Consider the following 56,301-nt stretch of genomic DNA (forward strand, 5'->3'; position numbering starts at 1 on the left):
CAGAAAAAAAGAACACAGGACGAACTAATTCCTGTATTCCTAAAATAACTTAGAACAGAAATGACAATGCCGCAATTAATGCTATTATAGTGCAAATTATTTTTCCGACTTTTGCATGTTGTTTGAACAATTTATCAGAGAAAAGACTCAAAATAAGAGCAATCCAAAACACGGTAGTTCTTAAAATAAAAATAGTCATGGTCCATACTCCTTTCGTTATTTTACCAAGCCAATAATTAAGTTGAATAGCAATGAACTAATCTTCAAATATGTCCATCTGTCCTGGAGAAAGGTTTATTCTTTGATTATTAATCGGTTTCTCTATCTATCTTTATTATAGTACAAATACCTTTATTAAACAACTATATACTTATTCATTTGTACACCTTTGACAAGGATGGATGCTTACTTCGGACTTGCTACTAAAAAGGTAGCAAGTTCAACTCTCACTACCTTTTCTATCCTCTTCTTTTTTGAGAGCGCTTGAAATATGTTATAATAGTTCTAGATTATTTTTTTGGAGGCAAACCGTGGGAAATTTTATTGAGCTAGTCTTTCATCGTTTCTTTTTGGGGATGATTGCAACGGCTTATTTTTGGTTATTGACACTAGCAGGAGGTGTGGTTTTTGGTATAGCACCAGCTAGTGCGACTATCATGAGTTTATTTGCAGAACATGGCTATTCTTACCGTGCCTATGGTTTTAAAGAGGCTTGGACTCTTTATAAGAGCAATTTTGTAAAAAGCAATCTCAGTTTCTACACCTTTATGGGACTTGACTTGATCTTGATTTATGGTTTGTATCTCATGATCCAATTGCCGCATCAGACCATTATCCACTTGGCAGCAACCTTTCTAAATATTTTTTTGGTAGCCCTGGTATTTTTGGCTTATACAGTTTCTCTAAAATTACAAGTTTATTTTGACTTATCCTATCAAAATACCTTAAAGCTTGCCTTTATCGGAATTTTTATGAGCTTATCAGCAGTGGCTAAAGTTCTTCTTGGTAGCGTCTTGTTAGCCATTATTGGGTTTTATATGCCAGCCCTTATCATTTTTGTAGGGATTGGTATGTGGCATTTCTTTATTAGTGATTTATTGGAGCCTGTTTATGAAAGCATTCATGAAAAATTGGCGTCCAAATAGGATGAAACAGTTTTGGCTTCATTCACTCCTTCGAACCTATACTTGGGTGATGATTGTCATCATTGCTAGTTTTGCCCTGTTGATTTCCTATGTGAACTGGGATAGTCGAGAAAAAGAAGCAAGACAGGTTTCCCAGCGGGTCTTGACTCGGACAGTGAGTGAGGTTGAGTATTACTATCGAGAATCAGCGCGTTCAGCCCAAAGTTTAGTAGATAATCAAGCGCGAATCGAGGGAATCTATAAGTATTTTAGCCTCAGTACACCGGATTATTTCTACTGGCAACTGGAGCGTAAAGCATCGCCCTATATTTCGGTATCCATTTATGAAAATATCGATGACCTCTATGTGCGCAATGATTTTGTAACGGGTGTAGCCTTTGTCTTGCAAGACTCAACAGAAGTTTATGTATCGAAGAGGGACAATCGTAGTGGTTACAAGGTTTCTGCAGATGCCTTTAAGCCAGATGCCAATAGTTTCGCCATTCCCGTATCCGATCCAGTATCGGATCAAGCTCTTGGTGTTATTTATGTCTCTGTATCTTCCGATGTTTTTTATAAGGCTATTGACAATACCAGAGGAAATATCCCAATTGCTGTGAGCATCACCTCTCCTTTTGAAACGGATATGTTTCACCAAGGTGAAAAAAGTAATCGAGAGGAATGGTTGCAAGATGAGACAGCTCATGGTTATCAGGTTCAGGTTGCAGTTCCGAGGGATTATGTCCTTAGTGGGAGTATATCTAGTTCGATTTTTATTCTTGCTTTGAGTCTCCTCTTTATCGTTATTTTATATGTAACCTTGAAAAAAACATTTTCGAAGTATCAAACCCAAGTTGTTGACCTAGTGGAAACAATCCATGATATTGCGGAGGGGGAACAAGGCAAAAGAATTGATCTTAAGAAGAAAGATCAGGAATTACTTTTAATCGCTGAAACGACAAATGACATGTTGGACCGACTGGAGAGAAATATCCACGATATTTACCAGCTGGAGCTGAGCCAAAAAGATGCAAATATGCGCGCCCTACAAGCTCAGATAAATCCACATTTTATGTATAATACTCTGGAGTTTCTACGGATGTACGCGGTCATGGAAAACCAAAATGAACTAGCGGATATTATCTACGAATTCAGTAGTCTCCTGCGTAACAACATCTCTGACGAACGAGAAACAACATTAAAGCAAGAAGTGGAATTTTGTCGGAAGTACAGTTATCTCTGTATGGTGCGTTATCCAAAATCCATTGCTTATGGATTTAAGATTGACCCTGGATTGGAAGAAATGCGCATTCCAAAATTCACCCTCCAACCCTTGGTGGAAAATTATTTTGCCCACGGAGTCGATCATCGACGTACAGATAATGTGATCAGTATCAAGGCTTTGAAAAAAGAAGGATATGTCGAAATCTTGGTAACCGATAATGGGCGTGGAATGCCTGCTGATAAGCTAGCAGAGATCCAGGACAAATTAGCTCAGAGAACCTTTGAACATACGGTGGATTATAGTGGGAAACGCCAGTCCATTGGGATTGTCAATGTGCATGAGCGCTTTGTACTCTACTTTGGCGACCGCTATGATATCAATGTAGAATCAGTTAAACAAGAAGGTGTTCGTTATCGAATTACTATTCAGGATGAGGAGAAAGGATAAAGATGTATAAAGTACTATTAGTGGACGACGAGTACATGATTACCGAAGGTCTCAAGCGTTTGATTCCTTTTGATAAATGGGATATGGAAGTCGTCGCTACAGCCAATCATGCTGACGACGCTCTTGACTATGTCCGAGAACATCCTGTGGATATTGTGATATCTGACGTCAACATGCCTGACAAAACAGGACTTGAAATGATTCAGGAAATGAAGGACTTGTTGCCAGATGCTTATTATATCCTACTATCGGGCTATCAAGAATTTGACTACGTCAAAAAAGCTATGAATCTCAGCGTGGTTGATTATCTGGTTAAACCAGTCGATAAGGTCGAGCTGGGACATTTACTTGAAAAAATCGTCACTCAACTTCGTGAGAAGGTTCATGAGCCCGAAATATTGAGTCAGCAACTCGATGAAGAAGCCTTCAAGGCTCATCTCAGCCAAAAAGAAAATTGGTGGGTCGGACTTTCAAAGGGAAAACAAGGGAATTTTGTCATTCCCTACTATGTTCTAGGTCAGGACTGGCAAATCGTCCTTGCAGATCAGGAATTTGAGGGTTTGCTAGTCATGCCTTTTGAAGCTCCTTATCAAATCAACTTTGAAAAGTGGAAGCGTGATGTTGAAAAGACTCTCTTTTATGGATCGGTCAATTTAGATCAGTCTGAAAGTCTCTTTTCTTACTACGAACCCATCTATCGGGTGATTATTCAAGGAAATCTCCAGCAAATTATTGATGAATTGACCTTGCTTGAGAAGATTGTCTTAGAAAATACACCGATAGTATCTATCACAAAGCAGCTCTTTACCCAGTTTGTCATGGATGTCTTCCATCTTTTTGAACATTTGAAAGCAGATGACATGACAGATATTGTCAAAAACATCCATGCCATTACCACTTTTGAGGACTTAGTCGCTTATACCAAGAAAACCTTGACTTCCTTCTTTGGCCAATACCGCATGAATGAAAATGTAGTTAGTGTGCTCGAGGTCATTGGTAGAGACTACCAAAAAGAGCTTTCTCTTAAGGATATCAGCAAGGATCTCTTTATCAATCCCGTTTATTTGGGTCAACTAATCAAGAAGGAAACCAATTCCACCTTTGCAGAGCTTCTCAATAAGCAACGCATCAAGGCGGCCCAGCAACTCTTGCTATCTACAAATGATAGTATCGAGGATATCTGCTATACGGTTGGATACAGTAATGTAGGTTATTTCTATAAGGTTTTTCGAAAACTGTGTGGGAAGTCTCCTAAAGCCTACCGTAAACAGGTGGAAACGAACTTGTAGCAGTTGTTCTCCTTCGGAAAATATGCTATAATAATAAAAAAATTATGAGGAGGTTACTTTTATGAAAAAGAAACCAATCTATCTGTGGGTATTACTGATTTTTTCAGCCTTACTCTCAGCAATGTCGCTATTTGGAATCATATCTCCAGTACCTACTGCGGAGAGTATGAGCAATCTAGAAACATCAGCATCAGGTGTTAATGCTACTTATGCTAAGGAGCTCGTTGATTACACCATTAAGGTATCGGAGCATGGTCATTCTGTCTTCAGCATTCTCTTGGTTGTCTTATCTGTTATTCTAGTTGTTGTGGCTTTGGTTTTCCTTATTCGTAAAAACATCCAATTGGCTAACTACACTTATCTTGCTTATGTCTTCGTTGCCATCGTTGGTTCTATCTACAACTTTATCGGCGTTCAGGATGCGGTTTCACTTTTTACAGATCCTAACATCCGTATGGGAGCGGAGCTTGGTGCTAAAGGCTCTGCTATTTTGGGGGTTGTACTCAATGTTATCTTCCTAGCAATCGTCTTCTATAAGATGTGGCGTCAGCAAAAAGAATTAACAGAAACTCAAGAAGAGGAAGAACTTGCCTAAGAGTTGACAAAGGATAACTATCAAGATACAATCTTGGTAGTTATTTTTTATGATTCAAAAAAGGAGGAGAAAATGAAAAAAATTTCCTTAGTCTATATCAGTCTGAGTGGAAATACGGAGAGTTTCGTAACACGATTGAAGGCTTACCTATTAGAACAGTATGAGAACATTGAAGTAGAAAAAATTCATATTAAAGATTTGGTCAAGGAAGGAGAAGATTTCTTTGAAATGACCAACCCATATGTTGCTTTTCTACCGACTTATTTAGAAGGTGGCAATGGTGTTGACAATGGAGATGTGGAGATTTTGACTACTCCAGTAGGTGATTTTATCGCCTATGGAGACAATGCCAGCAAGTGTTTTGGTGTCGTAGGATCAGGCAATCGTAATTTTAACAACCAATACTGTTTGACGGCTAAACAATACAGCCAGCGCTTTGGTTTCCCTGTTCTAGCAGACTTTGAGATGCGTGGAATGCTGGGAGATATCAAGAAGGTCGCAGGGATTATTGCGGAACTCTATGAGTTAGAAGCTTTGTAAGAGGCCAGATTTTCTGAGGAAGAGTTTTATTCCATGAATAAAGGATTTACTTCAAAAGGGAATAGTCGAAATGAGTAAGCTACATAGATTTTTAAAGTATATAAAACGCAAACCAAGCTTCAAGGAAATTATGTTATGCAGTGCTTTGCTAATCTTAGCGATCGCTCTGTTGCAGTTCTCCGAGAAATTTCTTGATGAAAGTTTGTCAGCATACGGAACCATTGCATCACTAGGGATTGTTATATTGGTGGGAATCATAGTTCTCAGGAAAAAATAGAAAAGGACTCGAGAAATGCTATCTCGAATCCTTTTTTATTTTCTGATGTCTTCAACAATTTCCTTTGAAATCATGATTCCCAAACGATATCCTTTATTGATGTAGTCGATGACATCGTTGATGTTTTCTGTTGTTTGAATCTTTTCCTTGATAGTAGCGCGAAAAGATTCATCCTTTAACAGCTGTTCTTGTAGAAGTCTTTGAAGTTTTTCCTTTTCGTATTTGTTGATGAGAAAAAGAGCGACAAGACTGATGACAACTAAAATATAAGCATATTGGCTCATAAAATCTCTCCCTAAGTGATAAAGAAATTAATAGCAAGAGAAAAGCGAAAAAGATTTTTCGCTTTTCAAGTAATGACAATATAGAAATTAGGCAAGTGATCGCTAATCTAAAATAGTAGATGTAATGCACTCCGCCCCTAGTACCAAATAAAAGTCCGTAGAGGTTTAGGATTGGTTGCTTAAGTCACTTTGCAATTAAATAACTTCAGAATTACGACATTCATTCAACCAAATCGATATTATTTGGTTAGGTGAATTAGTGAAGCGTTTAGGCAATTCGCCATAGTTACGACGTCGTGGTCCCTAAATCGATTATATTTAGGGGCCATGACTAGTGAAGCAGTTAGCTAGTCCGCATAAAAGCGGCTAGCGTCTAACAATTAGGAACTTTAGTTCCAATAACTTCAAGATTACGACGTTTTAGGACATAAATCGATCATATTTATGTCCTAAAACTAGTGAAGTGCCTAGCCAAAGTCCGAATAGGATTTGGCGTTAGTTACTTAGATTGCTTTGCAATCAAGTAACTTTGGCGATTTACATCTTCTCTGGCGCTTCTACTCCGAGCAGACGAAGTGCTTCTTTGAGGACAACTGCAGTTGTATAGCTGAGGGCTAAACGACTGTCGCGTTCTGGACTTTCATCCAAGATTCGAGTGTGAGCGTAATATTTGTTAAAGGCTTGCGCTAAGCTAATTGCAAATTTAGCAATGATAGAAGGTTCAAAGTTATCCGCCGCACGGTTGATAATACGTGGGAAGTCTTGGATTAGCTTGATGATTTCCCAGCTTTCAGGATCATTCAAGCTATAGTTGGCACCTGTTTCTGGTTTGAAATCGGCTTTGCGCAAGATGGATTGGATACGAGCATAGGCGTATTGAACATAAGGACCAGTCTCGCCTTCAAAGGATACCATAGCCTCTAGGTCGAAATCGTATCCATTTGTACGGTCGGTCTTGAGGTCATAGAATTTAATGGCTCCAACCCCAACAGCATGCGCTACCTGGTCTTTATTTTCCAGTTCAGGATTTTTAGCCTCGATTTGGGCCTTGGCACGGCTAACTGCCTCTGCAACAGTCGGCTCTAGCAAGATGACATTCCCTTTACGAGTAGAGAGTTTTTTCCCTTCTTTTGTAACCAAACCAAAAGGAACGTGAGTAATGTCGTTACTCCAGTCGTAGCCCATTTCTTGCAAGACAGCTTTGAGTTGTTTAAAGTGGGCAGATTGCTCTTGACCAACGACGTAGATAGATTTAGCAAATTGGTATTCGTTTTTACGGTAAAGGGCAGCGGCCAAGTCACGTGTGATGTAGAGAGTTGCACCGTCAGATTTTTTGATAAGAGCTGGGTGTTCAATTCCATATTTTTCAAGATTAACAACTTGGGCACCTTCTGATTCAACAAGAAGTCCTTTTTCAGAAAGGATGTCTACAACTGAATCCATCTTGTCATTGTAGAAGGCTTCCCCGTTGTAGCTGTCGAATTCAACCTTCAATTCATTGTAAAGGCGGTTAAATTCCACCAAACTTTCATCACGGAACCATTGCCAAAGAGCGAGAGCTTCCTCGTCACCATTTTCCAGTTTGCGGAACCATTCGCGTGCTTCCTCATCCAAGCTAGGGTCATTTTCAGCTTCAGCGTTGATGCGGACATAGAGTTTAAGAAGTTCATCAATTGGATGAGCTTTTACAGCTTCTTCGTCGCCCCATTTTTTGTAGGCAACAATCAACATCCCAAACTGTTTACCCCAGTCTCCCAAATGGTTGACCTTGACCGTTTGATAACCGATTTTTTGGAAAATATGTGACAAGCTATCTCCGATAACAGTTGAGCGCAGGTGACCAATAGAGAATGGTTTAGCAATATTGGGACTAGACATGTCGATAACAACATTTTCTTGTTTACCAATATTTTGGTCAGCATAGTGTTCTTTTTCAGTGATAACAGCTTGTAATACCTGAGCAGAAATGGCATTTTTATCAAGGAAGAAGTTAACATAAGGTCCAGTAGCGACGACTTTTTCAAAGGCTTGGCTATTGATTTTTTCAGCGATATCTGCTGCAATCATTTGTGGAGCTTTTCTCTCAACTTTTGCTAGAGTAAAGGCAGGGAAGGCGATGTCTCCCATATCAGAGTTTTTGGGTTGTTCTAGTAAATTTAAAATAGCCTCTTGATCCAGGCTGTCAATGACGCTAGCCAATTCGCTAGCGATCAATTGTTTTGTATTCATTATAAACTCCTTTGGACTTTTCTTCTATTTTATCATAATTTTGAGGAATGATAAGAATTTTTTTTGAAATATTCAGTTTTTTTGGTATAATGTTCTTATTAAATAGTTGTAAAATGTTATAAATATTCACTAGAGAGGATGTTATGAGAAAAAGAGAACGTCATCAGTTGATCAAGCAGATGATCACTGAGGAAAAATTAGGGACTCAAAAAGAGATCCAGGATCGGTTGGAAGCACGCAATGTTTTTGTGACACAAACGACCTTGTCGCGTGACCTTCGTGAACTTGGCTTGACCAAGGTTAAGAAAAATGATATGGTCTACTACGTACTAGCAAATGAGACAGAGAAGATTGACCTGGTTGAGTTTTTATCCCATCATTTAGAAGGCGTGGCAAGAGCTGAGTTTACCTTAGTTTTGCACACTAAACTGGGTGAAGCCGCGGTTTTAGCCAATGTTGTCGATGCCAACAAGGATGAATGGATTTTAGGGACAGTTGCGGGTGCTAATACCCTCTTGGTGATTTGCCGAGATCAGCATGTTGCTAAACTCATGGAAGATCGTTTGTTAGATTTGATGAAGGATAGATAAGGTCTTGGGAGTCTCTCTCAAGACTATTTTTAACAAGGAGAGAATGGATGACGATAGAAAAATTATCACCTGGCATGCAACAGTATGTGGATATAAAAAAACAATATCCAGATGCTTTTTTGCTCTTTCGTATGGGTGATTTTTATGAGTTATTTTACGAAGATGCAGTCAATGCTGCCCAGATACTAGAAATCTCACTAACCAGTCGCAATAAGAATGCTGACAATCCTATTCCCATGGCTGGAGTTCCTTATCACTCAGCACAACAGTATATTGATGTCCTAGTGGAGCGTGGCTACAAGGTTGCCATTGCTGAGCAGATGGAGGATCCTAAGCAGGCAGTAGGGGTTGTTAAGCGCGAGGTTGTGCAGGTGATTACCCCTGGTACAGTCGTCGATAGTAGTAAACCAGATAGTCAAAACAACTTTTTGGTGGCTATCGACCGTGACGGTCAGCAATTTGGTTTGGCATACATGGACTTAGTGACGGGTGATTTCTATGTGACAGGTTTATTGGATTTTACCCTGGTCTGTGGTGAAATCCGAAATCTTAAGGCAAGAGAAGTTGTCATCGGCTATGCTTTAACTGAAGAGGAAGAACAGATTCTCAGCCGTCAAATGAATTTGGTGCTTTCTTATGAGCAAGAATTATTTGAAGACATACATCTGCTGGATCCACGCTTGGCGCCTATTGAACAAGCTGCCAGCAGTAAGCTACTTCAGTATATTCATCGGACGCAGATGAGAGAGTTGAATCACTTAAAACCTGTTATTCGCTATGAGATCAAGGATTACTTGCAGATGGATTATGCAACCAAGGCTAGTTTAGATCTAGTAGAAAATGCTCGCTCAGGTAAGAAACAAGGGAGTCTTTTCTGGTTGCTAGATGAAACTAAGACTGCCATGGGAATGCGTCTTTTGCGCTCTTGGATCCAACGTCCCTTGATTGACAAGGATCGTATCCTTGAACGTCAGGAGGTTGTACAGGTCTTTCTGGATTATTTCTTTGAACGTAGTGATTTGACAGAAAGCCTAAAGGGAGTCTACGATATTGAGCGCCTTGCTAGTCGTGTTTCTTTTGGGAAAAGCAATCCTAAAGACCTCTTGCAATTAGCGACTACCTTGGGAAGTGTTCCAAGAATTCGAGCAATTTTAGAAGGAATGGAGCAACCAGCTCTTGCCTATCTGATTGAACAATTAGATCCTATTCCTGAGTTGGAAAATCTCATTAGTGCAGCCATTGCTCCAGAAGCTCCTCATGTAATTACAGAGGGTGGCATTATCCGGACTGGCTTTGATGAGACCTTGGATAAGTATCGTCGTGTGCTGAGAGAGGGAACCAGCTGGATAGCTGAGATTGAGGCTAAGGAAAGAGAAAATTCTGGCATCAATACTCTCAAGATTGACTACAATAAAAAAGATGGTTACTATTTCCATGTGACCAACTCGCAGCTCGGTAATGTTCCAGCCCACTTTTTCCGTAAGGCTACGCTAAAAAACTCGGAACGTTTTGGGACAGAGGAGTTGGCTCGTATCGAGGGAGAAATGCTAGAGGCACGTGAGAAATCAGCAAACTTAGAGTACGAAATTTTTATGCGGATCCGTGAGGAGGTTGGGAAGTATATCCAACGCCTGCAAGCCCTAGCCCAAGGAATCGCTACTGTCGATGTCTTACAAGGCTTGGCAGTGGTAGCAGAAAATCAACACCTGATTCGTCCAGAGTTCGGAGAGGACTCGCAAATTGATATCCAAAAAGGTCGTCATGCTGTTGTTGAAAAGGTCATGGGAGCCCAAACCTATATTCCCAATAGTATCCAAATGGGTGAAGATACTAGCATCCAGCTGATTACAGGGCCTAATATGAGCGGGAAGTCAACCTATATGCGCCAGCTAGCTATGACAGCAGTCATGGCCCAGATAGGATCTTATGTTCCGGCTGAGAGTGCTAGTCTTCCTATTTTTGATGCTATCTTCACTCGTATTGGGGCAGCGGATGACTTGGTTTCCGGTCAGTCAACCTTTATGGTCGAGATGATGGAAGCTAATAATGCTATTGCACATGCTACTGAAAAATCCCTGATTCTCTTTGATGAGTTGGGACGCGGAACGGCAACCTATGATGGCATGGCCCTGGCCCAAGCGATTATCGAGTATATCCATGAACATATCGGAGCCAAGACTCTCTTTGCAACTCACTATCATGAATTGACTAGCTTAGAATCTAGTCTGGAACATCTGGTTAATGTCCACGTGGCTACGCTTGAGCAAAATGGTCAGGTTACCTTCCTTCACAAGATCGAAGCAGGACCAGCAGACAAATCATACGGTATTCACGTAGCTAAGATTGCAGGGTTACCGACAGATTTGCTAGTAAGGGCAGATGCAATATTAACGCAATTAGAGAGTCAAGGTCAGGAAAGTCCTGCTCCAATGAAACAAACACATGCAGTTTCTGAACAAATTTCCCTATTTGACTCGGCGGAAGAAAATCCTATTCTAGCAGAATTGGCTAAAGTAGATGTGTACAATATGACACCGATGCAGGCCATGAATCTCTTGTTAGAATGGAAACAAAAATTATAAGCAAAAACCCACTCCGTTTTGTGAGTGGGTTTTTAGGTATTATTTTTTATGAGCCAATAGTTGATTGATGTGTGCAACTTTTTTAGATTCTCTCTTGTAGAGAACAATCCAGATGATGAGGTAGACGATTGCAAACTCTGGGATGAGTTGAAGGATGAAAGTCCAGTGAAGTGGGAACCATCCTGCTAGGATTGCTAGAGGTACAAAACCTAGCAACATAAGGAAGAAGTGAGTGACAGTCGCACGAAGAAGGCTCCAATCTTGAGCAAATAGACGACCGCCAAAACTAAAGAGGACTCCAATCGCTGCCCAGATAAGCAGACAGTAAAGTAAGACGAGTGATCCATGCACCTGATGTTGGGTCATGAATTGACCAATCAAAGAGTTGGGGCTGAGAGGTGCGTAGTTGCTTGGTGAGTAGATAAAAGAAAAGATAATAGATAGGATGAGGCCGATGAGGATACCAGTTGTGGCATCGTGGAAAATTTGTTTTTTCATAGTTCTAATTTCTCCTTAATGGTTTTGAGGTAACGGCGAGATGAGTAGGTGAAACTGTCGTTTTTAAGATAGATTTCAATCAAGCCGTTAGAGGTTAGTTTAAGATGACTGATAGCGTCGATGTTGACAATTTCCGATTGGGAAATTTGGATAAAGGAAGCAGGTAGAATTTCACTTGCTTGGTAAAGACGAATGTCGAGCGCATAGGTTTGGCTATCCGTTTCAGCTAAGACTTTGCGATTTTCAATATATATACGTTGAATCTTACTAATCTGAATCAAGTAGACCTGGTCTTGGAATTTTCCTTTAAGCGTTTCTTTTTGATCCAGGGATTGGACAAAGTCTTGGACTTTTTGAACTCGAGTAGACAAGGTTGACGCTTCGATTATGATTTGTTCTTCGGTGTATTGCTGATCAATATCAAGTCTGAGTTTCATAATTTCTCCTTTATAAATTTGTAATAGAGATCTCTTGCTTACAAATCTATTAAACACCATTTTGTTGACAATTACAAGAAGGTTTGTCTATGTGGTCGGTTGAAGAGCCTATCTGGCAGGTGACCGTTTTCATAGAATTTTTAGAGTAAGGAAGTCAAAAAATAAGAAGAAATATATTGACAAAAATAGACAAAACGTGGTACAATAATAGACGGTACTTTTTACTTTTGGTCTCTCAAGAGTGTACAGGGACGTGCTGACAAATGTTGCAAAAGTACACACAGATGATAACTGTCACCAAGTGTATCATCACCAAAAATAAAAAAACACAGGAGAATGTAGATGCCTACAATTAACCAATTGGTTCGCAAACCGCGTAAATCAAAAGTAGAAAAATCTAAATCACCAGCTTTGAACGTTGGTTATAACAGTCATAAAAAAGTTCAAACAAACGTTTCTTCACCACAAAAACGTGGTGTTGCAACTCGTGTTGGAACAATGACACCTAAAAAACCTAACTCTGCCCTTCGTAAATTTGCTCGTGTACGTTTGAGCAACCTTATCGAAGTTACTGCCTACATCCCAGGTATCGGACACAACTTGCAAGAGCACAGTGTGGTGCTTCTTCGCGGTGGACGTGTAAAAGACCTTCCAGGGGTACGTTACCATATCGTCCGTGGTGCACTTGATACTGCAGGTGTTAACGATCGTAAACAAGGCCGTTCTAAATACGGTACTAAACGTCCGAAAAAAGCATAAGGAAAGGGGATAAAGAGAAATGAGTCGTAAAAATAGAGCTCCAAAACGTGACGTATTGCCAGATCCGCTTTACAATTCACAATTAGTTACTCGTCTTATCAACCGCGTTATGCTTGACGGTAAACGTGGTACAGCTGCTTCAATCGTTTACGGTGCTTTTGAACAAATCAAAGAAGTTACTGGTAACGATGCACTTGAAGTATTTGAAACAGCTATGGAAAACATCATGCCTGTACTTGAAGTACGTGCACGTCGTGTCGGTGGTTCTAACTACCAAGTCCCAGTTGAAGTTCGTCCAGAACGTCGTACAACACTTGGACTTCGTTGGTTGGTAACAATCGCTCGCCTTCGTGGTGAACACACAATGCAAGACCGTCTTGCAAAAGAAATCTTGGATGCTGCTAACAACACTGGTGCAGCAGTTAAGAAACGTGAAGACACTCACCGTATGGCTGAAGCTAACCGTGCCTTCGCACACTTCCGTTGGTAAAATCATGATGCTAGGAACGGCAAGGATGCAAAGTGAAAATAGGAAACTGACGCAGTATTCGACGAATACAAGGAAGTTTATCTTTTTCACACAGCATCCCGTTCCGGCTCAAATCGGCTAACTAACTTTAGCCCGGGTTCAATTTAGCTCGGTCAGCTCTTAGCTATAACTCAACTTACCATTCCGCAAGTTGAAACCAACAATAACAAGATAAACATTGAGAACGGGTAGGTCCTGCCTATCCGTTTTTATTAAATCGTGTTATAATAGAATAGAAATAAAAAAATATAGGAGAAACAAACCTCATGGCACGCGAATTTTCACTTGAAAAAACTCGTAATATCGGTATCATGGCTCACGTCGATGCTGGTAAAACAACTACAACTGAGCGTATCCTTTACTACACTGGTAAAATCCACAAAATCGGTGAAACTCACGAAGGTGCGTCACAAATGGACTGGATGGAGCAAGAGCAAGAACGTGGTATCACTATCACATCTGCTGCGACAACAGCTCAATGGAACAACCACCGCGTAAACATCATCGACACACCAGGACACGTGGACTTCACTATCGAAGTACAACGTTCTCTTCGTGTATTGGACGGTGCGGTTACAGTTCTTGACTCACAATCAGGTGTTGAGCCTCAAACTGAAACAGTTTGGCGTCAAGCAACTGAGTACGGAGTTCCACGTATCGTATTTGCCAACAAAATGGACAAAATCGGTGCTGACTTCCTTTACTCAGTAAGCACACTTCACGATCGTCTTCAAGCTAACGCACACCCAATTCAATTGCCAATCGGTTCTGAAGATGACTTCCGTGGTATCATCGACTTGATCAAGATGAAAGCTGAAATCTATACGAACGACCTTGGTACAGATATCCTTGAAGAAGACATTCCGGCTGAATACCTTGAGCAAGCTCAAGAATACCGTGAAAAATTGATCGAAGCAGTTGCTGAAACTGACGAAGAATTGATGATGAAATACCTCGAAGGTGAAGAAATCACTAACGAAGAATTGAAAGCTGGTATCCGTAAAGCGACTATCAACGTTGAATTCTTCCCAGTATTGTGTGGTTCTGCCTTCAAGAACAAAGGTGTTCAATTGATGCTTGATGCGGTTATCGACTACCTTCCAAGCCCACTTGACATCCCAGCGATCAAAGGTATCAACCCAGATACAGATGAAGAAGAAACTCGTCCTGCATCTGATGAAGAGCCATTTGCAGCTCTTGCCTTCAAGATCATGACTGACCCATTCGTAGGTCGTTTGACATTCTTCCGTGTTTACTCAGGTGTTCTTCAATCAGGTTCTTACGTATTGAACACTTCTAAAGGTAAACGTGAACGTATCGGACGTATCCTTCAAATGCACGCTAACAGCCGTCAAGAAATCGACACTGTTTACTCAGGTGATATTGCTGCTGCCGTTGGTTTGAAAGACACTACAACTGGTGACTCATTGACAGATGAAAAAGCTAAAATTATCCTTGAGTCAATCAACGTTCCAGAACCAGTTATCCAATTGATGGTTGAGCCTAAATCTAAAGCAGACCAAGACAAGATGGGTATCGCCCTTCAAAAATTGGCTGAAGAAGATCCAACATTCCGCGTTGAAACTAACGTTGAAACTGGTGAAACAGTTATCTCTGGTATGGGTGAGCTTCACCTTGACGTCCTTGTTGACCGTATGCGTCGTGAGTTCAAAGTTGAAGCGAACGTAGGTGCTCCTCAAGTATCTTACCGTGAAACATTCCGCGCTTCTACTCAAGCACGTGGATTCTTCAAACGTCAGTCTGGTGGTAAAGGTCAGTTCGGTGATGTATGGATTGAATTTACTCCAAACGAAGAAGGAAAAGGATTCGAATTCGAAAACGCAATCGTCGGTGGTGTGGTTCCTCGTGAATTTATCCCAGCGGTTGAAAAAGGTTTGGTAGAATCTATGGCTAACGGTGTTCTTGCTGGTTACCCAATGGTTGACGTTAAAGCTAAGCTTTACGATGGTTCATACCACGATGTCGACTCATCTGAAACTGCCTTCAAGATCGCTGCATCTCTTGCACTTAAAGAAGCTGCTAAGACTGCACAACCAGCTATCCTTGAACCAATGATGCTTGTAACAATCACTGTTCCAGAAGAAAACCTTGGTGATGTTATGGGTCACGTAACTGCTCGTCGTGGACGTGTAGATGGTATGGAAGCACACGGTAACAGCCAAATCGTTCGTGCTTACGTTCCACTTGCTGAAATGTTTGGTTACGCAACAGTTCTTCGTTCTGCATCTCAAGGACGTGGTACATTCATGATGGTATTCGACCACTACGAAGATGTACCTAAGTCAGTACAAGAAGAAATCATTAAGAAAAACAAAGGTGAAGAATAATTCATCGACACCCTAAAAGAAGTCACTTTGTGGCTTCTTTTTCTGTTTGGTAGAAATAGGTAAAAGTGCCTCAAATATGGTAAAATAGAAGGAGTATATTGTGAGGAAAATGGATGTCAACCACTTTTGAAATTTTAATGAATCAGTTGGGAATACCCGCTGAAATGAGAAATCATGAGGCCTTCTCTCAGGCTGAAATAGAACAAGTCATTGTCCATAAACGAAGCAAAGTTTGGGAGTTTCATTTTGTTTTTGAAAATATCTTGCCTTTTGAACTTTTTCTAGAGTTGAAAAGAGGCTTGAAAGAAGAATTCTCAAAAACGGGAAATCAGGCTAGTTTTGAGATAAAAACGCGAAATCAGGAATTTTCTAGAGAACTTTTACAAGCCTACTATCGAGAGGCTTTTTCGGATGGTCCTTGTGCTAGTCAAGGTTTTCGTTCTATATATCAGAATTTTCAGGTTCGCTTTGAAAATGACCAGTTAATCATTGAAGCTTCTGAAGCCGCAGATACTGAGCATTTTAGAAAAAATCATCTGCCAAATCTTAGCAAACAGCTGGAACTTTTTGGCTTTCCTAAATTATCCTGCAGTTTAGAAAAAAATGAAGAACTCACGAGGGAAGAGCAAGAGGCCTTTCAGACGGAAAATCAAATGATTATCCAAGCTGCTAATGAAGAAACACTTCGGGCTATGGAACAATTGGAACAGATGGCTCCTCCTCCTCCAGCTGAGGATAAACCTGTCTTTGATTTCCAAGCCAAGAAAGCAGCTGCTAAGCCTAAACTTGATAAGGCAGAGATTACTCCTATGATCGAGGTCAATACTGAAGAAAATAGATTGGTTTTTGAAGGAGTTGTCTTTGATGTTGAGCATAAGGTGACTAGAACAGGTCGTGTCTTGATTAACTTCAAGATGACGGACTATACTTCCAGTTTCTCTATGCAAAAATGGGTCAAGAATGAAGAAGAAGCTCAGAAGTTTGACATGATCAAGAAAAACTCTTGGCTCCGTGTTCGAGGAAATGTCGAGGTAAATAATTTCACGCGAGACTTGACCATGAATGTACAGGATGTTCAGGAAGTCGTTCACTATGAGCGTAAAGACTTGATGCCAGAGGGAGAGCGTCGTGTTGAGTTCCATGCCCATACCAATATGTCGACCATGGATGCTCTACCTGAAGTTGAAGAACTCGTTGCGAAAGCAGCTAAATGGGGTCATAAAGCGGTAGCAATCACGGACCACGGAAATGTTCAATCCTTCCCTCATGGCTATAAGGCTGCTAAGAAAGCAGGCATCCAGCTGATCTATGGGATGGAAGCTAATATCGTTGAAGACCGTGTACCTATCGTCTATAATGAAGTTGAGATGGATTTGTCTGAAGCAACCTATGTAGTCTTTGACGTGGAAACGACTGGACTTTCAGCTATCTATAATGACTTGATTCAGGTCGCAGCTTCTAAGATGTATAAGGGCAATATCGTAGCTGAATTTGATGAATTTATCAATCCTGGTCACCCCTTATCAGCCTTTACTACTGAATTGACAGGAATTACGGATGAGCATGTGAAAAATGCCAAACCCTTGGTTCAAGTTCTGAAAGAATTCCAAGAGTTTTGTAAGGATACCGTTCTTGTAGCCCACAATGCAACCTTTGACGTTGGCTTTATGAATGCCAACTATGAACGTCATGGCCTGCCAAAAATCACTCAACCTGTTATTGATACGTTAGAATTCGCAAGAAATCTCTATCCTGAATATAAACGTCATGGTCTAGGGCCTTTGACTAAGCGTTTTGGAGTTGCCCTAGAACACCATCACATGGCCAACTATGATGCGGAAGCAACTGGCCGTCTGCTTTTCATCTTTATCAAAGAAGTAGCAGAAAAGTATGGTGTGACAGATTTGGCACGATTAAACCTTGATTTAATCAGTCCAAATTCTTATAAAAAAGCTCGCGTCAAGCATGCAACTATCTATGTAAAAAATCAAGTAGGCTTGAAAAATATCTTTAAGCTGGTTTCTCTCTCAAATACCCAGTATTTTGAAGGAGTTCCACGGATTCCACGTACAGTACTAGATGCCCATCGAGAAGGTTTAATCTTGGGTTCTGCTTGTACAGAAGGGGAAGTCTTTGATGCAGTCGTATCACAAGGTGTTGATGCAGCGGTCGAAGTTGCTAAATACTATGACTTTATCGAGGTGATGCCTCCGGCAATCTATGAACCTCTGATTGCCAAAGAGCAGGTCAAGGACATGGAAGAACTCCAAACCATTATCAAGAGTTTGATAGAGGTTGGAGATCGCCTCGGCAAGCCGGTTCTTGCGACAGGAAATGTCCACTATCTCGAACCCGAGGATGAAATTTATCGAGAAATCATTGTCCGCAGTCTGGGTCAGGGAGCAATGATTAACCGAACGATCGGTCACGGAGAAGCTGCCCAACCAGCTCCGCTACCAAAGGCACATTTTAGAACGACTAATGAAATGTTGGATGAATTTGCCTTTCTAGGAGAAGATTTGGCTCGCAAAATCGTCATTGAAAATACCAATGCCCTAGCAGAAATCTTTGAACCGGTGGAGGTTGTAAAGGGTGATTTGTACACGCCTTTCATTGACAAAGCCGAAGAAACAGTTGCTGAATTAACCTATAAAAAAGCCTTTGAAATCTATGGAAATCCACTCCCAGATATCGTTGATTTGCGGATTGAAAAGGAATTGACCTCTATCTTGGGGAATGGATTTGCCGTGATTTATCTGGCTTCACAGATGCTAGTGCACCGTTCCAACGAACGGGGTTACTTGGTTGGTTCCCGTGGGTCTGTTGGATCTAGTTTCGTTGCAACCATGATTGGGATTACCGAGGTCAATCCTCTCTCTCCTCACTATGTCTGTGGTCAGTGTCAGTACAGTGAGTTTATCACGGATGGTTCCTACGGTTCAGGTTTTGATATGCCAAATAAAGACTGTCCAAACTGTGGCAATAAGCTTAGCAAGAATGGACAGGACATTCCTTTCGAGACCTTCCTTGGTTTTGACGGGGATAAGGTTCCCGATATCGATTTGAACTTCTCGGGGGAAGATCAACCGAGCGCCCATTTGGATGTACGTGATATCTTTGGGGAAGAATATGCCTTCCGTGCAGGAACGGTAGGTACGGTGGCTGCTAAAACAGCCTATGGATTTGTCAAAGGTTACGAACGCGACTATGGTAAGTTCTACCGAGAAGCCGAGGTGGAGCGCCTAGCCCAAGGAGCTGCCGGTGTCAAACGGACGACTGGTCAGCACCCGGGAGGAATCGTTGTTATTCCAAACTATATGGATGTCTATGACTTTACACCAGTACAATATCCTGCAGATGATGTGACTGCTGAATGGCAAACCACTCACTTTAACTTCCACGATATCGATGAGAACGTCCTCAAGCTCGATGTCCTTGGTCATGATGATCCGACCATGATTCGGAAACTGCAAGACTTATCAGGCATTGATCCAAATGATATTCCGATGGACGACCCAGGTGTCATGGCTCTCTTCTCGGGCACAGATATCCTGGGAGTGACGCCTGATCAAATCGGGACTTCAACTGGTATGCTTGGAATTCCAGAGTTTGGAACTAACTTTGTTCGAGGTATGGTGGATGAAACCCATCCGACGACCTTTGCCGAGTTGCTACAGCTTTCTGGTCTGTCTCACGGTACTGACGTTTGGTTGGGAAATGCCCAAGACTTGATTAAGGCTGGAATTGCAGACCTATCAACCGTTATCGGATGTCGGGATGACATCATGGTTTACCTCATGCACGCTGGTCTAGATCCAAAGATGGCCTTTACTATCATGGAGCGTGTACGTAAGGGATTGTGGCTCAAAATCTCAGAAGAAGAGCGCAACGGTTATATCGAAGCCATGAAGGCCAACAATGTGCCTGAGTGGTATATCGAATCTTGTGGAAAAATCAAGTACATGTTCCCTAAAGCCCACGCGGCTGCCTACGTTATGATGGCTCTTCGAGTAGCCTACTTCAAGGTTCACCATCCGATTTATTACTACTGTGCTTACTTCTCCATCCGTGCCAAGGCCTTTGATATCAAGACCATGGGGGCAGGCTTGGATGCGATTAAACGCAAGATGCAAGAAATTGCTGAAAAGCGAAAGAACAATGAAGCTTCCAACGTAGAAATTGACCTTTACACAACACTTGAAATCGTCAATGAGATGTGGGAACGTGGTTTTAAATTTGGAAAGTTAGACCTCTATCGTAGTGATGCGACTGAATTCATCATCGACGGAGATACCCTCATCCCACCATTTGTCGCTATGGATGGTCTAGGAGAGAACGTTGCTAAGCAATTGGTTCGTGCTCGTCAAGAGGGAGAATTCCTCTCTAAAACCGAACTACGCAAGCGTGGTGGACTTTCCTCAACTTTAGTTGAAAAGATGGATGAAATGGGAATTCTCGGCAATATGCCAGAGGATAATCAGTTGAGCTTGTTTGATGATTTGTTTTAAGAAGGCAGATTAGCCCCAATTTAACAGAGATGTTTGATAATTAAAAAAATAACAGGACATTGGACAATCCTGTTATTTTTTAATTGTGAACATAAATATACAACGGCTAGATTACTAATCCTCTAAGACTATATCCTCTTCTTTTAGGTCTTCTATCAGATTCTGCTTATAATGAGTCAGAGAGAGTGTATGTTGACCGACCCAAGATTTTTTAAATAAGTCCAATAATTCTTTGTTTTTAATGAGGTCTTCTGGTTCTATAACCTTTTCTATTAAATGATTATCTTCGCAGAATGATATTAGAGGATTATTATCACTTGTACTGTAGACTGTATAATCAATAGTATTGTCGAAAAAATAATAAATAAAACTCTGAAGTTTACCTGTTGGTTCGTAGAATCCTAATCCAAGAGATGAGTCGCTAGGGCTAGGAGAAATTTCAATTTTTACTGGAAAATTGAGAATGTAATATTCAAATAAGTCCTCGTCTTTAGATTTGGCTTCTTCAAACTTAGTTAATAAAGGGATTAAGATATTATTATTAAAGCGTTGAGTACTCATATCCTCTAACATAAAAAATACTGAATCTGCACGAATGCTAAATTTTCCCGATTCTATTAGAAGAAAGCTGTAGTCCCGCATCTTACTATCCGTTTGTATATTTAGAAAATAAGCAACAAAATATTCTTGGAAGGAACGATGGGAGAACTTGTATCTGTTTCCTTCTTTGTAGAGTACGCACAGACAGTTCTCTAAATCGTGGATAAAATTGCCTATATTGAGAATCTTTTTAATTCGAGGAGGAAATTTTTTAAAAATTTCCTCAATCTCTGGGAAGGTAAACTCTGTTTTTGCTTTTTGGTATGTTAGAAAACAGAAGATTGCAAAACATTCTTTAAAAGTATCTGAACTTAAATCTGATAGCATTTTTCGTCGATAACTTTTCGTAGCATCGTGCTTCGAGAGCATGGTATCAAAGGCTTGATAGTAGAATAGGTGTAATTTTTGCGGGATTTCTGCATAGTCATTGTAAGTGGAGAGCATAATATTTAGTAAGAGAGGATTTGAAGCAAAGGATTTATGTCTATCATATAAACCAGTCTCTAGATCGCAAATAAATTTATTTTTGAGTTCTTCATCGGGATATTCAATTTTTGTAATAAGACTTATAGCTTGTTCCTTAGTAAAAGGAACAGCTTTTAAAACTGTGAACCGTTGAAATTCAATGAATTCGGATTCGCTATAAGGTCTTGAAGAAAGGATGTAGTGGTTTTCAGGATATTTGTCACAAAAATCATTTAACTTCTTGAAAAATTCTTTTTGGTTTTCGCTATACAATTCATCATAGCCATCCAATAGGAATAAAAAGCATCCAGATTGAAGTGCATAATCTAAATATTCTTCTTGGAATGTATTGTGAAATTGATTTAGTTTTTTTAACAGTAATTTTTCAAGATCTAAATGCTCCTCTTCGTTGAAATCTTTTAATTCAATAAAAATAGGAATATAGTCTTTTAATTCTAATTCACTTAGAAAAAGGTGTTTCATGAGAGTGGATTTACCAATTCCACCAGAACCTTCAATGATTAAAAATTTTGAGAGTTCAGTTAGTACTCTTGTTTTTGTGGGCTTGATGAGTTCGGAACCTTTTTTTAAAAAAGGAACTTCAAAAAAATCATACAGTCTTTTGGGCTCAATTCCGTAGATAATCGTTTTGATTCTACTGTATTTTTCATAAGATTTTGTCAAATAAGCTTGGAATGGAATCCCTAGATTAATTTTTGCCTCATCGAAGAGAGTTTTAACTTTGTCAGTCGTTTTGGAAATTATAGGTGAAAAGTATTTATCCAGAATAGCACTAGTAACTTGTTTTGCAATTTCATTGTTAAAGTTTTCGTCCATTATCTTTTTGCTCCTGTGTATTTTTGGGTCTTTTTATAAAGAGTAGCACATTAGCTTTTTTATGTCAATATAACTTAAAGAAGAGTGTCAATATAGGTGTATATTGCGTTTTCAATTCTTGGATAGTTAATTAAAAAAGCTTTATTAGCCTTGTTTTTAAATTTACATCATATGTGATATACTAGTAACGGAGGACATTTCATGAAACTAAGAATTTTTGCGGAAGATAAGCCGGCTGAGAAGGTGTTTGAGTACCAATTGGAACTTGCTGATCAGACAATTCTTCTATCGACAGCACTCTTGTCAGGTGCTATTGCTTTGGCAGGATTATTTTCTGCTTTGAAAGAAAAATAAAATAGAAAAGAGAAACAACATGGTTTTACCAAATTTTAAAGAAAATCTAGAAAAATATGCTAAGTTGTTGGTTGCAAACGGTGTGAATGTGCAACCTGGTCATACCTTGGCTCTCTCAATCGATGTGGAGCAACGTGAGTTGGCTCACTTAATCGTTAAAGAGGCTTATGCACTTGGTGCACACGAAGTTATCGTTCAATGGGCAGATGACTTTGTAAACCGTGAGAAATTCCTGCACGCGCCACTAGAGCGTTTGGACAATGTGCCAGAATACAAGATTGCTGAGATGAACTACCTTCTTGAAAACAAAGCAAGTCGTCTTGGTGTCCGTTCTTCTGACCCAGGTGCCTTGAACGGAGTTGATGCAGAAAAACTTTCAGCTTCTGCCAAAGCTATGGGAATTGCTATGAAGCCAATGCGTATCGCCACTCAATCTAACAAGGTTAGCTGGACGGTTGCTGCTGCAGCTGGACTCGAGTGGGCTAAGAAAGTCTTTCCAAATGCAGCAAGCGACGAAGAAGCAGTAGACCTCCTTTGGGACCAAATCTTCAAGACTTGCCGTATCTACGAAGAAGATCCAGTTAAGGCTTGGGAAGAACATGCAGCTATTCTAAAGAGCAAGGCAGAGATGCTCAACAAAGAACAATTCTCAGCTCTTCATTACACAGCACCTGGAACAGATTTGACACTTGGCTTGCCTAAGAACCACGTTTGGGAATCAGCTGGAGCGATCAATGCTCAAGGTGAAGGATTCTTGCCAAATATGCCAACAGAAGAAGTCTTTACAGCTCCTGATTTCCGTCGCGCGGATGGTTATGTAACGTCTACAAAACCTCTTAGCTACAATGGAAATATCATCGAAGGCATCAAGGTAACCTTTGAAAACGGTCAAATCGTTGATATTACTGCCGAGAAGGGTGATCAGGTTATGAAGGACCTTGTCTTTAAGAATGCTGGTGCGCGTGCCTTGGGTGAATGTGCCTTGGTACCAGATCCAAGCCCAATTTCTCAGTCAGGGATTACCTTCTTTAATACTCTTTTCGATGAGAATGCTTCGAACCACTTGGCTATCGGTGCAGCTTACGCAACCAGTGTTGTTGGTGGAGCAGAGATGAGCGAAGAAGAGCTTGAAGCAGCAGGACTTAATCGTTCAGACGTTCACGTTGACTTTATGATTGGTTCCAACCAAATGGATATCGATGGTATCCGTGAGGATGGAACACGCGTACCTCTCTTCCGCAATGGAGATTGGGCAAATTAAGGAGAAGCTATGCTTGGAAGTATGTTTGTCGGACTTTTAATCGGACTACTAGCAGGAGCTATCACCAATCGTGGCGAACGTATGGGATGCTTCGGGAAAATGTTTCTCGGCTGGATTGGTGCCTTTCTAGGACAATTACTCTTTGGTTCTTGGGGACCAAGCCTAAGCGGTACAGCCATTATCCCATCAGTTCTCGGTGCCATGATTTTACTAGCCATCTTCTGGGAAAGAGGAAGCTAAGTTTCGCTTTAGAAGGCAGATTAACTCTAAAGAATAAGAGAGAGGCTGGGACAAAAGTCCTAGCCTCTCAATTGTCTTTGGATTGTCGATCAAGACGCAGTGGTTGAGTGGCCTCTACTACGCTGATTTCATCAGCTTTTACAGCCCTACTCAACTGTGCGGAGGTGGGACGACGAAATCGAATTCTAACGAATTACCGATTTCTGTCCCACTCTCTCTTTTTAGGTCGCTAGATAAAGTCATTTGAAAGCATTCATCTAAGCTTAGCCACAGAGCTTTCAGTGACTGGTTCTTTTTATATTGCCTCAAGTATGGTACAATAAAAGCATGAGAATTCAACAATTACACTATATTATCAAAATTGTAGAGACAGGTTCGATGAATGAAGCTGCCAAGCAACTCTTCATTACGCAGCCTAGTCTATCAAATGCAGTTCGTGACCTAGAAAATGAGATGGGAATTGAGATTTTTATTCGAAATCCTAAGGGAATCACCCTCACACGTGATGGAATGGAATTTCTATCTTATGCTCGTCAGGTTGTTGAGCAAACTCAACTTCTAGAAGAACGCTATAAAAATCCGATCGCTCATCGCGAGCTTTTTAGTGTGTCTTCGCAACACTATGCTTTTGTGGTCAATGCTTTTGTTTCCTTGCTCAAGAAGAGCGATATGGAAAAGTACGAGCTTTTTTTGCGTGAAACCAGAACCTGGGAAATCATTGACGACGTCAAGAACTTCCGCAGTGAAGTCGGAGTCCTCTTTTTAAATAGCTATAACCGAGATGTTCTTTCGAAGATGTTGGATGACAATCATCTGGTTGCCCATCACCTCTTTACAGCACAACCCCATATCTTTGTCAGCAAGTCCAACCCACTTGCCCAAAAAGAAAAGGTGCAGTTGGCAGACCTAGAAGACTTCCCATACTTGAGCTATGACCAAGGAACCCATAATTCCTTCTATTTCTCAGAAGAGATTTTGTCACAGGAACACCACAAGAAATCCATCGTGGTTAGTGACCGTGCGACCTTGTTCAATCTCTTGATTGGTTTGGACGGTTATACCATCGCGACAGGTATCCTCAATAGTAATCTCAACGGAGACAATATCGTCTCTATTCCACTTGATATTGATGATCCCATTGAGCTGGTTTATATCCAGCATGAGAAAACAAGCTTGTCTAAGATGGGTGAACGTTTCATCGAGTATTTGCTTGAAGAAGTTCGTTTTGATAGCTAATCATAAGTACATTAGAAAAGAAAAGGAAATATGACAACAATGAATACCAATGATTTTGATTTTCACTTGCCAGAGGAATTGATTGCACAAACTCCTTTGGAAAAGCGTGATGCCTCTAAGCTTTTGATGGTCAATCGCCAGACTGGGGAATTTCAAGATCGCCATTTTCACTCCATTATTGAAATGCTAGAGCCAGGTGATGCTCTGGTTATGAATGATACACGTGTTCTGCCAGCGCGACTTCATGGTCAAAAGGAAGAAACAGGGGGCCACGTTGAACTCTTGCTTTTGAAAAATACAGCTGGAGACGAATGGGAAGTCTTGGCAAAACCTGCTAAACGTCTCAAGGTCGGTGCCCGTGTTGTCTTTGGTGATGGTCGCCTAAGCGCAGTCGTGACCGAGGAATTAACCCATGGAGGCCGTATTGTCCGTTTTGAGTATGAAGGGATTTTCCTAGAAGTGCTTGAAAGCCTGGGAGAAATGCCGCTTCCTCCTTATATCCACGAAAAGTTGGATGACCGTGAACGGTACCAAACAGTCTATGCCAAGGAAAGTGGTTCAGCTGCTGCTCCAACTGCAGGTCTGCATTTTACCAAAGAATTACTGGAAGAAATCCAGCAAAAAGGGGTTCACCTAGTTTACTTGACCTTGCATGTTGGACTTGGAACCTTTAGACCTGTTTCAGTAGATAATCTAGATGAACATGAGATGCACTCAGAGTTTTATCAATTGTCTGAAGAAGCTGCAGCGACCTTGCGTCAGGTCAAGGAAAATGGTGGCCGTGTCATTGCCGTGGGGACAACCTCTATCCGTACGCTAGAAACCATCGGAAGCAAGTTTGATGGTCAGATCCAAGCAGACTCTGGTTGGACCAATATCTTTATCAAGCCAGGTTATGACTGGAAGGTTGTGGATGCTTTTTCTACTAATTTCCATTTGCCGAAGTCTACCTTGGTCATGCTCGTTTCTGCCTTTGCAGGCCGTGAATTGGTTCTTGAAGCCTACCAGCATGCTATCGACCAAAAGTACCGTTTCTTTAGCTTTGGTGATGCCATGTTTATCTATTAAAAATAGAAGGGCTAATTCCTGATTGGATTAGCCTTTTTTGATGTCAAATAGCTATTGAATTATATGGAAATAAATGATACACTGAAAACTACAGGTTAGCCGTCAAAAATATATGTAATTTCAAGCTAGCTATTTTAGATGCAGATGAAACTGTATCATCATTTTAAAAGGAGATTATCATGAAAAAAACATTGCGCTACACCAGTCTTTCAGCTCTTGCCTTGTTAGCTGCGGTGACACTTGCTGCTTGTGGAGGAAATGCTGAAAAAACTACAGCATCTTCAAGTAAAGAGGCCTCATCCTCTAAAGTAACAAAGGAGTCATCAAGTAAAACAAAAGCTAGTCAAAAAGAGGAGCAGAAGTCTGAGACAAGTTCTTCAAGCGCTACAGCTACTCAAACTGAGACAAAGGCGGAAAATAAAAAAGATTATTCTAAATTCCTTGGGACTTGGGAGAATTATGCTGGAACAACTGCTACAGTAACAGCGGATGGAATCGTGACCATTCAAAGCTCAAAAGGCACCTTTAAATATGAGATGGACAAAGTAGAGGAGAAGGACGGTTACTATTTGACAGGAATTCATCTTGTTGGTGGTGGAGAAGGTGCACGCCTTATCTTTACCCCAGCAGGCGTAGCAAATGAATTAACTGGTACGGATGGTAGCCAAGACGTCTTGGCAATCGGCCAATCACCAAGTGACAAAGATAGTCATTTTTATCGTAATTAAGAGTGAAAAGAAGAAGTGAGCCAAATCGATGGCTCACTTTTTGAGTGGTGAAAAGTATGGATGAGATTGATTTGATAAGAAAAAAAGCCTTGATTCCAAGGCTTTTTCCTGTTGTTTAGATGCCCCCTGCATGAATTTGTAAGAACTTTTCATATTAAAAATAAACAAAAATGTTGAAATATAGCTGATTTTAGGGAAATACTTTTAGGTATTTTCAATGTCAGGATTTAAAAATGGGGCAAAAGTGGGGCAAAAACAAATTAACGAAAAAAATATCGAGTTCGTGCATCAAGTAAATGATAAATTGCAAGAATAAGTGCAACATTTACTCGAACTCATCCTCTAGAGCTTCACTAGCAGTTCTGTAAGCTAAACATTTTCGTGGTCGGTGATTGATATCATATAAAGCCTTGGTTCCCAAAGCTTTTTTATGTTATAAACTCATTAAAAGAACCCCCAGTTAGATTTGGAATATTTTTTATTCTGTGTCATATAAAAATAAATAGAATGAATAGCTATAGCTAGAGCTAAAATGGTTGTTATACTCACTACTATTATAGGATTAGAAGCAAAGATTAAAGAGAGAATCAAGGCAGCCAGATAGAGTGTAGCTTGGACACAGTAGTAACTTTTCGAATAGCGAAGATAGTGTTTGTTATGGGGCCCATTTACTAGGACAGCAGCTTGAAAGAGGCCAAATCCGATATAAGAGAAGCTGGTTGCAAAGAGACGATTAGCTTCAGGATTCTGAAGAAATCCCATCGATACAGTCATCATCATAAGTCCAATGAAAATAGGATAGTGACTGTAAATTAGAAATAGCCCCTTTTGATTAGATTTTTCATCAATAGCATGGTCGAATTGACCAAAATAAAACAAGAACAGAGAAATCATAATAATGAAATAAAGAACCGAATAAATCGAGAAATTCTCGATTGTAAAGAAGTTAGCTAGCTCCGTAATCATCTCTCCAAACATAATAATGACAAGAAGGGAGATGCGCTCGATTAAATGGGGGAGATTTACCTGGAAATGCTCATCTTTACTAATCGAGGTAATTGGCGTAATAAATGTTAGCAGAATACTAGCATAAAGGATATAGACTCCAATGTAAATAGGAAGAAGAGCTGCTAGATAGATTTCTAAACTTCGTAGACCTGTTATCCATAGAAAACCTTTGATACTTTCCCTATGAACATTATCGGTTGATTTTTTAAAAAACTCAACCAAATATTGAAAAAATAAGGTAAGGGTTAATGTACCAATAGCCCAACAGACATAATGAAAATATTGTTGCCAATCAGGTCCAATCATATTGGCTATAAAGAGTAAAATTCCCATTTTGATAAACATGATTACTATGTTAAATAAAGAGTTCTTTCCATAGCGATTGGTATAATCGGTTTGAATCATCCAGGAATCGATGAGAAGCAAGACAGACATGAAAAAATCAAGCAAAGAATTCCAAGTCAAAATACCGTTATGAAGATGGTCAATTAAAGTAGTTACTTTTGAAATTGCAAAAACAAAAACTAAGTCATAAAAAAGTTCTGAAAATTCTACACGTTTATGTTTAATAAGAGTTGTCATCTTAAGTCCTTTCTATTCTAGAAGTACAATTTATTATAACAGAAAATGGTAATGAAAGAAAAGGATATGCTTAAATAATTTCATGTGGCGCGAATTGTCAAAACCCTAACTTCTTTTGTCAGTTACTTGTCGGTTTCTGTTTTGTATAATAATCTCACAAATCAAATGAAATAAAGAGGAAATCATTATGTCAAATGATAAATTGTAAAATATAGTGCAAGAAAAAAACTCATAGCGTTTCATTGGTGTAAACTGTAAGTAACCACACAAACAGAACCCGAGGAAAAACTATGAGCTACTCCCATCTTACCATAACCGACCGAATAAAGATAGAAACTTACTTAGAATTAGGTTTGAAAACTTGCCAAATTGCAAATAAACTTGGCGTCCATAAGTCTACTATTTCAAGAGAGTTAAGACGATGCCAAAATGGTTATTCCGTAGCCTTAGCACAGGAACAATACGACCACAGGGTTAAGAAAAATGTCGGAAGTCTCGTTTGACACCAAAGTTGAAAAAGGAATTTGAGGACGGTTTAAAATCCTATTAAAAATTAACTGTGTCAGGATCATCCTGAGTTTTGATGCCTTGAATCTTATCCAAGACTGCCATATCTTCCTCTGATAAGTCGAAGTCGAAGATATCCAAGTTACTTTTTATATTTTTAGGTGTCACAGACTTAGGTAGTGGCAAGAAACCTTTTTGAAGGCTCCAACGCAGAGCAACTTGTGCTACAGATTTACCGTTACGTTCAGCCACTGCTTCAACATCTTCATTTCCAAAAATGCTACCTGTACCTAGTGGACTATAGGCTTCAAGAAGGATATCGCGCTCTTGGCAATAGGCAACTAAGTCTTTTTGGTCACAACCTGGAGCCAAGAGGATTTGATTGACATGTGGCACAATTTCAGCTGTTTCAAGAAGAGCTTCTAGGTGATGTTGCATAAAGTTAGACACACCGATAGCACGCACCTTACCTTCTTTGTAGGCTTCTTCCATTGCCTTCCAAGCGCCTGCATTACCAGACTTCCAAGCATCATTCTCACGAAGCGCCTTTGGATTAGGCCAATGGATAAGCAAAAGATCCAAATAATCCACACCTAATCTTTCGAGAGATTCATCGATAGAAGTCTTAGCCAAATCGTAATCGTGCTTATCATTCCAAAGTTTGGTAGTTAGGAAAATATCCTCACGTGCCAAATTACTATCAGCAATCGCCTTACCTACAGAAACTTCGTTACCGTAAATTTGTGCGGTATCAATATGTGTGTAACCCGCCTTAAGTGCGAAGCTAACGCTGTTATAGGCTTCTTCGCCTTCAGCAATTTGCCAAGTTCCAAAACCAATTTTAGGAATAGCAACCCCATTTGCAAGCGTATATGTTTCCATGATTTTCACCTTTTCTTTTTTTTAATAGTACTATCTTAAAAAAGATAAGGCAAAAATGCAAAGATTTGCTACGGCTATTATTATGAATAGTTCCTTACTTCTTTTTCCGCTGTTCGTAACAGCTTTTGGAGATATTATTACTTGGGAAGAGAATGAATTTGTTGGTATTGTAAAATATAATCTTCAAAACTGCGACATTATTATCAAGAGCTTGAAATATTTTCTTCAGTATTTAGATAACTCATATGTGACTGATAACTTTGAACTGGATTTATATAGACAGGCTGTGTTAAAACATGGTCCCTTGTCTTATAACCAATGTTTCGGTTTTGTTCCTTTACTAGCCTTGGGAGGCGTAAAAGATGTGGATCATATGGATAAGGTAAAAACCTTGGAACACATTTACCTCATGTACCAACTCACAGGCGGAGTGTTTGACGATTGATAAAAAAGAACCACCCTCGCGGTGGTTTTTTCGATGAAAACGAGATGTTAGATAAATAGCGAGTCTTTGGATGAGACTCTCTAATTTGGTGAATATAAATTATTTGGTACAAAAAACAAAATGACAAGCAAAAAAGCCTTATAAATCAAGGCTTTTTCCTGTTGATTTAGATGCCCCCTGCAGGGCTCGAACCTGCGACCCATAGATTAAGAGTCTACTGCTCTACCAACTGAGCTAAGAAGGCAAATAAAAAGCTGTATTGGTGCCGAAACTTCACGGTTTGTATTGAACCCGCGCAATTAAGCAGGTGGGCAACTCGCTCTAACTGAAGCTGTTTCCGTGTGAGACGGCCTACATGCTGTTAGAAGACTTTTGTTTCCCTAATAATACAAAAAATAGTCGGTCAACACTTAAGTGTGAGGTCGTACACCACAGCGTTTCTATGTTTATATAATACCACTTTTTCAAAAAAAATCAAGGGGTAAATGTAATTATTTGGATAGGATTTCACAAATTTCGTAATTTATCTATGGTTTCCTTGCGTTGAGCTAGGGCTCGTTCGTATTTTCCGGTATCTTCTGGTGAGAAGTAGCTATGGTCGCGAATTTTTTCTGGTAAATAATCTTGCTTGACCCAGTGACCAGGATAACTATGTGGATAGAGGTAGTTTTGGGCGTTGCCTAATTCCTTGCTACCGCTATAATGGCCGTCCCGTAAATGACGTGGGATTGGTAAATGACCAGATGTTTTAAGGTCAGCCAGGGCCATATTCATAGCCACATAGGCTGAGTTGGACTTAGGTGAAAGCGCCAGGTCAATGACAACATTGGCAATGAGGATGCGAGCTTCGGGGAAGCCGATTCTCTGTGCAGCATCCAAAGCAGTTACGGTATGGATCTGGGCATCGGGATTAGCCAAGCCGATATCTTCATAAGCAATCACCGTCAAACGGCGTGCCAAACTAGGAAGGTCACCTGCTTCAATCAAGCGGGCAGCGTAGTGGAGACTGGCATCCACATCAGAGCCACGGATGGATTTCTGGAGAGCAGATAGAACATCGTAGTGTCCGTCTCCATCCTTGTCCATAGTGATGTAGCTTCTCTGAAGACTATTTTCCATGATGTCGAGCGTGATGTGGCGGACACCGTCATTATTTTCTGGGGTGGAGAGAACTGCTAAATCAAGCGAATTGAAGGCAGAACGGAGATCTCCATTGGTAGATGTTGCGATAAAATCAAGGGCATCATCATCTAACTCAACAGGGAAATCAAAGCCTCGTTCAGTGTCAGTCAGGGCTATTTGAATGGCTCCTTTAACATCTTGGTTAGACAAGGGTTCCAACTCAAAAATCTGAACGCGACTGCGGATGGCTGGAGTGACAGAAAAGAAAGGATTTTCAGTCGTCGCCCCAATCATGATGACCAGTCCGCTTTCTAGGAGTGGAAGGAGGAAGTCTTGTTTAGTCTTGTCAAGACGGTGAATCTCGTCTAGTAGCAGTACAAGGCCACCAGAGAATTTAGCTTCTTCAGCGATTTCTTGGAGACGTTTTTTACTATCAACAGTGGCATTGAAGGTCCGAAAAGCATACTTGGTCGTTCCAGCGATGGCTGAGGCAATACTGGTCTTACCAATTCCTGGAGGTCCATAGAGAATCATGGATGATAGACGATTTGCCTCCACCATGCGACGGATGATTTTTCCTGGTCCTACCAGATGCTCCTGACCGATGACCTGGTCGATGGTTTTGGGGCGCATACGAAGCGCGAGATTGTCTGGCATAGCAGTCCTTTCTAACATGGATTTTCTGATACTAATGTGGTAATATGGTAGTATCTATTTTAGCATATTTCCGAGTATTCGGGGCGATTTAAGAGTCGTATAGAAAGAGGACAAAATGGCAACATACGGATTTTTAGATGTTTTACAAGAAGAGTTGGAAAAGAACTTTCCCTTTGACTTTGAGATTAGCTGGGACAAGCGCAATCATGCGGTTGAAGTGAGTTTTCTGCTTGAGGCGCAAAATTCTGCAGGGGTGGAGATGTTAGATGAAGACGGAGAGGTTTCGTCAGATGATATCCTTTTTGAAGAAGCGGTACTTTTTTACAACCCTGCCAAGTCAATAGTTAATGAGGAAGACTATCTGGCAGTCATCCCTTATTTGCCGAAGAAAGGTTTTTCTCGTGAGTTTTTAGCTTATTTTGCGCTATTTCTTAAAGATACTGCAGATGTTGGACTAGATGCCCTCATGGACTTTTTGGAAGACCCAGAAGCAGAAGAATTCGTCATGGAATGGAACCAAGAAGTCTTTGAAGAAGGAAAAGTTGGATTGGAAGAAGGAGAATTTTACCCTTATCCGAGATATTAGGAGTCTAGCATGGAAGTAGAACTTACTGATTTTACGGGCTCTAAGATTGCCTTGATTTGTGGGGATAAGGTCTTGACTATCTTACGTGATGACAAGGACAATATCCCTTGGCCCAATATGTGGGAGTTACCAGGTGGTGGTCGTGAAGGGGACGAGAGCCCTTTTGAGTGCGCAGCGCGTGAAGTTTATGAGGAACTAGGCATTCATTTGACCGAAGATTGTCTACTTTGGAGCAAGGTCTATCCCAGCATGCTTTATGAAGGTCATCAGTCTGTCTTTATGGTTGGGCAGCTAAGTCAGGATCAGTTTGACAATATTACCTTTGGAGATGAAGGACAGGCCTACAAACTGATGCCCGTTGAGGAATTTCTCAATTCTAAACAGGCGGTACCTCAGCTCCAGGGGAGATTGAGGGATTATTTGGAGGAAAGATTATGATAAGACTTGAGAGAGCAGGAGCAGAAGATTTAGATACCATTATTGCCATTCAAAGAGCTAGCTTTAAGGCTGTTTATGACAAATACCAAGATGAATACGATCCTTATCTGGAGGACCGCGAAAAAATTAAGTGGAAACTAGACGAGCGTCCCAATAGCTATTACTACTTTGTAAAAGAAGATGAAGAGAAGATAGGCTTTCTACGAATTCATACCAATGACGAGTTAACGAAAGCTTGGTTGGGAACGGCAGCGATTTTGCCTCCGTATCAGGGAAAAGGGTATGGATCTGAGGGATTGCGCTTGCTAGAAGAGGAATTGTCAACCGTTAGACAGTGGGATTTGTGTACGGTATTACAGGATGCAGGCATGGTTGCCTTCTACGAGAAGAATGGCTACCAACAAACCCATATCGAGCCTGAAAAAGAAGGCATGGATATGGTCTACATGAAAAAATTGATAGAGAAATAGAAAGGAAGGTTCGGTTAAATTTCTAAACTGAACCCGCCCTAAACACTGTGCCAAAAAGATAAACATCTCTTAGACACAAGCGTCTTCAGAGAGTTTCCTATTTTGGCTTTGTGTTTTACGGGCTTGGTATCTTAATGATGGAAACATGGCAAGAGTTAAAAGTTACAGTGAAGCGTGAGGGGGAGGAGCTGGTCTCTAATCTCTTGATTGAGTTGGGAGCGCAGGGTGTTGCGATTGAAGACAGCATGGACTATGTGGGGAATGTGGATCATTTTGGAGAGATTTTCCCTGAGGTCGAGCAACAAGAAGAAATCGTGGTAACAGCCTACTACCCTGATACGATTGATATAGCAGCGGTTGAAGCAGATTTGCAGGCTCGCCTGGCAGAATTGACAGACTTTATGGATCTGGGTGAGGTCAAGATGGGAATGACAGCCTTGGCTGAGGAAGACTGGGCCGACAACTGGAAGAAGTATTATGAACCAGCTCGCATCACCCATGACCTGACCATCGTACCGTCATGGACGGACTATGAGGCAACAGCGGGAGAAAAAATTATCAAGCTAGATCCAGGCATGGCTTTTGGGACAGGAACCCATCCGACGACCAAGATGAGTCTCTTTGCCTTGGAGCAGGTTCTTCGTGGTGGCGAAACAGTGCTAGATGTAGGGACTGGTTCAGGGGTTCTTTCTATTGCAAGCTCTCTTCTGGGTGCAAAGGAGATTTTCGCCTATGACTTGGATGATGTGGCGGTTCGCGTCGCTCAGGAAAATATTGAGCTCAATCCTGGCATGGAAAACATCCATGTAGCCCCAGGTGATTTGCTGAAAGGTGTGGAGATTGAAGCTGACGTTATCGTGGCCAATATTTTGGCGGATATCCTCATTCATCTGACGGATGATGCTTTTCGCTTGGTCAAGGATGAAGGCTACCTGATCATGAGTGGGATTATCAAGGACAAGTGGGACATGGTGCGTGAGTCGGCTGAGTCAGCTGGATTTTTCCTTGAAACCCACATAATTCAAGGGGAATGGAATGCCTGCGTCTTTAAGAAGACCAAGGATGTCTCTGGAGTGATTGGAGGCTAGCATGCAACAGTATTTTGTAAAAGGTCTTGCCACATCACTAGTCACCATCGAGGACAAGGAAACCAGCAAGCACATGTTTCAGGTTATGCGCCTGAAGGAGGATGACGAAGTTACTCTAGTCTTTGATGATGGCATTAAGCGCTTGGCGCGTGTGGTCAATGTGGAGGCGCGTCAGTTTGAGTTGGTTGAGGAATTGGATGACAATGTGGAACTGCCAGTCCAAGTGACCATCGCATCAGGCTTTCCCAAGGGAGATAAGCTGGAGTTTATCACTCAGAAAGTGACTGAGCTAGGTGCTAGCCAGATATGGGCTTTCCCTGCTGAATGGTCCGTTGCCAAGTGGGACGGGAAAAAATTGGGCAAAAAGGTCGAGAAACTAGAAAAAATTGCCCTTGGAGCAGCCGAGCAAAGCAAGCGGAATTCGGTCCCAAGTATTACCCTATTTGAGAAAAAGGCAGACTTTCTAGCCCAACTTGACCAGTTTGACCGCATCGTGGTGGCCTATGAAGAGTCGGCTAAAGAAGGAGAGGCAGCTGCCTTCATCCAAGCTGTTGCTGGACTAGAAAAAGGAGCAAAACTGCTCTTTATCTTTGGACCAGAAGGTGGTCTTTCACCTGCAGAAATCGAAAGTTTTGAAGCCAAAGGAGCGATCCTTGCAGGACTTGGGCCTCGGATATTGCGAGCAGAAACAGCGCCGCTTTATGCCTTATCAGCCATCAGTGTTTTATTAGAATTAGAGAAATAAGAGGAAGAAGATGGAACAAAAACACCGTTCAGAATTTCCTGAAAAGGAACTTTGGGACTTAACAGCCCTATACCAAGACCGTGAGGATTTCTTGCGTGCCATTGAAAAGGCGAGTGAAGACATCAATCAATTTAGTCGAAATTACAAGGGCAATCTTCACACTTTTGAGGATTTTGAAAAGGCCTTTGCAGAATTGGAACAAATCTACATTCAGATGAGTCATATCGGCAATTACAGCTTTATGCCTCAGACGACAGATTATAGCAATGAAGAGTTTGCTAATATCGCCCAGGCTGGGATGGAGTTTGAGACAGATGCCAGTGTCGCCTTAACCTTCTTTGATGACGCCTTGGTAGAAGCAGATGAAGAAATCTTGGACCGTTTGGGTGAATTGCCACACTTGACGTCGGCTATTCGTCAGGCCAAAATCAAAAAAGCCCACTATCTTGGTGCTGATGTGGAGAAGGCTTTGACCAATCTCGGTGAAGTTTTCTATAGTCCTCAGGATATCTATACTAAAATGCGAGCTGGGGACTTTGAAATGGCTGACTTTGAAGCCCATGGCAAGACCTACAAAAACAGCTTTGTAACCTATGAAAATTTCTACCAAAATCATGAGGATGCTGAAGTCCGTGAGAAATCCTTCCGTTCCTTCTCAGAAGGACTACGCAAGCACCAAAATACGGCTGCAGCAGCCTATCTTGCTCAGGTCAAATCTGAGAAATTGTTGGCAGATATGAAGGGATATGACTCAGTATTTGACTATCTTTTAGCTGAGCAAGAAGTAGATCGTTCCATGTTTGATCGTCAGATTGATCTCATCATGAAGGACTTTGCGCCAGTTGCTCAGCGATATCTCAAGCATGTTGCCAAGGTCAATGGTCTTGAGAAGATGACCTTTGCCGACTGGAAATTGGATTTGGATAGTGCGTTGAATCCAGAGGTTAGCATTGATGATGCCTATGATTTGGTCATGAAGTCGGTAGAACCTTTGGGTCAAGAATACAGTCAAGAAGTTGCTCGCTATCAAGAAGAACGCTGGGTGGACTTTGCTGCTAATAGTGGTAAGGATTCTGGTGGGTATGCAGCTGATCCCTACCGTGTGCATCCATATGTCCTCATGAGCTGGACAGGGCGTTTGAGCGATGTTTATACCTTGATTCATGAAATCGGGCATTCTGGTCAATTCATCTTTTCAGATAATCACCAAAGTTACTTCAATGCTCACATGTCTACCTACTATGTCGAAGCACCGTCAACCTTCAATGAATTGCTTTTAAGTGATTACTTGGAACACCAGTCTGATGATCCACGTCAGAAACGATTTGCTCTTGCTCACCGCTTGACAGATACCTACTTCCATAACTTTATCACCCACCTCTTGGAAGCAGCCTTCCAACGTAAGGTTTATACACTGATTGAAGAAGGGGAGACCTTTGGAGCAAGTAAACTCAATAGCATTATGAAGGAAGTCTTGACAGACTTCTGGGGAGATGCTATTGAAATTGATGACGATGCGGCCTTGACTTGGATGCGCCAAGCTCACTATTACATGGGCTTATATAGCTACACTTACTCAGCTGGACTTGTTATCTCGACAGCTGGTTACCTTCATCTGAAAAACTCTGAGACTGGATCTGAAGACTGGCTCAATCTCCTCAAATCTGGTGGTAGCAAGACACCACTTGAGTCAGCTATGATTATCGGAGCAGATATCTCTACAGATAAACCACTCCGTGATACCATCCAATTCTTGTCTGACACAGTTGATCAGATCATCGCCTACAGTGCCCAGTTGGGAGAGTAGGGGAATAGAAAGGCTGTTTTAGAATAATGCTCCTGGGTTTGTATTGGACTAGCTGTAGCTATTTTCAAAAACGCCGTTGAAGGTCGTGATGTTAAATTTGAACTTGCTGTAGAGCTGCTACTGATAGTTATTTACTTCATTTTAGACCAGTTATCCCAGATTCTATTTCCTTAAGAATTTAATATAAAGTCATCTGCGGATGATTTTTTGACAACTCATAAAAAGAGGTGGGCAGATGTATCCAGAATTGAAAAGAAAAGTAGTAGAAGAAGAACCGAGCTATCATCAAGAAGAAATCCTGTGGTTGCTTGAGCACTTAGGGGATACTAGTCCAGAGATTCGCGATGAATTGGTTTTTACCAGTTTGGCTAGGGGGATTCAAGAAGAGTTATTTACCAAGGAGCAATTTCAGTTGATCGCTGCTGTGATTGTTTCTGATGGTGGACTAGATAAAGAGCTTGATAAGACAGGAGTTTCAACGCTTGAACGTTTATTGATGTGTGATAAAGAAGCAATAGAAGTGTAAAAAATTTTGCCGTTCCTATCCGGCACTTGCGCATTGTGTCGGATAGGTCGGGCGGTTATTCGGGCAAGTCCACCTTGCCAACAAAAGAATAATAAATCTCAATGTCCTGTCTGCGGGTCTTGTTCTCGTCATAGCTGCACTCATGCACAACAATTTTCTCTACAAACTCCCGCAGCAGAGTAGGGGTAAGTTCTTCAAAGCTGGTATGCCGCCGGACAACATTCATAAACTTTTCTGCGTTCACGGTGGCTTCCTGTGCTTTGGAAAGCTCCGCTTGGATAGCGGCGGCTCTTTCTTTCAGTTCCCGTTGCTCTGCTTCATAGTCTGCCGACAGCTCTGTGAAACGCTCGTCTGATATGCGCCCGGTCACGCTGTCCTCATACAGCCGCTTGAAGATAGCGGATAACTCGGCTATTCGTTTCTCGGCGGCTTCCAGTTCCTTTTTCTTGGCGGCGTTCCTGCGCTTGCCCCCGTCCTCGTTCTGCTCAATCAAGAGCTTCATAAACCGGGCTTCATGCTTTGCCGCATAGCTTGTCACTTTTCGCAGATTGGAGAGTACGCCAGCGGTCAAGAGGTCGGTGCGGATAAAGTGCGCCGTACAGTCATGGGTGCGTTTCTTGTAGTTACCGCAGATATAACAGTCCTGCTTGCGCTTGTCCGTCTGGTATCGCTGCTGATACATGACACTGCCGCAGTCCGCACAGAACAGTATGCCGGAGAACAAGCCCACTTCATCATAGCGGTTGGGGCGTTTGCGCTGCTTGCGAAGTTCCTGCACCCGTTCCCATGTCTGGGTGTCTATGATAGGCTCGTGGTGGTTCTCGAAAATCACTTGCTTTTCCAGGGGATTTTCTACACTGTGCTTGACTTTGTAAGAGAGCTTTTCTGTCTTGAAGTTTACCAGACAGCCTGTGTATTCCCGGTTTTCAAGGATATGCACAACGGTATTGGTCGCCCACTTGCACTCATAGCCGGGGTGGTAGCGGCGGGTGCTGCCCGTCCTGCGGTATTCCAGCGTTCCCGGCGTGGGGATTTGCTGCTCTGTGAGCATACGGGCTATCTTGGTCGGACCATTCCCGGCAAGGCAGAAATTGTATATCTGCTTGACTACGGGTGCAGCTTCCTCGTCAATGATGAAATTTTCGTCCTCGTCCATGAGGTAGCCATACACAGGCTTGCTTGTGATAGGCTTGCCACTCATGCCTTTTGAGCGTTTCACTGCTTTGATTTTCTTGCTCGTATCTCTCACCAGCCATTCGTTAAAGATATTCCGCAGCGGGGCAAAATCATTGTCGCCCTGTGCGCTGTCCACTCCGTCATTGATAGCGATGAAGCGGACACCTTTCTGTGGGAAAATCATTTCCGTGTACATTCCCACTTGCAGGTAGTTTCGCCCTAACCTCGACATATCCTTTACGATAACTGTCCCGACTTTTCCGGCTTCAATGTCCGCAAGCATGGCTTGAAAACCGGGTCTTTGAAAGTTCGCACCAGAATAACCGTCGTCCGTGTACCAGCGCAGATTGGAAAAGCCGTTCTGCTTTGCATAGGTTTCAAGGATACGCTTCTGATTGGAAATGGAATTGCTCTCGCCCTGCAGCTCGTCCTCATGGGAAAGTCTTGGGTAAAGGGCGGTAATTGGTTGTTGGTTGGTCTGTCTTAACATAAAATCCTCCGTTTCCGACAGCCAGCCCCACTATTCCGTACCTTGATTGTACCACATGGGGCGGCTGTCTGTATAGGGTTTTCGCTTCTTTATAGCTTGTAATAATGACGATTTTTTCTTTTAAGGTTTGTCGCTCAATGATATTTCAAAAAACAAAATGTCAAAAACTCTTGACATTTTGCAACTGTTCTGATATTATCAAAGTGTCAAAAGTATTTGACATTTGATTCTAAACAAATCTTGAAAGGAGCGAAGTATTATGCCAGTAGGTGCAATGATTTTTTTAGGAGTTGTTTTGGCTGTGTTTACAGTTTTAGACATTTTTATGTTGGTAACACTTCTAAAACCGGGAGATGAACGCAATCAAATTATCGTATGGAAAGCCAGTTCCTTTACTCTGTTAGGCGTGGTTGGAGCAAATATTTTAACTGTCATTGAAAAGTTTGTAACTGCACAACCTCTTACTCAAAATCCTTTTGTACAGTTGGAAGTTTTCGCTATTATGTATTTTGTTTCCCTCATGTATTACAAGAGAAAGCATAGTGGTTGATATGGAAAATATAATCCGAAATAAACGAAAAGAATTAGGCTTATCACAAGAGGAATTAGCTAAAAAATGCGGCGTTTCCCGTCAAACGGTCAATGCAATAGAAAATAACAAGTATGACCCAACACTTGCTTTAGCCTTTTGTCTTGCCAAAGAATTACAAATAACTGTTGACGAATTATTCATACCCTCATAATCCTTTGTTGAAAAGCGGTCACGCCGGGAAGCATGACCGCTTTTCCATGTCATCACTTATGCGCTGAACGGTGGCGTATGTCCGGCAGCAGCTTCCGCTTCCAGCACTTTCATCATCTTGTCGGCTGCGGTGTCGGTTGCGCCCTGCTTGAAGAAGCCGGAAACGGTAAGGACGGAGTTGCCCATGCGGATTTCCGTTACACAGTCCGGGCGGCGGTCTGTTTTGGTGGTGCTTGTCTGTTTGGTTTCTGTCATAGGCTCTCCTTTCGCTGCTTCATCAGTTGCTTTAATCGTTCCAGCTTTTCCTGTGCGGTTTCCTTTCGGAAGTTGCTACCCGTGAAGCGGACGGGGGCGCACATGGAAGTCAGCCTGTCATAGATACGGGCGTGGGGCGTGTCCTGCGGGTGCTGCAATTCCTCCAGCGTGAGGTTGGTCGTGGCGATCAGCGGCTTGCCGCTTCGGTAACGGCTGTCAATCACGCTATAAACCTGTTCCAGCCCGTATTCTGTCCCTCGCTCCATACCGAAATCATCAAGTATCAGCAGGGGGTAGCTGCAAAGGCGGGAAATATACTCATTCCTGCCCTCAAAGCTGGCGGCAAGGTCATTGAGTATTGTTGCAAAGTTTGTCATGCAGACGGCAACCTCTTTTTCCATAAGGGCGTTGGCGATACAGGCGGCAAGGTAGCTTTTTCCTGTCCCCACGCCGCCCCAGAACAGGTAGCCGATATTTTCAGCCTGCATGGTTTCCCAGCTCTCCACATAAAAACGGGCGGTTGCGGTCTGCGGGTTTCTGCCGTTGTCATGCTCAAATGTCCAGTTCCGCATAGCAGGGTCGGTAAAGCCCCGGCGTTTCAAGTCCTCCACTGTTTCAAGGTGCTTCTGTCGGCTTTCAGCGGCTTCCCGTTTTTCACGGGCTGCCCGCTGGCAGTCGCACTCTGTCGGGTGTCGGTCATGCCCTAACCATTGGGCGGTTTCTTTTGAAAAATAGGCTTCTTTGGGCGTATGGCACTTGCCGCAGTATAAAAGCCCGTCCTCGCCTGTGTAGTCCTCCGCTTCGGCGGTAGTGGCTGTAATGTCCGTAATCATAGCTTCAATCCCGTTTCTCATAAGCTCTCGCCCTCCTTGCATGAATAATCGGGTATGCCCTGTTTCGGGGCAGCCTTGCCTTTGGCAGCGTCCTCCTGCGCCCACTTGTAAATGGTGGCTGCATGGCTGTGGTACTGCTTCCCGGTGGAAGCGATATGGCAGGAAAGCCGGTCAATATAATACTCCCACTTGTCGGGCAGCTCTGTTTTCAACCCGGAAAGCTCTGTATCGGTCAGTATCACATTGTTGTATCTGCCATAAGCGGCGGGGGCGGGGTGTCCCGTTTCTCCCTCTCTCTCTTTTTCTATCTTTATCTCTTTCTCTAACTCTATCTCTATCTCTGGTGGACGAATGTCGGACAAATGTCCGCCTTTTGTCCGGGACGGTAAAAGTGCCTTGTTTTCCAGCCTTGCAGCCCGTTTCCTTTCGGCTTCGGTAGAGGACTGTCCTATCATCAGTTCAATGTCGGTCATATAGAAAGCCCCGCTGTCAAGCTGCTCCACAAGCCCCAACTGCCGGAAAATCTCTAAAGCCCTCTCAACCGTCCCTATCTGGTGGCGGGTCAGTGTCGCTATCATCTGTGCTGTGTAGGGGATATGCTCGTCAAGCTGCAACTTCCCGCCGTTTTTCAGCGATTTTAAGTACAGCTTCAAGAGGATATTGGAATATAAAATTCCGTCTTTCATATCTTCCAGCAGCACAATGGAGTCGCTGTCAAAAAAGTTCTCTTTCAGCTTGAGGTAGTAATACTTGCGGTTATCTGCCATTGTCCCTGTCCTCCTTTTTCCGGCGTTTGGAGTAGTAGCGGGGGCAGAGTATGATAACCGCCCGGAAGCTCTGCTTGCAGCTATGGGTACAGCCCCGGCAGAGGTCGTTGTATGTGATACGGTCGCAGGTGGTATTTCCGACTTTTACTTGCCGCAGGAAAAAAGACCATTCCAGCCGCCGTTTCTTGCTCATTCTTGGCATGGGTGCGCTCCTTTCTGCCGTTTCCGCTGGTGTGGCGGTATCGGCGGTAATTCTGTATCATCTCGGTATCATTTTCGGGGTTTTTCTGCCCTGTAAGCCCGTTAAAAAATCCTTTGGTATTGCGGATAGGGTACGGGGCAGCCCCCTTGTTCTGTATGGGTTCGGGTACATTTTGGGGTGGTTTTTATCGCTCCTGTTCCTGCCTTTTCACAGGCTTGCGTTCCCGGCGTAAAATCTGGTCGATATTGCCCTTGACAGTCTGTAAGCGGCGGTATTCCTCCCGTTTTGCCCGGTAATCGTTGTAGCCGCTGTTTTTCTCTTGGATAAGGCTTTCAATCTCTGCTTGCAGGGCTTTATAGCTCGGCAGCTTGGAAATGCCGTTCTCCCTGAAATAACGGGCGGCTGCGTCTGCTATGATAAAGTCGCTTTCGTGCTTCTGACGGTAGGCTGCTTTTGCTTTGGCGTTTTTCTGCTGTTTCAGCCCGTCCCGGACAGGGCGGGTCTTGGAATAGGCAAGCACCTGCCGTTGCAGCTCCTTTTTCCCGTTCAGCGTCTTTTCCACCTGCTTCAGCTCTGTAAGGCTTTCCTGCATGGCGGCATAAGCGGCAGAACAGGCTTCGTCCAGTTCCTCCGGGGAAGAAAAGCCATACTGCTGATAGGCGGTAACGGTAGCTGCCATTTGCTTTAGGTTGTGCTTTGCCGCCCAGCGGTCATAGCCCACGCCCTTGCCCTCGGCTCGCTTGGCTTCCCGGTCAACCATGCGCTGCAAGGTGTTGTCTGCCGGGGTGGTTTTTGCGGCTTTTTCCTCCCGCAAGCGTTCCTTTTGGGTGTGTGGGTATTCGGGTATGTCTGTGGTCTGTTCGGCGGCTCTGTGGGCGTTCTGCGTGAGCAGGGCAAGGACAGCAGCCTTGTCAAAATCGTCCCCCAGCTTCCGGGCTGTGATAGGCTTTGTCCTGTCCGGCGTGAGGTAGGAAAGCCGCCCCCGGCTCTCCTTGACGGTCACGCCCTCCCGCAGCAAAAGGGAAGAAAACTCGTCAAAGCTGGTAGCTTGGGAAAGTGCCTGCCGTATCGTCCGGCGCAGCTTCGCCTTGTCCGTTTCAAACTTGGTGGGCTTGGTCGGCTGTCCTGCGGCTTCTCTGGCAGCGTTCTCTTTATCAAGGGCAAGCTGCCCTTTCTTTGCCGCCCAGTATTCCCGTTCCGTTATCCGTTCCTTGCTGCCGTTCAAAAGGTCGATTTGGTAAAGCCCCTCCCGGTGGCACATCTCCATGACTTCACTCTTGAAATATTCCATAGCGGCATTGGTGCAGCGGTGCTTGCAGCCCTCCCGTGTGTCGGCTGGTCTGTCCATGTAGGGCAGAAGCGGGACTTCATAAATCCGCAGGGAGTTGAGGACGATATGCACATGGATATTGCCGCTGTGGTTATGCCCGTCCGGGTGGGTGCATACAAGGGCTTGGTGTCCGGGGAAATGCTCGGCACAAAATTCCTCGCCCAATGCTTGCGCCCGGTCTACGGTCAAGCCGTTGTCTGTCCCGTCCCGTGGGTCAAAGCTGATGATATAGTGGTGGCTTTTCACATCTTCCCGTTTTTGGTTTTTCTCATAGCGGAGATTGGCTCGCATACAGGCAACAGCGAAATCCTCGCCCCCGCAGTTAAGGGAAGAAATGCGGTAATCCTCCCTCGGTATCAGCCGCCCGTTTTCATCAAGGGTGGGCTTCATGGTAAACTCGTCATGCTCAAATGTGAGGTAGGCTTCCGCTGCACCATAGTCGGCATTTTTAGAGCTGATATGTTTGAATGTTGCCAACAGCGTCACCCACTTTCTGCAAGACTTCAAACTTTAGGGCAGCAAGGTCGGAAACCGCCGCCCGTACCTCCCCGGCAAGCTGCGGGTAGGGGCTGTGCCACTCGTTCAGCGTCCGGGCTATCTGGTTTAAGTTGCCGCCGATCCTGCCGTATTCGGCGGTCAGCTTCCCGACAGCGGCAAGCAGCTCGTCGTTGACGGGGGAAACGGTTATGATGGGGCGTATGGCTGCCCCGGTTATGGCTTGCCGGATAAACTCGGCTTGGCTCATGTTGCAGGCAGAAAGCCTTTCCGCAAACTCGGCGTATTCTTCCTCGGTCATGCGTGTCTTGACTACCCGGCTGCGGTGCGGCGTGTTGTATCGTTTTCGCATGGTAAAACCTCCTTTCTGTGCGTGGTGTCCTCTCACTAATAGGAGAAAAACGGGGTGTGAAGCGGAACTGTTTTTGAAAAATCCGAAAAAATATTTTGAGGGATTTTTAAGCGGCGCAAGCCGCATAAGCAGGGTTTGGGGAAGGCACTCCCCAACAAGATTCCCGCAGGGGCAAAATGAGCGAAAAGCGAATTTTGGTACTGCGGTAGAATCTTGCTCTCCGTGACTGCAAACTTTCTCTCACTTCCGTCCGCCACTTTTTTGGAAAACTGCAACCACAAAAGTTTGTTTCTCTTTTTCTGCTACTACTAATCCTGTAAAGGGCATTCCTGCCCGCTTTCGCTAAAATGACACCGGACGCAGTGGTTTCTACCCGGTGTTGGAGAAATCCTTTCTCTTTGCCCTCTACTACGGGTAAATGCTCCAAATGCCAAACACCAGGGCAGAAAAATTCCCTCCTCGCTTACTACTACAACCGGCAGGGGGCAAAATGGCCGGGAGCGGAGCCGGACAACAAAAAAAGCAGTAAATCTTTTTCAAGACTTACTGCTTTCGCTGGCCGCGTCGGTGGCGGCTGGTATTCAGTTTTTATGACTTGTCCGGTGGTTCGTCAAGCCGGAACTTGAATTGACAGTCAATTAACCGCTGCTTTACATAGTCCTCCACCTCGGCGTTGACCTGCCCGTTCACTTTTGAGAAATAGCGGATATATCCGGCGTAGTGGAGCAGGACAGCGTTCACGGCTTCTGGGTCGCCCTCACGGGCTTTGAGGATTGTTTCATAGGGGAGAAGTCTACTCATACCGGCTCACCCCCATTTCTTCGCGTAGCCGCTGCAAGGCAAGCTGGATATGCCGCCCCGCTGTGCTGCGTGACCGGCCAATACACGCGCCGATCACGCGCTGCGGCTGGCGCAGAAAGTAATAGCGCAGGATTTCTTCCCGCGTCTGCTCCGGCAAAACAGAGATCGCGTCGGCAAGGGCGGCGTTGCAGAGCAGGACGGTCTGACCGCAGACGGTAAATGGGTATTCCTCGTCCGGCTCCGACGCGGCAAACTGGACAAACTTCTCGTTCATCAGATAGTCAAGGGAAACTTGCCGTTCCCATTGCCGTTTAAGCTTCAAAATCTTGTCCAAGGCGGCACAGCGGATAACAGTCTTGCAAAAGGCGTTGTACCTGCGCTGGATATATTCTTGATAGGCTATCTGGTCGGTCATGGAAATTCCCCTTTCTGAATAATAGTGCGGGGCGGTGGCACTTCTTGCTGTCGCCCCTTGATTGCCTACCAGCAAAGGCGGGCGGGGCTGTCAACGGCTGCGCATATGCGCCGTTCATCTTGACCGTTGACTGGCTCGGCTGGGTTTGCTATTTACCCGACAAACTTGAATTTATTTTAAGCTATCACGTTTTACCTTCTTAAGCCTTACTATCATTACCATAGGAATTTCTTTGTTGGTTTTAAAACATTCTTCATAAAATCCATCAATGACAAATCCAGCTCTAAAACAAAGGTTAAAAATATCTTGTATGGAACGATGATAATAAATCTGCTCTTTCGGTTGCCCTTCAATCGCTATATCATAGTAACTGTGCGGTGTCATATATTTTTCAGTCAACGTGACAAAACAAGGGTGTTGCGTTGCAAAGACAAAAATTCCGCTTTCCTGCAACAGTTCATAAACAGCCATAAGAAGTGGTTCAATATCCGTAATATCCATAATTGCCATATTAGAAACTGCTTTCGTAAAGGCTCGATTTCTTTTTAATTCTAATATACTTTTTCTATCGGTCGCATCCGCCACACAAAATTCAATTTGTTTTGCATATTGTGATTGCCGTCTTTTAGCCAATTCTATCATTTTTTTGCTGTAATCAAAAGCGACAACCGAAGCGCCTCTTTGTGCAAGATACGAAGAATAATTTCCATTGCCACACGCAATATCCAAAATGTAATCCGCAGGATTAGGAGATAGAAGTTCCGTTACTTTGGGACGCACTACCTCTCTGTGAAATTCATTAGATTCGTCACCCATTGCATTATCCCAAAATTGTGCGTTCTCCTCCCAGATTTTTTTACTTTCCTCTGTTCCCATGTTCTCTCCCACTCCCCAAATTTGCTTTTTTGCTTCCATTAAATCTTCCTTACTATATTCCATTGTTACCCTCCATAACTTCTGATTGTTGCCGTCTTGACGATTATGTATCTTTACATTACCTTCTGAAACATATGGCGCACCTTGTCCAGGCGGCTGTTTGGACGGCGGGGCTGGATGACCGGCTGACCGACAGCGGCCTGATATCCTTTCAGCTCTGTAAGGCATACGCTCCGCCCGTTGGTGTAAAAGGCCAGATCAGTACGGTATGCCTGTATACAGCGGGCGGGAATCTCGCCAGTAAAGACAACTTCATCCTTTTTTACCTGGGCCGTTTCGATGGTGGCACAGTATTTCGGTGCATCATGATAAGCCCTGGAAAGGTATTCCTGGGGCGCATAGAGGATGAAGGAGAGATAAGGTTCCAGCAGCTGCGTCCCCGATTCCTTCAATGCCTGTTCCAATACAATCGGGGCCAATGAGCGGAAGTCCGCCGGCGTGCTGACCGGACTGTAATAAAGCCCGTATTCAAAGCAAATCTTACAGTCCGTTACGTTCCAGCCGAACAAGCCCTGCTCCAGCCCGTAACGGATACCATCCCTGACAGCGTTTTGAAAACTCTGGTTCAAGTATCCCAGCGAAACCCGGCTCTCGTATTGTACACCGGAGCCAAGCGAGAGTGGTGTAACAGACAGTCCTATGGATGCCCAAAACGGGTTGGGCGGCACCTCGATATGGATGGTGTGGCTGGCTGCTTTGAGCGGCCGCTCCATATAAATGACGGAGGGTTCCTTTACCACTGTTTCAAGCTTGTATTTTTCCGACAGCAAAGCGGAAACAACCTCCAACTGCACCCGGCCCAAAAAAGAAAGAATGATCTCATGGGTGATGGAATCCACTTCGCAACGCAAAAGCGGGTCAGTATCCGCAAGTTGCGTAAGAGCGTCCAGCAGCCGTTCTCTTTGCGCTGCCGTTTTCGGCGCAATCGTCGTCCGCAGCATGGGGAGGGGGTCCTCGCGCCACCTTTTACGAGGGAGCCGGGTTTGGTCCCCTAATACATCGTTTAACCTCACGCTGTCGCTGGGAAGGATAACAATTTCACCCTGATAAGCGGTGTCTGTCCGAACAATTTCCCCTTTGGATGGAATACGCATCTCTGTGATTTTCAGCTTTTCTCTCCCGGCCAGGGCCACCGTATCCCGCAGGCGCAGCGTTCCGCTGTATAACCGTAGATAGACACGCCGCTGGCCGCAATCGGTGTACTCAACCTTGAAAACGCTGCCGCATAGGGCGGCGCCCCCCTGTTCCCCAATCGGTTGGAACAGCCCTGTCACCGCATCCATCAACGGTTGAATGCCAAGGCCATTTTTGGCGCTGCCATGATAGACTGGGAACAGGGAGGCGTCTTGAACCCGCTGCTGTTCCTCCCGCGCAAGTTTTTCCCGGCTGATTGGTTCTCCTGCGATATACTTTTCCAATAATTCATCGTTATTTTCGATGACCGCATCCCATGCTTCTATGTCGGTATTTTCCTCCAGGACTATTTCCGGGGACAGCGACACCGTCTGCTTGATGATAATATCGGCGGAGAGCTTATCCCGAACAGACTGAACCACGCTCTGCAAATCAACGCCAGCCTGGTCGATCTTGTTGATAAAGATAACGGTGGGAATGTTCATTTTCCGCAGGGCATGGAACAGAATACGGGTCTGGGCCTGCACGCCATCTTTAGCGGAGATCACCAAGATGGCCCCATCTAAAACAGCCAAAGAGCGGTACACCTCCGCCAAAAAATCCATGTGGCCGGGCGTATCCACAATGTTAACTTTACATCTGTGCCACTGGAAGGAAGTGACTGCCGCTTGAATGGTAATCCCACGCTGCCGCTCCAAAAACATGGTGTCCGTCCTCGTTGTCCCTTTTTCGACGCTCCCCGGTTCTGAAATGGCTCCGCTGGCATATAGCAGGCTCTCCGTCAAGGTCGTCTTTCCAGCGTCTACATGGGCAAGAATTCCAATATTGATTATTTTCATGTGATTGTCCTCCCTTTACAGCCCCAAAGGGCATAAAAATCCCCAGCAGTAAAATACTTTTACCACTGGGGATTATAAGTTGCGGACATACACATATACAGCATACACCTGTTTGTGATTGCTGTTTTTGGGGATATGTCAAAATTGATAAGGCAAAAGTATTCTTAAATTGGGTACAAAAAACTAAGCCCCTACAAAAGGAGCTATCATAATCCTTTGTTCCCACTATTTGATTATAGTTTTATTTAAGAATACCTTGCCGCATATTTTTTACTCCTTTTCTGGATTAAATCATTGTATCACATCAGTTTTAGGAAAGCAAGTACCTAAAAGAAATTTTTCTTCCCCTTATATGTAACAATCATACCGGCTTCCTAGCGTTCAGAATGTTTTCTGCTGTCTGCTGTGGTGTTTGGTTGGAATTGTCCAACCAAAAGCCGATCCGTGGTGTTGTCTGCATTTTACTAAATACAAATTCAATGTATACAGAAAGATATAAGGAGTGGGAGGGATTCCGCCGTAGTTGGCATTGTAGGAAAATCCAAAAGTTTAGATTTTCCCACAATGCTTATCTTTTGGTCTTTGGTTCGGAATAGTGTAGTGCTGGCGGTCTATCTCTTGTTTTCGGTTGCTTGCTTCCTTACCGTACATGAGCATTCTTTTAGGGCACTTATTTATGCCAATCTCTTATCTGCCGATGGCAATGAACAGTCTCTTTTTTATCGAGAGCTTAAAACTGATATCAGAAATACGTTGCTCGATCAAGGGTTGCATTACCTTGAAAAAGAAGAGGATACGACAGGTTTTTCAAGTCAATATGGTTGGGTGCATGCTTTTGCTCATGGGGCTGATCTTTTGACTGAAGTTGTTTGTCATCCAGACTTTTCTAAAAATAGAGTTCATGAAGTATTTGACATACTTGGCCAACTATTTAAAAGAATTTCGGTTCGATTTATAGATGATGAGGACTGGCGCTTGGCCAGAGTCCTTTACGAACCTATTTTGCAAGGCAAGGTGGAGCAAGCGACACTGGCTTCTTGGATAAAATCACTTGATTTCCCGATAGAAGAGAGGGAAGATTTTTATAAATTTTCCAATTTCAGATCCTGTCTCTTAGAAGTCTATGTTCAACTCGACCAGAGAAATAATTTACAAGATGACTTGAAAGAAGCTATTCAATCTTTTCAATATTAGATTTCGACTATTAAATGTGAAAACTTACACAAAATTTGCAAGCACATTTCTTGAAACCCTTTCCTTCTTCTGATAGACTAATACATAGTTTGAAAAAAGGAGATTTAACATGAAAAAATTTGTTGCTGAATTAATCGGTACTTTTATGCTTGTGTTCATCGGAACAGGAGCTGTTGTTTTTGGAAATGGTGTTGAAGGACTTGGACACCTTGGGATTGCTCTTGCTTTTGGTTTGGCAATCGTAGTCGCAGCCTTCTCAATCGGAACTGTTTCAGGTGCTCACTTGAACCCAGCTGTTTCTATCGCTATGTTTGTTAACAAACGTTTGTCATCTTCAGAGCTTGTAAACTACATCCTCGGTCAAGTGGTTGGTGCTTTCCTTGCATCAGGATCTGTATTGTTCCTCTTGGCAAATTCAGGTATGTCAACTGCAAGTCTTGGTGAAAATGCCTTGGCAAACGGTGTAACTGTCTTTGGTGGTTTCTTGTTTGAAACAATTGCAACTTTCTTGTTTGTTTTGGTCATCATGACTGTAACTTCAGCAAGTAAAGGTAATGGCGCAATTGCTGGTTTGGTCATCGGTTTGTCATTGACAGCTTTGATTCTAGCTGGCTTGAACATTACTGGGCTTTCAGTAAACCCAGCTCGTAGCTTGGCTCCTGCTGTCTTGGTAGGTGGCGCAGCCCTTCAACAAGTTTGGATTTTCATCCTTGCACCAATCGTTGGTGGAGTTCTTGCAGCTCTTGTTGCTAAAAATTTCCTTGGAACTGAAGAATAATTGAAACTCAAAAAGCCTTGCTCCTCAGCTTGAGGAACAGGGCTTTTTCGTATTATACTCTTCGAAAATCTCTTCAAACTACGTCAGCTTCCATCTGCAACCTCAAAACAGTGTTTTGAGCTGACTTCGTCAGTTTTATCTACAACCTCAAAGCAGTGCTTTGAGCAACCTGCGGCTAGCTTCTTAGTTTGCTCTTTGATTTTCATTGAGTATGAGTTTAGCGGTTGTCAATTTTCTCTGGATAAAGATCGTGTTGGAAGAGACGTTGTTCTGCCAATCCTTCATACTTGGTTCCAGGTCTACCGTAGTTGTAGTAAGGGTCAATTGAAATACCACCGCGAGGTGTAAATTTCCCCCAAACCTCTAAGTAGCGAGGATCTAGCAAGTTTACCAAGTCTTTCCCGATAGTGTTGATACAGTTTTCGTGAAAATCCCCATGATTTCGGTAGCTAAAGAGGTAGAGTTTGAGGGATTTTGACTCGACACAGAGCTTGTCAGGAATGTAGGAAATATAAATAGTCGCAAAGTCTGGCTGCGCAGTAATTGGGCACAGTGAGGTAAATTCAGGGCAGTTGAATTTGATGAAATAGTCATTTTCCACATGACGATTGTCAAAGGATTCGAGGACTTCGGGTTGATAGTCAAAGATGTAGGTAGTTTCTTTATTGCCAAGTAGGCTTAGGTTTTTCATTTCTTCTTGTTGTGACATGATTTTTTCTTTCTAATCTTAAACACCACGTTGGTTGTCGTAGAGGAGGGTATGGAGTTGTGGAAGGACGCGGACATTGCCCCAGCTATCATCAGCAGCGACGCGTTCCCAGAGTTCTTTGAGGCGGTCTAGTTGGTCTTGGACAATATTGCCTGTAGCCTTGGGCTCGGGATTTCCAGCCGATAAGAAGAGGACATCTGGTTGGTAGCGTTCTTGAATGCCTTTGGCAAAGGCTAGGTCTGCATCATCAAAGACAGGGATTTTAAAGGTGACTTTGTCAGGGTCTAATTGGGAAACGATAAAGTCCAAGGTTTCAAAGTTGACTTCCATCTTAGATGAAGGAGGTTTGGGACTCAAGGTGACATGGTCGATGTCTTTCAACCAATGTTGCCAGCGGGAGCCTTGGGTTTCAACGGCAAGAGTAACACCACGTTCCTTGAGCTTGGTGACTAACTCGGCCATATTGGCAGCTAGGATGGCTGGATTTCCCCCAGACAGGGTGACGTAGTCATAGCTTCCTAGTTTGTCTAATTCAGCGATGACTTCATCAGCTGTCATGCGAGTTGGTTTTTCAGAACCATCCCAAGTAAAGGCAGAGTCGCACCAGTCGCAGTGGTAGTCGCAACCAGCAGTGCGGACAAACATGGTTTTCTGGCCGATAGCACGACCTTCACCTTGAAAGGTTGGACCAAAAATTTCCAGAACTGGTAGTTTAAGTACACGTTCCCTAGTCATCTAACCACTCCCGTCTAAACTCCGCAAAGGCAGTCGGAGTTTCATAGAGACGAACGTATTCCAAACGAAGACCGTGCTCATCTGGCAACTCTTGATTCATGGTTTGGAAAATCCAGTAAACCATATTTTCAGCAGTTGTATTCATGTAGGGCAGGGTTTCATTGAGATAGCGATGATCCAAATGGGGTTCTAAGTAGTCCTTGTAGATTTGTTTGATATCCCCAAAATCATAGGTCATACCACGGTCATCTAAAAAACCACTGACAGCGATTTGCAGATGATAAGTGTGCCCATGTAGGGATTTGCATTTTCCTTCATAGTGAAAGAGGTGGTGGGCAGCGTCGAAGGTAAATTCTTTTGATACCAAGGTTCTGTGAGGATTGTAGACAAGGGACTCCCCAGTTTCTTGTTTGATTTCTTTGGGGGCAAAAAACATCAGGCCTCTCCTTTCTGAGAGAGATAAACCTCTAAACCATGTTGGCGTAGATGGCAGGCAGGACACTCCCCACAACCAGTACCGATAATGCCATTATAGCAGGTCAAGGTCTTTTCACGAACATAGTCAAAGGCACCGAGTTGGTCGGCTAATTCCCAAGTTTCAGCCTTGTCTAGCCACATGAGAGGCGTTTGGATCACAAAGTCGTAATCCATAGCAAGGTTGAGGGTCACATTGAGGGATTTGACAAAGACATCACGGCAGTCAGGATAGCCTGAGAAGTCTGTTTCACACACTCCTGTCACAATATCTGTAATTCCACGCTGCTTGGCAAGTACTGCAGCAAAAGACAAAAAGAGATGATTACGACCATCAACGAAAGTATTAGGAACCTCTCCTTCTTTTTGCTCAATTTCTAAATCTGAAGTCAAGGCATTTTCAGTGATTTGTCCTAGCAGAGACATATCTAGGATATGATGACGAATTCCTTGTTCCTCAGCGATTTCTTTGGCCACTTGAATTTCGAGATGGTGGCGTTGGCCATAGGCAAAGGTAACGGCTTCGACCTTTTCATAGTGTTGCTTGGCCCAGAAAAGGCAGGTTGTTGAATCTTGACCACCACTAAAGACGACCAAGGCTGATTGACGTTTCATAGTACTCCTTCCAAAATAGGAAATGTTCAGAGCACGCAAAAAGCTCCCTAGAGGGAGCTAAAAAATACCAAGTAGAGGTTTTTTTTAGCGATGGCATGTCCCAAACATCGTGATATTCTAGTTACAGTCTAGCATATTTTTTGAAAAATGGCAAAGGGCAAGAAAAAAGAGACCAAATGAATGCACTTGGTCTCTAGTATGATTAACTCAATTCAGCAACGATTGCCTTGATTTGTTCTGCTGTATGAACACCAGCAACTTGTTTCACCACTTGTCCATCTTTTTTGAAAAGAAGAGTAGGGATAGACATGATACCGAATGAACGAGCTGTATTTGGGTTTTCATCAACGTCCATTTTAACGATCTTCAAGACATCTTCTGAAAGTTCTTCAGACAATTTGTCCAAGATTGGACCTTGCATACGACATGGGCCACACCAAGTAGCCCAGAAGTCTACCAAGACCAATCCGTCTTTAGTTTCTTGTTCAAATGTTGCGTCTGTAATTGCTTTTGCCATAGTATTTCTCCTTTTTAGTTATATTGGCTTAAATCTTGTTTCATGAGATAGAAGAAGACATCTCCATAAGTCCCATGGTAGTCCAAATCATGCCCTTTGTAGGTTACTTTTTGGACAGGGTAGTAGTCTGCGACACCGATCAGGCAGGCATGTTGAGAACGTTCAAATTCTTCGTATGACTCGAAGGTCATGGTTCTCTCTTGCTTGCTGGCGTCAAGATAGGTGATTTCAATCATAGGATTCTCCTTTGCTAAATCATGTTTTCATTTTACTCCTTGAAAAAAGGAATGTCAAGAAAAATGATTGCGCACGCAACTTTTTTTAAAAAATCATCTTAAATCAAGAAATCCAAGCCAGTTTCCAAGCTTGCTTCGACAGCCTTTTGTAGAGAGGACAGTGTTTTTTGCCCATCACTTGTCAGGCAGATAAAGCTAGAGCGTCTATCTTGATCACAACACATGCGACTAAGCAGACCGCAATTTTTGGCTTCCAAGCGAGCTACCATTCGAGAAACAGCGCTCGGGCTCAGATGAAGCTTATCTGGCAGGTCAATCTGTCGTAGAGATTTTTCTTGGGCCAAGTCCAGATAGTAGAGCAGGTAAAATTCTTTCAAGGTCAGACTTTGGTCACTCTGCTGGGCAATGGTCTCTTCCAAGAGACTTTCAATTTCTTTCTGACGCCGATTGAAGTCAAACCATTTTTCCAAATAGGTCATAGTATCTCCTTTCTTTTTAGAGTCATAAATAGAATAATGTCCACTTACGGACAATCTCTGCATCACAAGATGATTGCGCATGCAATAATTATACTACTTTTCAAGAAAGCTGGCAAGAAGGACGCTGAAATCTTTGATCCTAAATTACGCCTGTTTTCACTAGTCTGTAATTGCCTGTATCCCCTTTCTTCTCAAACTTTCATCAACTCTTGTGTATTTCCTTGAAATTTTCTGAAAAAAGAGTAAACTGGTATGCAGAAAGTCTATTTGTGGAGTTTACAATGAAGTTATATGTTCAGTTAATGATTCTCTTTGTGATTTCTCTAATCGGTGAAGGAATCTCCAGTTTTTTTCATTTGCCCATACCAGGAAGTATCATCGGCTTGATTATTCTGTTTCTAGCCTTGCAGTTCAAGTGGCTGCGAATCCGCCATGTCAACATGGTGGGGAACTTTTTGCTGGCCAACATGACCATCCTCTTTCTACCTCCTGCGGTTGGAATTATGGAAAAGTTTGATGTGATTGCTCCCTATCTCCTACCTATTGTCTTGATTGTCTTTTTTGCAGCAGTGATTAATATCATCCTGATTGCGCTTGTGGTTCAATTTATCAAAAAACGCTATGAAGGTGACTATGAAGAAAGAGGTGCCAAATGAGCGAATTTGTATCCAATCCCCTATTTGGGATTGCTTTGTCAATCTTAGCCTATCTTGGAGGAATGATGATTTTCAGACGCTATCCTCATCCCTTAACGACTCCCTTGTTGCTGTCAGCTATTTTTATTATCATCTTTCTAAAGGTGACTGGCATTTCCTACCAAGATTACTACCAAGGTGGGGTTTATCTGAATAACTTAATTGTTCCTTCAACAGTGGCTTTAGGAATTCCCCTTTATAAGAGTTTCCACTTGATGAAGCATCATGCTCGCAGTATTCTCTTTGCTAGTTTGCTGGCGGTGGTGGTCAATACCTCTTTCACAGCCCTTGTGGCCAAAATCTTTGGTATGGACTTTTTCCTAGCTATTTCCCTCTTTCCTAAGTCAGTAACGACTGCTATGGCAGTAGGGATTACAGAAAAGTTGCAGGGCTTGACAACTGTGACCCTAGTAGTTGTCGTAGCAACTGGTATTTTAACCAGTGTAATCGGACCAACACTTCTAAAATGGCTAAAAATAGACGATCCAGTAGCTGCTGGACTAGCCCTGGGTGGGACAGGTCACGCCGTTGGAACTGGAACGGCCTTTCGCTATGGACCAGTTGCAGGTGCTATGGGAGGATTAGCTATCGGTGTTACAGGTGTTCTCTATGTATTTGTCAGTCCTATTGTAGCTAATTTGATCTTGAGTTAAAAAAAAATTAATGGCAAAATTTCGAAATTTTAAAAATTTTTCAAAAAAACACTTGACAATCTACATGAGAATATATACAATGAAATCGAAGAAAACGGATACAAAATAATTTTTGCTTAACAGTATATGAGATTTTTCTTTTCTATAAAAGAATTATACGTATAATAAATTTTTTAAAAAAGGATGGAAAGCGATGCTTAATTTGACTGATGTTATCAAAGTTGTAAAAAAAGGTCACCTAGCCTCAGTACAGTAGCATCCAGATAAATGCCCAGAGCGTTATCGTTAGATTGCCTTGAGTTGCTTATGTAAAAGCGATATTTTATCACTTTACTATTATAATGATGAGGCTGAGGGCTACCCCTCAGCCTTTTTAAAGCGGGAGATAAGTTATGGAAACAATTTATTCTTTTTCTACAAATGATGTAGTTTATTTAAAAATTTATATACAGGATCTATTTGTGAAATTGATGAGGAACTATTCAAGAAGTTATCTTTAAAAGAATTTCCTTACTTGATAAGTGAGATTGATAAAC

57 protein-coding genes, 1 tRNA gene and 3 pseudogenes (1 of these 61 cut by a window edge) are annotated in these 56,301 nt (G+C 42.8%); 33 read left to right on the forward strand and 28 right to left on the reverse strand.

The window, feature by feature from the left end; translation table 11 throughout:
- The first annotated feature begins 530 nt into the window (after nt 1–530).
- The 5 genes from RRU92_RS03535 (at nt 531) to nrdI (ending at nt 5,220) form a co-directional block, all read left to right on the forward strand.
- Complete coding sequence (locus tag RRU92_RS03535; RefSeq protein WP_045763088.1) at nt 531–1,145, forward strand: YesL family protein; 615 nt, start codon at nt 531–533, stop codon at nt 1,143–1,145.
- On the forward strand, nt 1,123–2,796 hold the full coding sequence (locus RRU92_RS03540) for a sensor histidine kinase (protein WP_315640450.1): 1,674 nt from the start codon (nt 1,123–1,125) through the stop codon (nt 2,794–2,796). Before RRU92_RS03535 ends, RRU92_RS03540 begins: the two co-directional genes overlap by 23 nt.
- 2 nt (nt 2,797–2,798) lie before the next feature.
- Nucleotides 2,799–4,085: a response regulator transcription factor gene (locus RRU92_RS03545; RefSeq protein WP_315640451.1), complete on the forward strand. Its 1,287-nt coding sequence runs from the start codon at nt 2,799–2,801 to the stop codon at nt 4,083–4,085.
- Nucleotides 4,086–4,146: 61 nt separating this feature from the next.
- The gene (locus RRU92_RS03550) at nt 4,147–4,680 is read left to right on the forward strand and encodes an ABC transporter permease (protein ID WP_315640452.1); all 534 of its coding nucleotides are present in this window, start codon (nt 4,147–4,149) and stop codon (nt 4,678–4,680) included.
- A 72-nt stretch (nt 4,681–4,752) separates the two neighbouring features.
- A complete protein-coding gene (nrdI, locus tag RRU92_RS03555) occupies nt 4,753–5,220 on the forward strand; it encodes a class Ib ribonucleoside-diphosphate reductase assembly flavoprotein NrdI (RefSeq protein ID WP_049527317.1) in 468 nt (155 codons plus the stop codon).
- Nucleotides 5,221–5,532: 312 nt separating this feature from the next.
- On the opposite strand, the gene RRU92_RS03560 is transcribed toward nrdI, so the two are convergent.
- On the reverse strand, nt 5,533–5,781 hold the full coding sequence (locus tag RRU92_RS03560) for a hypothetical protein (protein WP_000084856.1): 249 nt from the start codon (nt 5,779–5,781) through the stop codon (nt 5,533–5,535).
- 537 nt (nt 5,782–6,318) lie between these two features.
- Nucleotides 6,319–8,010: an arginine--tRNA ligase gene (argS, locus tag RRU92_RS03565; RefSeq protein WP_315640453.1), complete on the reverse strand. Its 1,692-nt coding sequence runs from the start codon at nt 8,008–8,010 to the stop codon at nt 6,319–6,321.
- Nucleotides 8,011–8,153: 143 nt separating this feature from the next.
- Between argS and argR the strand changes: the two genes are divergently transcribed.
- Together argR and mutS are read left to right on the forward strand one after the other, a co-directional pair.
- Nucleotides 8,154–8,600: an arginine repressor gene (gene argR, locus RRU92_RS03570; protein WP_075229751.1), complete on the forward strand. Its 447-nt coding sequence runs from the start codon at nt 8,154–8,156 to the stop codon at nt 8,598–8,600.
- Nucleotides 8,601–8,647: 47 nt separating this feature from the next.
- Nucleotides 8,648–11,182 (forward strand): DNA mismatch repair protein MutS, encoded by a 2,535-nt coding sequence (mutS, locus tag RRU92_RS03575; protein WP_315640454.1) that lies wholly within the window; start codon nt 8,648–8,650, stop codon nt 11,180–11,182.
- A 39-nt stretch (nt 11,183–11,221) separates the two neighbouring features.
- Here mutS and RRU92_RS03580 read toward each other — a convergent pair whose 3' ends face one another.
- A complete protein-coding gene (locus tag RRU92_RS03580) occupies nt 11,222–11,680 on the reverse strand; it encodes a DUF3021 domain-containing protein (protein WP_153224858.1) in 459 nt (152 codons plus the stop codon).
- Nucleotides 11,677–12,117: a LytTR family DNA-binding domain-containing protein gene (locus RRU92_RS03585; RefSeq protein WP_153224859.1), complete on the reverse strand. Its 441-nt coding sequence runs from the start codon at nt 12,115–12,117 to the stop codon at nt 11,677–11,679. The genes RRU92_RS03580 and RRU92_RS03585 overlap by 4 nt, the downstream gene beginning before the upstream one ends.
- Nucleotides 12,118–12,459: 342 nt before the next feature.
- Here RRU92_RS03585 and rpsL point away from each other — a divergent pair, with 342 nt between their 5' ends.
- The 4 genes from rpsL (at nt 12,460) to RRU92_RS03605 (ending at nt 20,261) form a co-directional block, all read left to right on the forward strand.
- Nucleotides 12,460–12,876 (forward strand): 30S ribosomal protein S12, encoded by a 417-nt coding sequence (rpsL, locus tag RRU92_RS03590; protein WP_001142333.1) that lies wholly within the window; start codon nt 12,460–12,462, stop codon nt 12,874–12,876.
- Between the two features lie 19 nt (nt 12,877–12,895).
- Nucleotides 12,896–13,366 (forward strand): 30S ribosomal protein S7, encoded by a 471-nt coding sequence (gene rpsG, locus RRU92_RS03595; RefSeq protein ID WP_000087876.1) that lies wholly within the window; start codon nt 12,896–12,898, stop codon nt 13,364–13,366.
- A 305-nt stretch (nt 13,367–13,671) separates the two neighbouring features.
- Complete coding sequence (fusA, locus tag RRU92_RS03600) at nt 13,672–15,753, forward strand: elongation factor G (protein WP_153224860.1); 2,082 nt, start codon at nt 13,672–13,674, stop codon at nt 15,751–15,753.
- Between the two features lie 113 nt (nt 15,754–15,866).
- Complete coding sequence (locus tag RRU92_RS03605; RefSeq protein WP_315640455.1) at nt 15,867–20,261, forward strand: PolC-type DNA polymerase III; 4,395 nt, start codon at nt 15,867–15,869, stop codon at nt 20,259–20,261.
- A gap of 114 nt (nt 20,262–20,375) precedes the next feature.
- Here RRU92_RS03605 and RRU92_RS03610 read toward each other — a convergent pair whose 3' ends face one another.
- On the reverse strand, nt 20,376–22,163 hold the full coding sequence (locus tag RRU92_RS03610) for an NACHT domain-containing protein (protein WP_315640456.1): 1,788 nt from the start codon (nt 22,161–22,163) through the stop codon (nt 20,376–20,378).
- 201 nt (nt 22,164–22,364) lie between these two features.
- On the opposite strand from RRU92_RS03610, the gene RRU92_RS03615 reads away from it, so the two are divergent.
- The 6 genes from RRU92_RS03615 to RRU92_RS03640 all read left to right on the forward strand — a co-directional run bounded on the left by RRU92_RS03615 (nt 22,365) and on the right by RRU92_RS03640 (nt 27,050).
- The gene (locus RRU92_RS03615; protein ID WP_000776626.1) at nt 22,365–22,517 is read left to right on the forward strand and encodes a hypothetical protein; all 153 of its coding nucleotides are present in this window, start codon (nt 22,365–22,367) and stop codon (nt 22,515–22,517) included.
- Nucleotides 22,518–22,536: 19 nt separating this feature from the next.
- Nucleotides 22,537–23,778 (forward strand): aminopeptidase, encoded by a 1,242-nt coding sequence (locus RRU92_RS03620; RefSeq protein ID WP_315640458.1) that lies wholly within the window; start codon nt 22,537–22,539, stop codon nt 23,776–23,778.
- Nucleotides 23,779–23,787: 9 nt separating this feature from the next.
- Nucleotides 23,788–24,018, forward strand: a complete 231-nt coding sequence (locus tag RRU92_RS03625) for a GlsB/YeaQ/YmgE family stress response membrane protein (RefSeq protein ID WP_045763100.1) — start codon at nt 23,788–23,790, stop codon at nt 24,016–24,018.
- A gap of 327 nt (nt 24,019–24,345) precedes the next feature.
- On the forward strand, nt 24,346–25,254 hold the full coding sequence (locus RRU92_RS03630; protein ID WP_248034816.1) for a LysR family transcriptional regulator: 909 nt from the start codon (nt 24,346–24,348) through the stop codon (nt 25,252–25,254).
- A gap of 39 nt (nt 25,255–25,293) precedes the next feature.
- Nucleotides 25,294–26,322, forward strand: a complete 1,029-nt coding sequence (gene queA / locus RRU92_RS03635; RefSeq protein WP_303943433.1) for a tRNA preQ1(34) S-adenosylmethionine ribosyltransferase-isomerase QueA — start codon at nt 25,294–25,296, stop codon at nt 26,320–26,322.
- A gap of 179 nt (nt 26,323–26,501) precedes the next feature.
- Nucleotides 26,502–27,050 carry a DUF6287 domain-containing protein gene (locus RRU92_RS03640; protein ID WP_315640461.1) on the forward strand — a complete coding sequence of 183 codons (549 nt, stop codon included), beginning with the start codon at nt 26,502–26,504 and terminating at the stop codon, nt 27,048–27,050.
- 444 nt (nt 27,051–27,494) lie between these two features.
- Here the strand turns inward: RRU92_RS03640 and RRU92_RS03645 are convergent, their stop codons facing one another.
- A complete protein-coding gene (locus tag RRU92_RS03645; protein ID WP_315640462.1) occupies nt 27,495–28,640 on the reverse strand; it encodes a low temperature requirement protein A in 1,146 nt (381 codons plus the stop codon).
- 290 nt (nt 28,641–28,930) lie between these two features.
- On the opposite strand from RRU92_RS03645, the pseudogene RRU92_RS03650 reads away from it, so the two are divergent.
- A pseudogene (locus tag RRU92_RS03650) lies at nt 28,931–29,184 on the forward strand (helix-turn-helix domain-containing protein); the annotation flags it as partial.
- 2 nt (nt 29,185–29,186) lie between these two features.
- On the opposite strand, the gene RRU92_RS03655 reads toward RRU92_RS03650, so the two are convergent.
- Entirely contained in the window at nt 29,187–30,029 is an 843-nt protein-coding gene (locus RRU92_RS03655; protein WP_315640463.1) for an aldo/keto reductase, read from the reverse strand.
- Nucleotides 30,030–30,111: 82 nt separating this feature from the next.
- On the opposite strand from RRU92_RS03655, the gene RRU92_RS03660 reads away from it, so the two are divergent.
- Nucleotides 30,112–30,474: a T6SS immunity protein Tdi1 domain-containing protein gene (locus RRU92_RS03660; protein WP_239822583.1), complete on the forward strand. Its 363-nt coding sequence runs from the start codon at nt 30,112–30,114 to the stop codon at nt 30,472–30,474.
- A 171-nt stretch (nt 30,475–30,645) separates the two neighbouring features.
- Here RRU92_RS03660 and RRU92_RS03665 read toward each other — a convergent pair.
- Together RRU92_RS03665 and RRU92_RS03670 are read right to left on the reverse strand one after the other, a co-directional pair.
- A tRNA-Lys gene (locus RRU92_RS03665) sits at nt 30,646–30,718 on the reverse strand.
- 263 nt (nt 30,719–30,981) lie between these two features.
- Nucleotides 30,982–32,253, reverse strand: coding sequence for a replication-associated recombination protein A (locus tag RRU92_RS03670; RefSeq protein WP_315640465.1), 1,272 nt, complete (start codon nt 32,251–32,253; stop codon nt 30,982–30,984).
- Between the two features lie 115 nt (nt 32,254–32,368).
- Between RRU92_RS03670 and RRU92_RS03675 the strand changes: the two genes are divergently transcribed.
- From RRU92_RS03675 to RRU92_RS03705, 7 genes and pseudogenes are all read left to right on the forward strand, one after another.
- On the forward strand, nt 32,369–32,839 hold the full coding sequence (locus tag RRU92_RS03675; protein WP_315640467.1) for a DUF3013 family protein: 471 nt from the start codon (nt 32,369–32,371) through the stop codon (nt 32,837–32,839).
- Between the two features lie 9 nt (nt 32,840–32,848).
- Complete coding sequence (locus RRU92_RS03680) at nt 32,849–33,277, forward strand: NUDIX hydrolase (protein ID WP_315640468.1); 429 nt, start codon at nt 32,849–32,851, stop codon at nt 33,275–33,277.
- Nucleotides 33,274–33,747, forward strand: coding sequence for a GNAT family N-acetyltransferase (locus RRU92_RS03685; RefSeq protein ID WP_315640469.1), 474 nt, complete (start codon nt 33,274–33,276; stop codon nt 33,745–33,747). The genes RRU92_RS03680 and RRU92_RS03685 overlap by 4 nt, the downstream gene beginning before the upstream one ends.
- A 137-nt stretch (nt 33,748–33,884) precedes the next feature.
- The gene (gene prmA, locus RRU92_RS03690; protein ID WP_315640902.1) at nt 33,885–34,835 is read left to right on the forward strand and encodes a 50S ribosomal protein L11 methyltransferase; all 951 of its coding nucleotides are present in this window, start codon (nt 33,885–33,887) and stop codon (nt 34,833–34,835) included.
- A gap of 1 nt (nt 34,836) precedes the next feature.
- Complete coding sequence (locus tag RRU92_RS03695) at nt 34,837–35,580, forward strand: 16S rRNA (uracil(1498)-N(3))-methyltransferase (RefSeq protein WP_315640470.1); 744 nt, start codon at nt 34,837–34,839, stop codon at nt 35,578–35,580.
- Between the two features lie 10 nt (nt 35,581–35,590).
- A complete protein-coding gene (pepF, locus tag RRU92_RS03700; protein WP_315640472.1) occupies nt 35,591–37,387 on the forward strand; it encodes an oligoendopeptidase F in 1,797 nt (598 codons plus the stop codon).
- Between the two features lie 235 nt (nt 37,388–37,622).
- A pseudogene (locus RRU92_RS03705) lies at nt 37,623–37,877 on the forward strand (DUF2785 domain-containing protein); the annotation flags it as partial.
- Nucleotides 37,878–37,968: 91 nt separating this feature from the next.
- Here the strand turns inward: RRU92_RS03705 and RRU92_RS03710 are convergent.
- Nucleotides 37,969–39,579: a recombinase family protein gene (locus RRU92_RS03710; RefSeq protein WP_086433040.1), complete on the reverse strand. Its 1,611-nt coding sequence runs from the start codon at nt 39,577–39,579 to the stop codon at nt 37,969–37,971.
- A gap of 259 nt (nt 39,580–39,838) precedes the next feature.
- Between RRU92_RS03710 and RRU92_RS03715 the strand changes: the two genes are divergently transcribed.
- Together RRU92_RS03715 and RRU92_RS03720 are read left to right on the forward strand one after the other, a co-directional pair.
- Nucleotides 39,839–40,129 (forward strand): hypothetical protein, encoded by a 291-nt coding sequence (locus RRU92_RS03715; protein WP_055300848.1) that lies wholly within the window; start codon nt 39,839–39,841, stop codon nt 40,127–40,129.
- 1 nt (nt 40,130) lies between these two features.
- Nucleotides 40,131–40,322, forward strand: coding sequence for a helix-turn-helix transcriptional regulator (locus RRU92_RS03720; protein WP_034479912.1), 192 nt, complete (start codon nt 40,131–40,133; stop codon nt 40,320–40,322).
- Nucleotides 40,323–40,378: 56 nt separating this feature from the next.
- Here RRU92_RS03720 and RRU92_RS03725 read toward each other — a convergent pair whose 3' ends face one another.
- The 10 genes from RRU92_RS03725 to tet(W) form a co-directional block, all read right to left on the reverse strand.
- Complete coding sequence (locus tag RRU92_RS03725) at nt 40,379–40,576, reverse strand: transposon-encoded TnpW family protein (protein WP_009320846.1); 198 nt, start codon at nt 40,574–40,576, stop codon at nt 40,379–40,381.
- Nucleotides 40,573–41,430: an ATP-binding protein gene (locus RRU92_RS03730; protein WP_015513106.1), complete on the reverse strand. Its 858-nt coding sequence runs from the start codon at nt 41,428–41,430 to the stop codon at nt 40,573–40,575. The genes RRU92_RS03725 and RRU92_RS03730 overlap by 4 nt, the downstream gene beginning before the upstream one ends.
- On the reverse strand, nt 41,427–42,176 hold the full coding sequence (locus tag RRU92_RS03735; protein WP_021610547.1) for a phage replisome organizer N-terminal domain-containing protein: 750 nt from the start codon (nt 42,174–42,176) through the stop codon (nt 41,427–41,429). The genes RRU92_RS03730 and RRU92_RS03735 overlap by 4 nt, the downstream gene beginning before the upstream one ends.
- Nucleotides 42,166–42,378, reverse strand: coding sequence for a hypothetical protein (locus RRU92_RS03740; protein WP_005927784.1), 213 nt, complete (start codon nt 42,376–42,378; stop codon nt 42,166–42,168). Before RRU92_RS03740 ends, RRU92_RS03735 begins: the two co-directional genes overlap by 11 nt.
- Nucleotides 42,379–42,562: 184 nt before the next feature.
- Nucleotides 42,563–44,185, reverse strand: coding sequence for a relaxase/mobilization nuclease domain-containing protein (locus RRU92_RS03745; protein ID WP_086433041.1), 1,623 nt, complete (start codon nt 44,183–44,185; stop codon nt 42,563–42,565).
- The gene (locus RRU92_RS03750; RefSeq protein WP_034479871.1) at nt 44,157–44,555 is read right to left on the reverse strand and encodes a plasmid mobilization protein; all 399 of its coding nucleotides are present in this window, start codon (nt 44,553–44,555) and stop codon (nt 44,157–44,159) included. Before RRU92_RS03750 ends, RRU92_RS03745 begins: the two co-directional genes overlap by 29 nt.
- A 588-nt stretch (nt 44,556–45,143) precedes the next feature.
- The gene (locus tag RRU92_RS03755) at nt 45,144–45,356 is read right to left on the reverse strand and encodes a helix-turn-helix domain-containing protein (protein ID WP_002586615.1); all 213 of its coding nucleotides are present in this window, start codon (nt 45,354–45,356) and stop codon (nt 45,144–45,146) included.
- Nucleotides 45,349–45,771, reverse strand: coding sequence for a sigma-70 family RNA polymerase sigma factor (locus RRU92_RS03760; RefSeq protein ID WP_002586616.1), 423 nt, complete (start codon nt 45,769–45,771; stop codon nt 45,349–45,351). Before RRU92_RS03760 ends, RRU92_RS03755 begins: the two co-directional genes overlap by 8 nt.
- A 171-nt stretch (nt 45,772–45,942) precedes the next feature.
- Nucleotides 45,943–46,710 carry a class I SAM-dependent methyltransferase gene (locus tag RRU92_RS03765; protein ID WP_002586626.1) on the reverse strand — a complete coding sequence of 256 codons (768 nt, stop codon included), beginning with the start codon at nt 46,708–46,710 and terminating at the stop codon, nt 45,943–45,945.
- 50 nt (nt 46,711–46,760) lie between these two features.
- Nucleotides 46,761–48,680: a tetracycline resistance ribosomal protection protein Tet(W) gene (tet(W), locus tag RRU92_RS03770; protein WP_002586627.1), complete on the reverse strand. Its 1,920-nt coding sequence runs from the start codon at nt 48,678–48,680 to the stop codon at nt 46,761–46,763.
- 639 nt (nt 48,681–49,319) lie between these two features.
- Here tet(W) and RRU92_RS03775 point away from each other — a divergent pair.
- Together RRU92_RS03775 and RRU92_RS03780 are read left to right on the forward strand one after the other, a co-directional pair.
- Nucleotides 49,320–49,874: pseudogene (locus RRU92_RS03775) on the forward strand (DUF2785 domain-containing protein); the annotation flags it as partial.
- Between the two features lie 109 nt (nt 49,875–49,983).
- Nucleotides 49,984–50,652, forward strand: a complete 669-nt coding sequence (locus RRU92_RS03780; RefSeq protein ID WP_315640473.1) for an MIP/aquaporin family protein — start codon at nt 49,984–49,986, stop codon at nt 50,650–50,652.
- Between the two features lie 83 nt (nt 50,653–50,735).
- On the opposite strand, the gene RRU92_RS03785 is transcribed toward RRU92_RS03780, so the two are convergent.
- The 8 genes from RRU92_RS03785 to RRU92_RS03820 all read right to left on the reverse strand — a co-directional run bounded on the left by RRU92_RS03785 (nt 50,736) and on the right by RRU92_RS03820 (nt 54,417).
- Nucleotides 50,736–50,858, reverse strand: a complete 123-nt coding sequence (locus RRU92_RS03785) for a hypothetical protein (RefSeq protein ID WP_315640475.1) — start codon at nt 50,856–50,858, stop codon at nt 50,736–50,738.
- A gap of 11 nt (nt 50,859–50,869) precedes the next feature.
- Nucleotides 50,870–51,361, reverse strand: coding sequence for a preQ(1) synthase (queF, locus tag RRU92_RS03790; RefSeq protein WP_000082591.1), 492 nt, complete (start codon nt 51,359–51,361; stop codon nt 50,870–50,872).
- An 18-nt stretch (nt 51,362–51,379) separates the two neighbouring features.
- Entirely contained in the window at nt 51,380–52,096 is a 717-nt protein-coding gene (queE, locus tag RRU92_RS03795; RefSeq protein WP_315640477.1) for a 7-carboxy-7-deazaguanine synthase QueE, read from the reverse strand.
- The gene (gene queD / locus RRU92_RS03800; protein WP_315640479.1) at nt 52,089–52,532 is read right to left on the reverse strand and encodes a 6-carboxytetrahydropterin synthase QueD; all 444 of its coding nucleotides are present in this window, start codon (nt 52,530–52,532) and stop codon (nt 52,089–52,091) included. Before queD ends, queE begins: the two co-directional genes overlap by 8 nt.
- The gene (gene queC, locus RRU92_RS03805) at nt 52,532–53,185 is read right to left on the reverse strand and encodes a 7-cyano-7-deazaguanine synthase QueC (protein ID WP_315640481.1); all 654 of its coding nucleotides are present in this window, start codon (nt 53,183–53,185) and stop codon (nt 52,532–52,534) included. Before queC ends, queD begins: the two co-directional genes overlap by 1 nt.
- A 202-nt stretch (nt 53,186–53,387) precedes the next feature.
- Nucleotides 53,388–53,702, reverse strand: coding sequence for a thioredoxin (gene trxA / locus RRU92_RS03810; RefSeq protein ID WP_001029584.1), 315 nt, complete (start codon nt 53,700–53,702; stop codon nt 53,388–53,390).
- Nucleotides 53,703–53,716: 14 nt separating this feature from the next.
- A complete protein-coding gene (locus RRU92_RS03815) occupies nt 53,717–53,938 on the reverse strand; it encodes a DUF4649 family protein (protein ID WP_004250771.1) in 222 nt (73 codons plus the stop codon).
- A 98-nt stretch (nt 53,939–54,036) separates the two neighbouring features.
- A complete protein-coding gene (locus RRU92_RS03820; RefSeq protein ID WP_315640484.1) occupies nt 54,037–54,417 on the reverse strand; it encodes a MarR family transcriptional regulator in 381 nt (126 codons plus the stop codon).
- 281 nt (nt 54,418–54,698) lie between these two features.
- Here RRU92_RS03820 and RRU92_RS03825 point away from each other — a divergent pair, with 281 nt between their 5' ends.
- From RRU92_RS03825 to RRU92_RS03835, 3 genes are all read left to right on the forward strand, one after another.
- Nucleotides 54,699–55,073, forward strand: coding sequence for a CidA/LrgA family protein (locus RRU92_RS03825; RefSeq protein WP_000781321.1), 375 nt, complete (start codon nt 54,699–54,701; stop codon nt 55,071–55,073).
- Entirely contained in the window at nt 55,070–55,765 is a 696-nt protein-coding gene (locus RRU92_RS03830) for an LrgB family protein (protein ID WP_315640485.1), read from the forward strand. The genes RRU92_RS03825 and RRU92_RS03830 overlap by 4 nt, the downstream gene beginning before the upstream one ends.
- Nucleotides 55,766–56,279: 514 nt before the next feature.
- Nucleotides 56,280–56,301 carry the beginning of a radical SAM protein gene (locus RRU92_RS03835; RefSeq protein ID WP_315640486.1) on the forward strand. The gene runs 1,127 nt beyond the window's last position, so the window shows 22 of its 1,149 coding nt (coding positions 1–22); it begins with the start codon at nt 56,280–56,282; its stop codon lies beyond the right edge, outside the window.

Source organism: Streptococcus sp. DTU_2020_1001019_1_SI_AUS_MUR_006 (assembly GCF_032340315.1).
In the GTDB taxonomy this organism is placed as follows: domain Bacteria; phylum Bacillota; class Bacilli; order Lactobacillales; family Streptococcaceae; genus Streptococcus.

Excerpts from the sequence above, each read along its gene's own strand:
- RRU92_RS03540 (WP_315640450.1), top strand. The coding sequence starts at position 1,123 with ATGAAAAATTGGCGTCCAAATAGGATGAAACAGTTTTGGCTTCATTCA.
- RRU92_RS03545 (WP_315640451.1), top strand. The coding sequence starts at position 2,799 with ATGTATAAAGTACTATTAGTGGACGACGAGTACATGATTACCGAAGGT.
- RRU92_RS03550 (WP_315640452.1), top strand. The coding sequence starts at position 4,147 with ATGAAAAAGAAACCAATCTATCTGTGGGTATTACTGATTTTTTCAGCC.
- nrdI (WP_049527317.1), top strand. The coding sequence starts at position 4,753 with ATGAAAAAAATTTCCTTAGTCTATATCAGTCTGAGTGGAAATACGGAG.
- RRU92_RS03560 (WP_000084856.1), bottom strand. The coding sequence starts at position 5,781 with ATGAGCCAATATGCTTATATTTTAGTTGTCATCAGTCTTGTCGCTCTT.
- argS (WP_315640453.1), bottom strand. The coding sequence starts at position 8,010 with ATGAATACAAAACAATTGATCGCTAGCGAATTGGCTAGCGTCATTGAC.
- argR (WP_075229751.1), top strand. The coding sequence starts at position 8,154 with ATGAGAAAAAGAGAACGTCATCAGTTGATCAAGCAGATGATCACTGAG.
- mutS (WP_315640454.1), top strand. The coding sequence starts at position 8,648 with ATGACGATAGAAAAATTATCACCTGGCATGCAACAGTATGTGGATATA.
- RRU92_RS03580 (WP_153224858.1), bottom strand. The coding sequence starts at position 11,680 with ATGAAAAAACAAATTTTCCACGATGCCACAACTGGTATCCTCATCGGC.
- RRU92_RS03585 (WP_153224859.1), bottom strand. The coding sequence starts at position 12,117 with ATGAAACTCAGACTTGATATTGATCAGCAATACACCGAAGAACAAATC.
- rpsL (WP_001142333.1), top strand. The coding sequence starts at position 12,460 with ATGCCTACAATTAACCAATTGGTTCGCAAACCGCGTAAATCAAAAGTA.
- rpsG (WP_000087876.1), top strand. The coding sequence starts at position 12,896 with ATGAGTCGTAAAAATAGAGCTCCAAAACGTGACGTATTGCCAGATCCG.
- fusA (WP_153224860.1), top strand. The coding sequence starts at position 13,672 with ATGGCACGCGAATTTTCACTTGAAAAAACTCGTAATATCGGTATCATG.
- RRU92_RS03605 (WP_315640455.1), top strand. The coding sequence starts at position 15,867 with ATGTCAACCACTTTTGAAATTTTAATGAATCAGTTGGGAATACCCGCT.
- RRU92_RS03610 (WP_315640456.1), bottom strand. The coding sequence starts at position 22,163 with ATGGACGAAAACTTTAACAATGAAATTGCAAAACAAGTTACTAGTGCT.
- RRU92_RS03615 (WP_000776626.1), top strand. The coding sequence starts at position 22,365 with ATGAAACTAAGAATTTTTGCGGAAGATAAGCCGGCTGAGAAGGTGTTT.
- RRU92_RS03620 (WP_315640458.1), top strand. The coding sequence starts at position 22,537 with ATGGTTTTACCAAATTTTAAAGAAAATCTAGAAAAATATGCTAAGTTG.
- RRU92_RS03625 (WP_045763100.1), top strand. The coding sequence starts at position 23,788 with ATGCTTGGAAGTATGTTTGTCGGACTTTTAATCGGACTACTAGCAGGA.
- RRU92_RS03630 (WP_248034816.1), top strand. The coding sequence starts at position 24,346 with ATGAGAATTCAACAATTACACTATATTATCAAAATTGTAGAGACAGGT.
- queA (WP_303943433.1), top strand. The coding sequence starts at position 25,294 with ATGAATACCAATGATTTTGATTTTCACTTGCCAGAGGAATTGATTGCA.
- RRU92_RS03640 (WP_315640461.1), top strand. The coding sequence starts at position 26,502 with ATGAAAAAAACATTGCGCTACACCAGTCTTTCAGCTCTTGCCTTGTTA.
- RRU92_RS03645 (WP_315640462.1), bottom strand. The coding sequence starts at position 28,640 with ATGACAACTCTTATTAAACATAAACGTGTAGAATTTTCAGAACTTTTT.
- RRU92_RS03655 (WP_315640463.1), bottom strand. The coding sequence starts at position 30,029 with ATGGAAACATATACGCTTGCAAATGGGGTTGCTATTCCTAAAATTGGT.
- RRU92_RS03660 (WP_239822583.1), top strand. The coding sequence starts at position 30,112 with ATGAATAGTTCCTTACTTCTTTTTCCGCTGTTCGTAACAGCTTTTGGA.
- RRU92_RS03670 (WP_315640465.1), bottom strand. The coding sequence starts at position 32,253 with ATGCCAGACAATCTCGCGCTTCGTATGCGCCCCAAAACCATCGACCAG.
- RRU92_RS03675 (WP_315640467.1), top strand. The coding sequence starts at position 32,369 with ATGGCAACATACGGATTTTTAGATGTTTTACAAGAAGAGTTGGAAAAG.
- RRU92_RS03680 (WP_315640468.1), top strand. The coding sequence starts at position 32,849 with ATGGAAGTAGAACTTACTGATTTTACGGGCTCTAAGATTGCCTTGATT.
- RRU92_RS03685 (WP_315640469.1), top strand. The coding sequence starts at position 33,274 with ATGATAAGACTTGAGAGAGCAGGAGCAGAAGATTTAGATACCATTATT.
- prmA (WP_315640902.1), top strand. The coding sequence starts at position 33,885 with ATGGAAACATGGCAAGAGTTAAAAGTTACAGTGAAGCGTGAGGGGGAG.
- RRU92_RS03695 (WP_315640470.1), top strand. The coding sequence starts at position 34,837 with ATGCAACAGTATTTTGTAAAAGGTCTTGCCACATCACTAGTCACCATC.
- pepF (WP_315640472.1), top strand. The coding sequence starts at position 35,591 with ATGGAACAAAAACACCGTTCAGAATTTCCTGAAAAGGAACTTTGGGAC.
- RRU92_RS03710 (WP_086433040.1), bottom strand. The coding sequence starts at position 39,579 with ATGTTAAGACAGACCAACCAACAACCAATTACCGCCCTTTACCCAAGA.
- RRU92_RS03715 (WP_055300848.1), top strand. The coding sequence starts at position 39,839 with ATGCCAGTAGGTGCAATGATTTTTTTAGGAGTTGTTTTGGCTGTGTTT.
- RRU92_RS03720 (WP_034479912.1), top strand. The coding sequence starts at position 40,131 with ATGGAAAATATAATCCGAAATAAACGAAAAGAATTAGGCTTATCACAA.
- RRU92_RS03725 (WP_009320846.1), bottom strand. The coding sequence starts at position 40,576 with ATGACAGAAACCAAACAGACAAGCACCACCAAAACAGACCGCCGCCCG.
- RRU92_RS03730 (WP_015513106.1), bottom strand. The coding sequence starts at position 41,430 with ATGAGAAACGGGATTGAAGCTATGATTACGGACATTACAGCCACTACC.
- RRU92_RS03735 (WP_021610547.1), bottom strand. The coding sequence starts at position 42,176 with ATGGCAGATAACCGCAAGTATTACTACCTCAAGCTGAAAGAGAACTTT.
- RRU92_RS03740 (WP_005927784.1), bottom strand. The coding sequence starts at position 42,378 with ATGCCAAGAATGAGCAAGAAACGGCGGCTGGAATGGTCTTTTTTCCTG.
- RRU92_RS03750 (WP_034479871.1), bottom strand. The coding sequence starts at position 44,555 with ATGCGAAAACGATACAACACGCCGCACCGCAGCCGGGTAGTCAAGACA.
- RRU92_RS03755 (WP_002586615.1), bottom strand. The coding sequence starts at position 45,356 with ATGAGTAGACTTCTCCCCTATGAAACAATCCTCAAAGCCCGTGAGGGC.
- RRU92_RS03760 (WP_002586616.1), bottom strand. The coding sequence starts at position 45,771 with ATGACCGACCAGATAGCCTATCAAGAATATATCCAGCGCAGGTACAAC.
- RRU92_RS03765 (WP_002586626.1), bottom strand. The coding sequence starts at position 46,710 with ATGGAATATAGTAAGGAAGATTTAATGGAAGCAAAAAAGCAAATTTGG.
- RRU92_RS03780 (WP_315640473.1), top strand. The coding sequence starts at position 49,984 with ATGAAAAAATTTGTTGCTGAATTAATCGGTACTTTTATGCTTGTGTTC.
- RRU92_RS03785 (WP_315640475.1), bottom strand. The coding sequence starts at position 50,858 with ATGAAAATCAAAGAGCAAACTAAGAAGCTAGCCGCAGGTTGCTCAAAG.
- queF (WP_000082591.1), bottom strand. The coding sequence starts at position 51,361 with ATGTCACAACAAGAAGAAATGAAAAACCTAAGCCTACTTGGCAATAAA.
- queE (WP_315640477.1), bottom strand. The coding sequence starts at position 52,096 with ATGACTAGGGAACGTGTACTTAAACTACCAGTTCTGGAAATTTTTGGT.
- queD (WP_315640479.1), bottom strand. The coding sequence starts at position 52,532 with ATGTTTTTTGCCCCCAAAGAAATCAAACAAGAAACTGGGGAGTCCCTT.
- queC (WP_315640481.1), bottom strand. The coding sequence starts at position 53,185 with ATGAAACGTCAATCAGCCTTGGTCGTCTTTAGTGGTGGTCAAGATTCA.
- trxA (WP_001029584.1), bottom strand. The coding sequence starts at position 53,702 with ATGGCAAAAGCAATTACAGACGCAACATTTGAACAAGAAACTAAAGAC.
- RRU92_RS03815 (WP_004250771.1), bottom strand. The coding sequence starts at position 53,938 with ATGATTGAAATCACCTATCTTGACGCCAGCAAGCAAGAGAGAACCATG.
- RRU92_RS03820 (WP_315640484.1), bottom strand. The coding sequence starts at position 54,417 with ATGACCTATTTGGAAAAATGGTTTGACTTCAATCGGCGTCAGAAAGAA.
- RRU92_RS03825 (WP_000781321.1), top strand. The coding sequence starts at position 54,699 with ATGAAGTTATATGTTCAGTTAATGATTCTCTTTGTGATTTCTCTAATC.
- RRU92_RS03830 (WP_315640485.1), top strand. The coding sequence starts at position 55,070 with ATGAGCGAATTTGTATCCAATCCCCTATTTGGGATTGCTTTGTCAATC.